Source organism: Bacillus cereus (assembly GCF_002564555.1).
Lineage (GTDB): Bacteria > Bacillota > Bacilli > Bacillales > Bacillaceae_G > Bacillus_A > Bacillus_A cereus_K.
Window position 1 is genome coordinate 1 of sequence record NZ_NUVD01000007.1, and the last position, 57,671, is coordinate 57,671.

Below are 57,671 nucleotides of genomic sequence, written 5' to 3' on the forward strand. Positions count from 1 at the left end.
CAGTTTTCAAAGAACTTGTCCGCCGCTCAAGAGCGACTTCATCATATTAACATCTTCAGTTTTCGATGTCAATCATGTTTTTTAATTTCTTTTTTGTCGTTTTCTGCGTTTGTGCATCAGCGACGTTTATTAATATACCATCATGATTTTTAAATAACAAGTGTTTTTTATAAAAAAAACAAAAAAATTATCTATCCTACTTTCTTCTATAAAAAGACTCCTTATCCTCTCTACTGAAAACAGGTATTTTGATTGTACACCCATACACTCTGATCAACCAAACTGTGTTTCACAATAACTCCCCATATTTTCATTCTCTTCTATATTAAAGTTCATAGCCATTTACCTCTCTATAGAATAACGATATAAACTAGCCGCAAGAAACGAATCACCCTACATTAAAAAGAAAATCGAATGAACACTTCCCTCTCCAATCAAACATTTCACTTTCTACAAATAATAACATCTCCACAAAAACATTAACTTAAGATTATTGTTAGAATTTTTTTACATTTAATTAATGAAAAATATCCATTTTTTGTTATATAGTAAGAAAGTGCCCACAAAACTATAAATAAACCACTGGAGGAATTATCTTATGGATAGGTTAACAAAATTTTCATTAAAAAACCGAGCTGCTATTATCATCATGGTTTTTCTCATTTCCATACTCGGCGTTTATTCCGGTTCTAAATTACCTATGGAATTTTTACCCAGCATCGATAACCCCGCAATAACTGTTACAACATTATCTCAAGGGCTCGATGCTGAAACGATGACCAAGGACGTAACTGATCCACTCGAAAAACAATTTCGTAATTTAGAACACATCGATGGCATCACTTCTTCCACATACGAAGGATTATCACGCATCGACATTGCATATACATCCAAGGCAAACATGAAAGACGCGGCACGCGAAGTTGAAAAAGCAATTAATACGATTAAATTACCTAAGGATGTAACTAAGCCCGTAGTTAGCCAATTAAACACTTCTATGATTCCACTCGCTCAAATTACCATCCAGAAGCAAAACGGATTTTCAAAAGCTGACGAAAAACAAATCGAGAAAGAAATCGTACCACAACTCGAAAGCATTGATGGCGTTGCCAATGTCATGTTTTTCGGAAAATCAACTTCTGAATTATCCATCGTTCTTGACCCTAGCAAACTAAAAGATAAAAACGTAACATCAGATCGAGTATTAAAAGTTTTACAAGGAAAAGATACTTCCACTCCCACCGGAGGAATTACCGTTAATAAAGAAGAATACAATCTTCGTGTCATCGGGGAAATAAAAAATATAAATGAGATTAAAAACATCACCGTAGCACCTCAAGTGAAATTGCAAGATATCGCTCAAATCGAACTCAAACAACACTACGATACAATATCGCACATAAACGGAGAAGAAGGAACCGGATTAATCATCATGAAAGAGCCGAGTAAAAACGCGGTTGCAATCGGAAAAGAGATTGATAAAAAAATTAAAGATATAAGTAAGCAATATAAAGATCAGTTTTCTATTAAGCTTTTAGCCTCAACTCATGAGCAAGTTGAAAATGCAGTTACTAGTATGGGAAAGGAAGTAATACTCGGAGCAATTGCTGCAACTCTAATTATCTTAATCTTTTTACGTAGCTTTCGAACGACACTCATCGCTGTCGTCAGTATTCCATTATCTATTTTATTAACACTATTTTTACTCCATCAATCTAACATCACACTTAACATTTTAACTCTTGGCGGCTTAGCTGTTGCAGTTGGACGTCTCGTTGATGATAGTATCGTTGTCATTGAAAATATTTTCCGCCGTTTACAAAAAGAAGCTTTCTCTAAAGATATTATTCTTGATGCAACGAAAGAGGTCGCTGTCGCAATCACCTCTTCTACTTTAACGACAGTCGCAGTTTTTTTACCTATCGGTCTCGTATCAGGAGCAATCGGCAAACTCATGTTACCTATGGTATTAGCAGTTGTATATTCTATTTTATCTTCCTTAATCGTTGCATTAACAGTTGTTCCACTTATGGCTTTTTTACTACTCAAAAAAACAAAGCATCGTAAGCCGAGTTCTTCACCAAGATATGTCGCTACATTAAAATGGGCTCTTTCTCATAAATTTATCATTCTACTTACTTCTTTTTTATTATTCGCAGGATCAATCGCCGCTTACATACTACTACCGAAAGCAAACATAAAGTCTGAAGATGATACAATGCTATCCGTTAACATGACATTCCCAACCGATTATGAGTCTGAAGCTAAAAAACAAAAAGCCTTTGATTTCGAAAAAAAATTGCTCTCTAACCCTGATGTAACAGATGTTATTTTACGAATGGGATCCAGCGCAGAAGATGCACAATGGGGACAGACAATTAAAAACAATCTTGCAACTATATTTGTAGTCTTTAAAAAAGGATCTGACATCGACCAATATATTAAAGAGTTAAAAAAAGAACAGACAGCTTTCGAACCAGCTGAACTTGATTATATAAAAACGAGTTACTCCGACTCTGGAGGCGGAAACAACTTACAATTTAATGTAACAGCTACTAACGAAACAAATTTAAAAAAGGCCGCGAACATCGTCGAAACAAAACTAAAAAGCATGGACTCTCTCTCCAAAGTAAAAACAAATATAGAAGAATCTAAAAAAGAATGGCAAATTCATATCGATCAAACAAAAGCTGAACAACTCGGTTTAACACCAGAATTAGTAGCACAACAAGTAGCATTCCTTATGAAAAAATCACCTATCGGGGAAATCTCAATTAATAATGAAAAAACAACTATTATGATAGAACACAAGAAGGAATCCATTAACAAACAAGCAGATATTCTAAACACAAACATACTATCACCTATTAACGGACCAATTCCTTTAAAAGACATTGCAACTATTTCAGAAAAGCAACTTCAAACAGAAATCTTCCATAAAGACGGGAAAGAAACGATACAAATTATTGCAGAAGCTTCAAGTGAAGATTTAAGTAAAATAAGCGCAGAAGTAAACAAGGCGATAGCCGACTTAGATTTACCTAGCGGAGCAAAAGTAAATATCGCAGGTGCTACCGAGTCTATGCAAGAGAACTTCACAGATTTATTCAAAATTATGGGGATTGCAATTGGGATTGTATATTTAATTATGGTTATCACCTTCGGGCAAGCACGTGCTCCTTTCGCGATTTTATTCTCTTTACCATTAGCTGCTGTCGGCGGTATTCTAGGATTAATTATTTCAAGAACACCTGTTGATGTAAATTCATTGATTGGCGCATTAATGTTAATCGGAATAGTCGTTACAAATGCTATTGTATTAATAGAAAGAGTGCAACAAAACAGAGAACACGGTATGGAAACAAGAGAAGCTTTACTAGAAGCTGGTTCCACTAGATTACGCCCAATTATTATGACAGCCATTACAACAATCGTCGCTATGCTTCCTCTTCTCTTCGGGCAATCTCAAGCAGGAAGTATGGTATCAAAAAGTCTAGCTGTTGTTGTAATCGGTGGTTTGGCAGTCTCAACCGTTCTTACATTAGTAGTCGTTCCCGTTATGTATGAACTATTAGATAAAATCGGGAGAAAAAGACGCTCTCGCAGAAAAATAAGCACCTCTACAGAAACACCCGATATTTAAAGCAAAAAGGCGTTATCTTCACGAACGAAGATAACGCCTTTTTCTCTACCTATCAATATAATCATCCATTCCTTCTATACAAGAGAACTCCCTACTTATAAATAGAGAGTTCTTCTTTGCAACTTATGCCGCTTTTACTTTTTTCGTCGTTTTACTTTTTCTTTTCGTTCCTGTAAAACGCTTGTGTAATACAGATGCTATAAAACGTGAAATAATATTGAATAGTAATACCATAATAATTAATACAGCGGCAGATTTTGTCGCAATTAACTTTGCATCTGGGATAACCCCTTCAGAATTTAACTTCCAAATGTGAACCGCTAACGTTTCAGCTGGTCTAAATGGATTTAAAGGATGCGAAGGGCTCGATAAATCCGCTGCTGAATTTAAAATTGGAGATGTTAAACCCGCTGTGTAAATTAATGCTGCCGCTTCCCCGAATATACGACCCGCCGCTAAAATAATCCCTGTAATAATTTGTGGTAATGATGACGGAATAATAATACGAGCGATCGTTTGCCACTTTGTTGCACCTAATCCAAGACTTGCCTCTTTTACATTATGAGGAACTTCTGAAATCGCATTTTCACAAACACGTGTTAAACCTGGTAAGTTTAAAATAGTTAAAGCAAGAGCACCACCCATTACTGTGTATCCCCAGCCTGTCATTGTAACGAACACTAACAAACCGAATAAACCAACAACAATAGAAGGTAAAGACGCCATTGTCTCAATACATAAACGAACAAAACTTAAAAAACGTCCTTGTTTTGCATACTCGGCTAAATATATTCCAGCACCTAACCCAAGAGGAATAGATATAACAAGCGTTATAACAAGCATGTAGAAGGAATTGAATAACTGCGGACCAATTCCACCACCAGCTCTTGTATTGCTTGGTTCTCCAAACAAGAAATCAGGATCCCAAAATCCCCATCCCTTTTGTAAAATTTCAAACACCAAGAACACTAGCAGCGCTACAACTAAAGCCGCAACCGCATAAAAGATACCCGTCCAAACTTTATTTACCGTTCTTGCATTCATTATTATCGCTCACCTCTTTGTCCAATCGCTCGAATTACTAAAATAAACAGGAATGAAATAACAAGTAAAATCATCGCTAAAGTCCATAGCGCGTTGTTCCAAGCAGTTCCGTTCAATGTATTTGTCATATCCATCGTCAAAATACCTGTTAACGTTGCTGTCGGACTATATATTCCTTCTGGTAATTTAATCGTATTTCCGATTACCATTTGAACCGCTAACGCTTCACCAAAAGCACGCGCTAAACCTAAAACAATACCTGTTAAAATCCCTTTTTTAGCAGCAGGAACAATCACTCGGCTAACTGCTTGCCATTTCGTTGATCCTAGACCATAAGAAGCTTCTAAATAATCAAACGGAACAGAGCGTATTGCATCAGAAGCGATACTAGCAATAGTAGGTAAAATCATAATACTTAGTACAATAATACCTGCAATTAAACTAAAACCTACTCCCCCAAATGAATCACGTAATAACGGAACTAAAATCGTAACCCCTAATAATCCGTATACAACTGAAGGAATACCAACTAATAATTCTAAAACAGGCTTCAATACTTTATTTCCAAACTTCGGCGAAATTAAATTCATGAATATAGCAAGAGCTATAGCAATCGGCGCACTAATAATAACCGCACCTAACGAAACAACTGTTGAACCTACAATAAAAATCAAAGCCCCGAAGCTTCCTTCGTCAGCATTTGGATTCCATTTTGTCGATGTTAACATCTCAGTAAATGAGATACCACTTTGCGTAAAAGATTGAATTCCTTTACCGCAAATAAACGCAATAATAGCTAATGTAATTAAGACAATTAAAATACCACAAAACGTAACAAGTGATCTTCCTATATATTCACTCTTTACGTAATTAATTTGTTTTTTCCCCTTCATCACAGGACAGACCCCACTTCACAGATTGAAATGAACAGGACTGGCCTTGCAGCCAGCCCCATAAATTTAATTACTTATTTAATTTAGACATTGGAATGTAACCCATATCTTCTACTTGCTTTTCAAAGTCTTTACCTTTTACATAGTCAATGTAAGCTTTTGTTGCTTCTTTCGCTTCACCTTTTGTTACCATATATTCGTAAGACCAGAATGGATATTTACCAGACGAAATGTTTTCAACTTTCGGTTCAGCACCATCAATTTTAACTGTTTGTAATGCATCTTTTTTATCACCAACCATGTAAGACATTGCTAAATAGCTTACTGAGCCTGGCGTAGAATTGATCGCTTGCTCTACCGCACCGTTAGAATCTTGTGTTGTACCAGTTCCGTCATTAATTTTCGCGTCTTTCATAACCGTTTTTTCAAATGTAGCACGTGTACCAGATGAAGCTGGACGATTAATTACGTTGATTTTTTCATCTTTTCCGCCTACTTCTTTCCAGTTCGTTACTTTTCCAGTGAAGATATCTTGTACTTGTTGTACTGTTAAGTTATCCACTTTTACATCTTTATTTACGACAAGTGCGAATGCGATACCCGCAACCTTGTTATCTACCAATTCTTTTGCTTTTTCAGCATCTTTTATCTTATCTCCAGATGGAACATCTGAATTACCAATTTGTACTGCACCAGAAGCTACTTGGTTAATCCCAGTTCCGCTACCGCCACCTTGAACTTGAATAGAAACTTTTGAATTTTCCTCCATGAATTTCTTTCCAGCTTCCTCCGCAAGAGGTAGAAGAGCTGTAGAACCAGCCGCTGCAATCGTACCTGATAATTCTTGTTTTGCATTATCGCTTCCTTTAGCACTATCTTTACTAGCCGTATCTTCTGCTTTTCCACATCCAACTAATGCACCTGCCACAACTAAAGCTGCTAAAGAAAATTTAATACCTTTTTTCATAACCATGTCTTGTACCCCCATTTGGATTATCGCTTTTCGAATTCATTTTCTTTCGAACACAAATTCATTGTAGGACAACAATATTATGTGAGTGTTAAGCAATTTTTAAGTTTAAGTAAATAGAGATAACATCCCAAAAAAGCTAAGCATTCCAACATTTACAGTTAAAACAGCCAACAAAACCCACACTAATCACACAGTATTGTAAATTTATTCTTAACAATGTAAATCCCATGTAAATATTTTTCTTTATTTTGCCCTTTAGATTAAAACTATATTTACAATTCCCTTATATTTTTCAACTTTTACACTCTTACTTTATTTACATTAAGAAGAATTTCAGTAATATTTTTCGGTACAACTAAATAAATTGGAACAATTCTAAAAATAAATGAATATTTTTAAAGTACTGATTGACAGCATCATCCACTGTAGTCTACTATATTACTAACAAAAAGTTTACCTAAGGAAACTTTTTAAACCAAAACTAACAATATAGAGATGAGGTAACTTTTATGGTATCGGCTAATACTAAACCTCTTTCCGAATTTAGCACAGGGGAATTTGTACAAATTGAAAAGATACAATTAGAAGGAACTATGAAACGACGTTTATTAGATTTAGGATTTATCCCTGGGGCAACGATTAAAGTATTACAGCGCAGTCCACTTGGAGATCCAGTCGCTTATCAAGTAAGCAACACAACTATCGCACTGCGTAAAGAAGAAAGCTCCCTTATTTTCGGGGTATTAATAGGAGATGATTTCAGATGAGCAAACATCGTATTGCTTTAGCTGGCAACCCGAATACCGGGAAAAGTACATTATTTAATACTTTAACAGGCTTAAAACAACATACTGGAAACTGGACGGGCAAAACTGTTTTAAAAGCTGAAGGGGAATATGAACATAACGGAAGTAAATATACATTAATAGATTTACCTGGAACTTACTCACTATATTCAAATTCTGCGGATGAAGAAGTAGCGAGAGATTATATTATATTTGAAAAACCAGAAGTAACTGTAGTTGTTATAGACGCAACTGCTATAGAGAGAAATTTAAATTTGGCACTCCAAGTGATGGAAATGACGAGCAACGTAGTCATTTGTATTAACTTAATTGATGAAGCCGAGAAAAAGGGAATCGTTATTGATGAAAAGAAATTAGCAAAATCACTCGGTGTACCTGTAGTTAAAATTTCCGCTCGTAACCGAGTGGGCATTGGTCATTTACTAAGTGTCATCGCGAAAGTAGCAAATAAAAAACTAATCCCAACACCAATTAAAATTACTTATAGCGAAAAAATCGAAAATATGATTCAGGAATTAGAACCACAAATTTATAAAGTGTTCGGTGATACGTATCCAGCACGTTGGATTGCATTACGTATATTAGATGGAGATAAAAATTTCTTAACTTCACTTCAAAAACACCATAACGAACCACTTGTAAGGGAGGTCGTAATTAATGGAATCTCACTCAGCCAGTAAAGCTCTTCCATTAGACTATATTATTCAACACGCTCAAACACTTTCAAAAGAAGATATAAGAGATGATATTGTCGGAGATATTTACCGAACATCTGCGAGCATCTGTAAAGAATCTGTTCAATATACAAATACTGATAAATTGTATCGTTCTGAAAAACTAGATAAAATTTTCACATCTCCAATTTGGGGATTCCCAATTATGCTCGGTATTTTATCAATTATATTTTATCTTACAATTGCAGGCGCTAACGTTCCATCCGAGATGATTGCTGAATTTTTCGGCTGGGTCGAAGGATATTTAACATCTTGGTTCCAAGCAATGCATGCACCAGAATGGCTACATGGCGTTTTAATACTTGGTTTATTCCGTGGTACCGGAGCCGTTATTAGCGTTATGTTACCACCTATGGCAATCTTCTTCCCTATGTTTGCTCTATTAGAAAACTATGGATATTTACCACGCGTTGCGTTTAACATGGATCGTTTATTTAAACGCTCTGGCGCGCATGGGAAACAATCTTTAACTATGGCAATGGGGTTTGGCTGTAACGCTGCCGCTATTATGTCAACACGTATTATTGAATCACCACGTGAGCGTATGCTTGCCATTTTAACAAACAACTTCGTCCCATGTAATGGACGCTGGCCTACATTAATCTTAATGGCCTCATTATTTATGGCTGCTGGATATACAGGCAGCATGCAAACACTTGTTACTGCCAGCGTTGTCGTTGGAATGGTTGTAATTGGCGTTATTGTAACTTTAACTGTTTCTTGGGTTTTATCAAAAACCGCTCTAAAAGGCGTTCCAACTCACTATACGTTAGAGTTACCACCATACCGTAAACCAAAAATTTGGAATACAATTGTACGTTCAACGCTCGATAAATCAGTATATGTTTTAAAACGAGCTGTAATTGTAGCTGCACCTGCCGCTGTATTAACTTGGATTCTCGCTAATATTTTTGTTAGTGACACAAGCTTACTTATGAATTTTGTAAACTTCCTAGATCCATTTGCTAAAATGTTAGGACTTGACGGCTTTATTCTAGCTGCATTCATTCTTGGACTACCAGCGAATGAAATTGTTATCCCGATTTTATTAATGTCTTACTTATCAACTGGAGCTTTAACTGAGATAGATGATTTTAACCAAATTAAAAATCTATTCTTAGAAAATGGTTGGACTTGGTTAACAGCGTTAAACACAATGTTGTTCTCACTTCTTCATTTCCCGTGCGGAACAACACTAGTTAACATATATAAAGAAACAAAAAGTGCAAAATGGACATTCTTATCGTTTGCAATCCCTACCGTAATTGCCATTGTTGTTACATTCCTCTCTACACAATTGGTACATTGGTTAGGGCTTGTATAAACAAAGCATACATGAAGGTATCCCCCTTCACGTATGCTTTACGTAAAAGAAACCTGAAATTATTCAGGTTTCTTTTTTTGCACATCAGTATTCCAAGGCTGTGCTCCATACGTTGTAATTTTTTTATGAATGAAGTATATAGCTCCCGGAAGAACCGCCATTAATATCGTGCAACTAATTCCTAATCCAGTAAACAACTTACATCACCTTATTTCACTCTCTTCGGTAATGCCGAACCCGAATGTTCAATTGTTGGATGAACATGAACAGTAATTTCAACATTACTAAAATAATTTTCGCCTTGATCCCAATTCTTACTTATTTTTTTCCACTCTTTATAGTTATGCCGTTTATACACTTCTCCTAAAGCTAATACATCTACCTTATATTTTTTTTGGACAAGCTTAATTGATTTTTGGATCCGCTTCTCCATTTCCTTTGAAATATCTTCCCTTAACTTCTTTTCGCTCATAACTTGTTTATGATCACTAAAATGTAACTCAGCCAAAGTCCCTTCCAGAGATAAATGAATATCAAACTTCGGTTTTGTAACATTTTTCGTAGATACTTTAATTTTTCGACGCATCTTATGAATTTCATATGTAATAAGTTGATCCTTTTTACGGATGGTAAAAAAACCTCCAATTTTTTTACCTATTACATAGTTCATCCCTAATGTTTGTTCTCCACTCAAGCTTCCCACACACTTATTATCCTTTCCACGGAATAAAGCTGCACCTTCCATTTGCACCCCTTGTTTTGTTAATTCTAGAATCGGTAACGCAAAGCTCTGGTTTGCAATCATTTTTTCCTGCACTTCACCAATTCTTGCAGCTTCAATCATTTGAGCATTTTTCGGAGGGTGTTCAGCTAACATATCAATGTACTGTGCTGGTAAGTTTTCAGGCTTTGCACTTTGCTTTAAAATCGCCTCTGCATTTTTCTCAGAAACGAACAAACGAATATTTCTCCTCATCTCATGATCGCGAATATATACATCTAACGTATTTTGTAAAATATATGGATTCGAAAGTAATTCTTTAGAAAAAATTATCACTTGTATATGTGGAAAGAATAAAGAACGACTAATTTTTTTAGCGATAATTCGTATTTGCTCAAAAACATTATCCGCTTTTGCACTAACATTAATATAGTTTTCGCCGTCTCCATTCCCTTGTCCACCTTGCTGTGTTAACTTACTGGGAAGTACCATCTGATACGTCCCTTTCATAATCGGATTCGATTTCTTCTCCTTCACAATATCGTAGGCTGCACCTACTACAAATCCTCTTTCCTCTATCTCTTCTAACTCAGAACACCCACTGATAGACCCAGCTAAAACCATAACTATCATAATTTTAAGAAGGTGCTTCATTTCGACCATTCCTTCTTTTTATTTTATATACAATGAAAACAAGTAAAGGCGCTAACACGACAAAACCCATATCAATCCAAGCTAAATACGTTCCGTAACTTGATAAACTATCTAAATTACCAGGTATCATATTCACCATAAAAATAATAGGAGCACTTACGAAAATAAAAATATGTTTCTTCACTTTCGGAAACATGGCACAAAACAACAAAGATGCGACGTCATAATACATTGCAGTAGTGTTATAAATAGTAATAATCCAAGTCGTAAAAAAAATCGCATCAAACCTTTCTAAAAATCCTCCTCCAATTTCAATTTCTTTCCCTAATTCAATTGTTGGATATGTTAATCCACGGGTTGTCATATATGTAAAGACACTAATACAAGTTACATAAATTAAAATGTACGACAGCACGTTTACCATCACTGCTTTTGCAACTGCCATTGGCGCTTTTTTCGCTGTCTTATCGTTCAACATCACAGCATAAAACAGAGCTACCTCAAATCCAATAAACGTAAAAATAGAATTTTTAACTCCTACAGCATATTGAGTGATGCCCGTTTGAAAAGCCGGTAGTAAATTATCTATTTCCATTAAGTTCACATTCAATAAGGAAAGCAGCACTATCGCAATTAAAACGATAGGTAAAAATAAAACGTTTAATCTTAATAAGGCAGCCCTAGATCCAGCAACTCCATAAACCACAACTAATAAGAAAAAGAAGGATAACAATTGTATTGGTGTATCACTAAATAAATAAGTTTGTGAAATAATCGCAATCTTTCGGGATTCATATGCTGTCAAAGCAGCAAAAGTTAAAACTAAAATGATACTAATTGTATATGCAACAGGCTTCGTCAAATGAGCACTTGTATATTGAACAAAGTTTTGTTTCGGAAACAATATCGCTACTTTCGTTACAAACCAACCTAAAAATGCACAAATCAATCCACCCAAAAGCAAAATAATCCAACCATCCGAAAATAAAGTTTGCATAGCGATATCTCGCGGCATAGATAGTGCACCTATACCAATAATTGTTGACGATACCGCAAAACCAAGTTCCCGAGATCCAATTTCTTCATCGCCATACTCAAATGGTTTCAATTATTCTCGCTCCTTTGGACGTAATGTAGAGTCTTTCGTTTGTAAATATTCCGGTCTCTCTTTCAACATCGATTTTGGCATACGAATAAGTTCTTCTTTCCAATCTTTATAAAATGCAGGAGCAATCGGAGTTGTATACGGTACACCAACGCTTTTTAAATTCGTAATATGAACAGTAAGTGCAATAAGCGCTAAAATAATCCCATATAATCCAAAGGCTGTCGCAGCAAATACAAAGACAAAAAGTAAAATCCGAAACGTAATCGTAATACTATATACAGGCAGCGAGAATGTAGCAATTGCAGTAACTGCAATAATAATGACTAAAAATGGATTTACAATCCCGGCATTCACCGCCGCTTCTCCAATTACAAGACCACCTACAATACCAATCGTTTGCCCCATCGGTTTTGGCAACCTAATTCCTGCTTCTCGTATTAACTCCATCGTTAATGCCATCATTAACGTTTCAATATATGCTGGAAACGGAACACCTTCTCTTGCTCCAGCAATTGAATAGGCCAATTTAGATGGAATAAGTCCTTGGTGATACGAAACAAGCGCTACATATGTCGCTGGTAGCAAAACCGCCATAATACCAGAGATCATTCGTAAAATTCTCAATAACGTCCCAATCAGCCAGCGCTCGTAATGGTCTTCTACCGATTGAAAAATATCAACAAATACAAGTGGTGCAATAAGAGAAAACGGTGATCCGTCTACTAAAATAGCCGCCTTTCCTTTCGCTAATGAAGCCACAACATTATCAGGCCTTTCTGTGTTCAAAAACTGCGGAAATGGCGATAAATTATTATCTTGAATTAATTGTTCAATCGTACCTGTTTCCAAAACAACATCTGTCACTATCGATTGAAGACGACGATCTAACTCTTTTACAATGTAAGGATTAATAATATCTTCTATATATACTAGGGTCACTTCTTTTTGCGATCTTTTCCCCATAATATAAGATTGAAATCGTAGCTTTGGATCACGTAAACTACGGCGAATTAACATTTTATTTACATTAATATCTTCATTTAGTCCAACCCTCGGTCCACGTATTAAATCTTCTGTCACTGGCGGTTCTAAACTTCTTTTTTCCCAAGCCCTACTGTTAACAACAATAGCGGTTTGAATATTATCAATTAATATAACTGTGTCTCCCGCTAGAATTGCATTTATAATATCCGGAAACGTTGTCTTCATACCGACTTCTGCGATAGAAATAAAACGATCCAATAACGTTTGAACAACAGCTGCTTCTTTTTCTATTTCTTCATATTGAAGCGTACGAACTACATATTTATAAACATTATCCTTATCTGTTAATCCACATAAAAAAACAACCGCACAATGTGTAAAGCTACCAGCAAGAGCAACTTCTCTAATTGTTAAATCATTAGGTGAACCTAACTCATCCCTGATTTTCTTCATAACTTCAAACAAGTTACCTGTCAACTCTAACAATTTCCCCACCTAACTTCCTTTTCAACAAGTTTTTAGTTAGATTCCGCTAATAGAAGGAAATATATACAAAAAAGAGCTATCTCTTTTCAAAGATAGCTCTAATACACGAATTATTTTTCTACTATTATATTGTCTGTCTTTATAGATACACTTTTCGTAAACCCACTAACTACAAACATCACAATCATATTAAGTAATAATGCGACTATACCTACATTCAAATCTTTTATATACTGCGGGAAACTTGGAAATAACGTAGCTATAGTAGAACCTGATAAAGTGATATATGCGACAACTAACAACCCAATCCCCATTCCAGCAATCGCCCCTTGCTTCGTAATAATCTGGCGTGGCAACAAACTACAAACAAGCGCAGGGAAAAGCTGCGTAACGATACTGTATCCCATTAAAAGAAGAGCCCCTATTGTCTCGCCTCCTTTAAAGGTAAACAAAACCGCTACAAGCGTTACTACAGGCACAAATAATTTTGCCGCTTTAGCAACTTGTCTATCTGAAGCAGATGGGGACATCGTTCGGTAAATATTTTTTGCTAGCAATGTCGAAGCAGCCATCACGAGCATGGATGCTGGAACTAATGCCGTTAATACGCCCGCACTTCCAATAATTCCAATAAACCAAGGGTCAAAGGTTTGTAAAGCAAGACGAAATAATGAAAGATCTACATCTGCTCCCTTTAATCCTGGTACTTGCAGAATAGCAGCAAATCCTGCAAAGAATACAAAAAGTAAAACTAAAGAATACAATGGCATAATCGCCGCATTTTTCCGAAATACTTTTTCGCTTTTGGCGGAGAAAGCAGAAGCAAATGTATGAGGCCACATATAAAAACCGAGGGCTGTTAATATAATTGTAGAAACAAACCAAGAAATACTCATTCCTTCTTCAGGTAAAGATAAAAACCCTGGTTTCGCAGCCTCTACAGCTTCGAACATCGGCTGAAACCCTCCATAATAATGATACGGTAAATATATACCTAAAAACATAACGATAAATAGTATCATAATATCCTTCAAAGCAGCTGTCCAAGCCGATCCATGTATACCCGAAACCATTACATATATAGTTATAACAATAGCCCCTATCCATACTGCAATAACAGGTGAAACCCTTCCATAAGAAGCTTCTGAAACGATAATCCCCAATCCTTTTAACTGTAAAACAAGATATGGAATGATAGAAATAACACCAATAATTGAAACAATCATTCCAAGCGTCTTACTCCTATATTTCTTCGCAAAAAAATCTGGCTGTGAAACAAGGTTATGTTCTTTCGCATATTTCCAAACTGGCGGCAATAAAAAATACGATAAAATATAAGCTAATGCTCCATATCCTAAAATATAGAAAGTAGGAGCTCCTTTACTATACGCCCAGCCACTCCCGCCTAAAAAAGTAAATGTCGTATAAATTTCTCCTGCCATAAGGAGAAAAACGAAAATTGTTCCAAACCCTCTTCCTCCAACTGACCATTGCTCTAAACTCATATCTTTTCCATGTTGTGCTCGAATCCCTAAAAATAGTGCAAGAAATAAAAATAAAATAATGATAAGTAATGCTGTCATCATACATCCCCCTTATTAGCAGGATCGAATACGTACACAAGCCCCATACAAAGAGACGTAATAAGTACCGATAATAATATCCAAAATAATAAAAATGGCATCCCTAATACGTAAGGAGTAACTGAATTCGCAAATACTGGTCCAACAACTAAACAAAAAACTGGAATAAGCGCTAGTACGTGTATTTTCTTCATCTCATTCTCCTTTACTTATAAAATTCATAATGGATGATACAAAGACTTCCACTCCAATTGGTAATGCGTCTTCGTCAATTGTAAAACGAGGATGGTGATGTGGATATATAATACCTTTTTCTTTATTTCCTGCTCCGATAAAAAAGAATGTCCCTGGTGCCTTTTGTAAAAATGCCGAAAAATCCTCTCCAGCCATCGTTGGTTGTAAACGAACAACTCGTTCTCTTCCATAAAGCTGCAATGCCGTCTGTTCAATAAGCTCTGTAACTTCATAATCATTTACAACTGGTCGATATCCATATTCGTAAAAAAATGTATACTTCGCTCCGTAAGATTCCGTAATATGTTTCACAATCCGTTCAATCTTCTCTTTTGTTTCTTCTCGTAATTCATGTCTTAAACTCCTTACCGTTCCTTCAATCTCCGCTTGTTCCGGAATGACATTATGGGTTGTCCCAGCATGGAATTGTGTAACAGATACCACGAGAGAATCTAATGGATTCGTGAGGCGCGATACAATTTGCTGAATATGCGAAACGACTTGTGTACCGATCGCAATACTATCAACTGTTTCATGAGGGATCCCAGCATGTCCACCTTTCCCCTCTATCGTAATTTTAAAAACATCCGGTGCAGCCATCGCAGGACCATAAATTACACCTACTTTGCCAACCTCTAACGACGCCCACAGGTGCGCACCAATAATATAATCCACACCTTCCATTACCCCCGCCGCAACCATTTCCTCTGCACCGCCAGGAAAGTTTTCTTCTGCATGTTGAAATAAAAAGCGAATTTCTCCTTTAATTCTCTCTCTTGCATCTACTAACTTATGTACCACACCAAGTAATATCGCCATGTGTCCATCATGGCCACATGCATGCATCACACCTTGATATGTAGAAATAAAGTCAAAATCATTTTCTTCATGAATAGGAAGAGCATCCATATCAGCACGAACCGCAATGGTTTTACCAGGCTGTTTACCTACTAACTTTGCCATCACACTATATTTAGTAGGCCTCGATACTTCTAAATATGGGGTTTTTTGAAGTATATCGAATACAAACTGCGATGTTTTCTCTTCTTGAAAAGATAACTCTGGATACTTATGAAAATGCCTTCTCCACTCAACCAACTGATTCTTTGACAAAACAAGTTCCTTTGCAACATCCATTTCTCTTCTCTCCTTCTTCACCAAGTTAAATGTTATTATAACGCGAATTATTAACTTTTAAAAGAATCTTCAGAATTTTCAATAATAAAATAATAAAAATAAAAAGCCATCACAAGATGACTTTTATTTTTATAAAATAGTAATTGCTTGTTTCCCCATTTGCTCCCAGGCTTTCTCGAACTCTGCTCGTGGAACAGCAAAACGCGGATTATTTTTAAGCGGATCATTTACATATACAAAGTTTTGATCATATCCAATTACTACTGCACTATGCTCATAATATGTAATTTTCACTTCTCCTGATCTCGTATTCCATGTTTCAAAACTACTTTCAGCTAGTGGTTTAAACGTTGTATTAATAATAACCCATACCGGAGAACCAGAGCTAATTACTTTATATACATCTTGCACTTCTCTACCCGTTAAATTAAGTACTTTTTCAGGAACATATTTTTCTGCTAAATTAAAAATCGGCTGATTATATACACCATAACCTGGCTCTGCTTTCGTATAAATATTTCCAACAAACCCCTCATAAGGATTTCCTCGCAAGCCATTTTGTTCAAATGGGACACGGTGAATTTCACTAGCAAGTTGCATCTTGTCTACTTGTATACCTTTATATTGTAGCAACATAGCCAAACTTGTCACTTCACATCCACGAGGTAATTCTGGTAATTGTTTTATAAATGGAACATCTTCAATCATAGCCGCTTCTTTCATTTCAGATAGAAAATCTAAGCGTAGCACTTGCGCCTTTTGGATAATTTTATCTTTCCCTATAAAAAACGCGGTAGCTAGTATAATTCCAAAAACAAAAAGATATTTTAGCTTTTTCATTATAAACAAAACTCCATTAATTATTATTTTACAGACATACCTTCTACCATTGTACCTTTCTTCTCACTAGTTTACTAGAAAGATTCTGTGAATTATTGCTCACACTTCAATCGTTTTAAGATTCCAATTATTTTTAATAAAAAGAAAAAACAATATACATTTTCAGAACATTTTGCTAAAATCAAAATTATTAACATAGTAAAGATATCACCATGTTAATAAACATTCTTAGAGTATTTAATCATAGTTCATTTTTTACATACTCCATTCATTTCATAACAAATAAACCGAGTATGTGTTACATCCCCCACTAATGATTAAGAACTAAGAATGAAAACTAGTTAACGCATACAAGAAAATAACGGGGTGAGGGGCACATGAATCAACAAGTAGAACAAACAGATTTAAAACGAACAATGAAAAGTAGACACCTATTTATGATTGCACTTGGTGGTGTCATCGGAACGGGTCTCTTTATGGGGGCTGGTCAAATTGTCCATAACGCTGGACCTGGTGGTGCTATTCTTGCATTTTTAGTCGGTGGATTTGTTATGTATTTGACGATGTTATGTCTTGGCGAATTATCCGTTGCTATGCCAGAAGCAGGTTCATTTCAAAGTTACGCAAGTAAATTTATTTCACCTGGTTTTGGATTTGTCGTCGGTTGGATGTATTGGTTAAATTGGGCTGTTACAGTTGGTGTAGAGTTAACAACTGTAAGTATTTTAATGAAACGTTGGTTTCCAGACGTTTCTTCGTGGATTTGGTGTGTTACATTTGCAGCAGCACTCTTTCTTGTGAACGCTTTATCTGCAAAAGCATATGCAGAAACAGAATTTTGGTTCGCTAGCGTAAAAGTTGCAACAATTGTTATTTTCATCGTACTTGGCGGTGCAGTTATGTTTGGACTGCTAGACTTTAACGGAAAACCAGCTCCAATGCTTCACAATTTCACCGAAAATGGCGGACTATTTCCAAACGGTGCATTAGCTGTTCTTCTTACGATGATTACAGTAAATTACTCTTTCCAAGGAACAGAATTAATCGGAATCGCTTCAGGAGAAAGTGAAAATCCTGAAAAAACAATTCCAAAAGCAATCAAAAACACAATTTGGCGAACTCTCTTTTTCTTCGTCTTAGCGATATCAGTTGTTGTAGGTTTACTCCCATGGCAAGAAGCTAATCTAGTCGAAAGTCCATTTGTACTTGTATTTGATATTGCTGGGATTCCATATGCAGCAGACATTATGAACTTTGTTATTATTACAGCTGTCTTATCCGTTGCTAACTCTGGTCTATACGCGAATTCTCGTATGCTTTGGGCGATGGCAAAACAAGGAATGGCAAGTCCAGCTTTTACGAAGTTAACTAAAAAAGGTGTACCGCTAAATGCATTGATTTTCAGTCTGATTTTTGCAAGCCTTTCTTTATTAACAAGTGTATTTGCAGCAGATACTGTCTTTTTAGTTTTAACATCTATTGCAGCAATGGCGGCCGTTGTCGTTTGGATGTCGATTGCAGCTTCACAATTTTTCTTCCGTAGAAATTTCGTGAAAAATGGCGGCGACATAAACGATTTAAAATATCGTACACCACTTTATCCAGTAGTTCCAATTGTAGCATTCTCACTCAATTTCATTACCTTTGTCAGTTTGGCTTTCATTCCAGATCAGAGAATTGCTCTTTATTGCGGGATTCCATTTATGATTATTTGTTACATTTTATACCAAGTTAAATACAAAAAAGTTGTCACATTTGAACAACAACAAACTATAAAACAAAAAATAAACTAAATATACAAAATATTCAGCTATCTTTCTTATGATAAGATAGCTTTTTTCTATTTCTTGGATATCTTGGTATAACTTTATTTATCTTAAAATTTTCACAATCACGTTTTTCTCTGGAAAATAGTTTACAATGTAATCAAGTTACAAATGATATTCACCTTAAAAAGTGTGCATTTGTGTCTATTTTTTAACAATATCACAAAAACTATTGCCTTCTATAAATTAATAGGTTTATATTGTTTTATTGGCATAGTTTCAATCCAAGGAGAAAGGAGATTTTCAATCGTGCAACTAAAGAAAACGTTTTGGAAGCTGGCTTCGCTTCTTCCGTTATCATTACTTCTGTTCCTCGGTGGCTGTGATAAGAAACTCGCAGTATTAAATCCGCAAGGACCTGTTGCAAAAGCACAATATGATTTAATTGTTTGGTCATTCGTGCTTATGTCATTAATTATCGCAATCGTATTCATCCTGTTTACAGTCATCTTGGTTCGTTATCGTGAAAAACCAGAGAATATGGACTATGAGCCACCTGATCAACACGGTAACACATTATTAGAAATTGTTTGGACGCTTGTTCCTGTTATTATCGTTATCGCATTATCGATTCCAACAGTAAAAGCAACTTATGCTTCGGAAGAGGTTCCGAAAGAGTCCCAACATATTAAACCAGTTGAAATTTATGTTACATCTGCAAACTGGAAATGGTTATTTAGTTACCCGGAGGAAAAAATTGAAACCGTTAACTATTTAAACATCCCAGCTGGTGTACCAATTCAATTTAAACTGACTTCTGTAGGTCCAATGAATGCTTTCTGGGTACCAGAACTTGGTGGTATGAAGTATACAATGGATGGCATGATTATGGACTTATATTTACAAGCTGACAAACCAGGTTCTTACCTAGGGCGTAGCTCGAACTTCTCAGGTGAAGGATTTACTCACATGGAATTCGAAGTTGAAGCAAAAACTAAAGAGAAATATGATAAGTGGGTAAAAGAAGTACAAGAAACTGCCCCTAAATTATCAGAAGAGAAATACAACGAAATTATTAAACCTGGTGTAGTTGGGCGTATGACGTTCTCTAGTCACCACTTAAGTTATGTAGATCCAAAATCACTTGAATATTGTGATTACAACTACTACAAAAACAAAAAATAATAGCTATTATTCCAACAGATTGGAGTGAAAACATTGAAGCTTGATGAATTTTTTGTCACAGGTGACCCGATTATTTACGGCGCTGACGCATCTATCGTTCTTGTGACATTAGCGATTCTTTTCGTACTAACAAAGTACAAAAAATGGAGATGGCTTTGGGATGAATGGTTAACAACTGTTGACCATAAAAAAATAGGGGCCATGTATATTATATCTGCCGTTATAATGTTATTCCGTGGTGGTATGGATGGTTTAATGATCCGTGCACAATTAACATTCCCAGATACAACATATTTAAACGCTGAACACTATAACGGAATCTTTACAACACATGGTACAGTTATGATTCTTTTCATGGCAATGCCATTCGTTATGGGATTAATGAACCTTGTAGTACCATTACAAATTGGTGCTCGTGACGTTGCATATCCGTTCTTAAATGCTTTAAGTTTCTGGTTATTCTTTATCGGAGCAATGTTATTCAACATCGCTTTCGTAATCGGTGGTTCTCCGGACGCTGGGTGGACTTCTTACTTCCCAATGGCGGGTACAGAGTTTACTCCTGGTGTAGGAAATAACTTCTATGCAATTGCATTACAGATATCCGGTCTCGGTACGTTAATGACAGGTATTAACTTCCTAGTTACGATCTTAAAAATGCGTACACCTGGTATGACATTAATGAAAATGCCAATGTTTACTTGGTCAATCTTAATTACAACTGTTATCATTATTTTCGCTTTCCCAGTATTAACAGTTGCTCTTGCATTAATGACATTTGACCGTCTATTCGATGCTCACTTCTTTACGATGGCGAGCGGCGGTATGCCGATGTTGTGGGCCAACCTATTCTGGGTATGGGGTCACCCTGAAGTGTATATCGTTATTTTACCGGCATTCGGTATTTTCTCTGAAATCATTAGTACATTCTCACGTAAACGTCTATTCGGTTACAGTGCGATGGTATACTCAATGGTTGCAATTTCTTTACTGAGTTTCGTCGTATGGCTTCATCACTTCTTCACAATGGGTGCAGGTCCAGCGGTTAACTCGTTCTTCTCGATTTCGACAATGGCGATTTCGATTCCAACCGGTGTTAAAATATTTAACTGGTTGTTTACGTTATATAAAGGACGTATTCGTTTTACAGTTCCAATGCTTTGGTCATTGGCATTTATTCCAAACTTCGTAGTTGGTGGAGTTACAGGGGTTATGCTTGGAATGGCAGCAGCTGACTATCAGTACCATAACAGCTACTTCTTAGTCGCTCACTTCCACTACGTATTAATCGCAGGTACAGTATTTGCTATGCTTGCTGGATTCACATTCTGGTATCCAAAAATGACAGGTCATATGCTAAATGAACGCCTAGGTAAATGGACATTCTGGATCTTTATGAGCGGATTTAACATCTGTTTCTTCCCAATGTACTTCTTAGGTTTAGATGGTATGACTCGTCGTATGTACACTTACTCTGAAAGTCTTGGATGGGGTTGGTTGAACCAAATCGCATCTGTCGGCGCAGTAATGATGGGTATCGGATTCGTACTTCTTTGTTACAACGTAATTTGGAGTGCACGTCACGGTGAACGTGACACAACTGGAGATCCTTGGGATGGTCGTACACTTGAATGGGCTACTCACTCTCCTGTACAACATTACAACTTCGCGAAACTTCCTGAAATTAAAGAAGCTGATGCTTTCTGGTTCATGAAGAAACGTGGAGAAACAATTACACCAGCTGCAGAGGAATTAAAACCAATTCACATGCCAAGTAACTCTGGTGTGCCTATTATTATGTCTGCATTCTTCGGTCTTGCAGGTTTTGCATTAGTATTTAGCTGGTTCTGGCTTGCAGCAATCGGCGGCGTTGGTATTTTAGGTTGCTTAATCTATCGTTCATTCGATTACGATGAAGGTTACTATATCAGTGTTGATGAAATTAAAGAAACAGAACATATAGCATGAGAGGTGAAATGACATGGCGGCTTTAGATAAAAGCTTACCTTTGGAATATCAATCCGAACAAAGCAGATTGAATATCCTAGGATTCTGGATTTTTCTTGGGGCTGAAATTATGCTGTTCGCAACACTTTTCGCCTCTTATCTAGTCCTTGCTGGTCGTACGGCAGACGGCCCAACACCAGCGCAACTGTTTGAAGTTAAAACACTTTTAATTCAAACACTACTACTTTTAACAAGTAGTTTCACATGTGGTATCGCAATTCACGAAATGCGTAAGCACAACCAAAAAGCAATGCTTGGATGGTTCATCTTTACATTACTTTTAGGTGCAGGTTTCCTATTCTTCGAGATCGAAGAGTTCATTATGTACATTGGTGAAGGCGCAACAATTCAAACAAGTGCTTTCTTATCTGGATTCTTCGTTCTTCTTGGAACGCACGGAGCCCACGTAACAGGTGGTATCATCTGGGCAACTTGTGTTATTATCCAAATTTTAAAACGAGGTTTAACACCAGTTACAGCTCGTAAAGTATTCATTATCAGCTTATACTGGCATTTCCTTGATCTTGTTTGGGTCTTTATTTACACACTAGTTTACTTGAACGGGATGGTGGCGTAAATGGGTCAAAATAACAATCAAGCAAATGCGCATAGCGGATTCCCATGGTCACACGTTTTCGGATTTATTTTATCGCTTGCACTAACGTTTCTAGCGTTATACGTGGCGCTTTACACAAGCCTGCCACTTTCAACGATCCTAACAACTATTATCATAATGGCTGTTGCGCAAGCGTTGTTACAATTAATTATGTTCATGCATTTAAAAGAAGGAGAAGGAAGAGTTCAAATCCTTACAATGATATACAGTTTCTTCGTTGCAACTGCAACAGTTGGTTTAACTGTATGGATCTTCTTCTCAATGTAATGTACATGCAAAAGACTGCTGAGATTCCTCAGCAGTCTTTTTTTATCCCGCAGTAACGAGCAGGAAGAGCCTTCACTTTATCCCCTCCCCTATTACATCCACATTACGGAATTAACAACAGAATCATGAAAAATATACTTATTATGACAAATGTTAAGAAAAGTCTTTCTTTATGAAATCGAATCCATATGCGTTGCTTTTCTACCTATTATATGGCTAAATAGGTACTATATTTATTTGAAGGGAGAGAACGCAATGGAACATCATACTTCTGTTCTATCACTTATGGTTGTCGTTGCAATCGCGTTTTTCGTTCCCCTTTTGTTACAACGCTTTAAATTAAAAGCACTTCCTGTCGTTGTTGCAGAAATCATCGCAGGAATCTTTGTAGGTAAAAGTGGATTTAACATCATTGAGCCAGATATGTGGCTTCAAGTCTTATCAACACTAGGATTTATCTTCCTCATGTTTTTAAGTGGTTTAGAAATTGACTTTTCTATCTTTAAACAAAAAGGGAAAAAAAATACGACAAACGAACCAAACACATTCCAAGCAGCAAGCATTATCTTCTTATTTATTTTCATCTTATCCTACGCTCTATCATTACTATTCGTATGGTTAGGATTCGTAGACAATGCAATGTTCATGACTTTAATTATTTCAACTATTTCTTTAGGTGTTGTTGTACCAACATTAAAAGAAAATAACTTAGGAAAAACGGCAATTGGACAAATTATTTTATTAGTCGCTGTTATTGCAGACTTAGTTACAATGATTTTACTCGCTGTATTCGTCGGATTAAATTCCGAAAGTGGCCAAAGTATGTGGCTTCTTCTTCTTCTATTCGGCGCTGGCATTGTCATTTACTTTGTTGCAAGACGATTTAAAAATATTCCATACCTAGAAAACTTAAAGGCCGGTAGTGTACAAATTGATACAAGAGCTGTTTTTGCACTCATCTTAATCTTAGTTGGATTATCTGAATCCGTTGGTGCTGAAAATATTTTAGGTGCCTTCTTAGCAGGTGTACTTGTATCGTTATTATCGCCAAATAAAGATATGGTTGAAAAACTTGATTCCATTGGTTATGGTTTCTTCATTCCTATTTTCTTTGTAATGGTTGGTGTAAATCTAGAAGTCTGGTCTATTTTTAAAGAGCCTTCTAGTATGCTAATGATTCCTATTTTAATTGTAGGACTCTTTATTTCAAAACTAATACCATCACTCGTCTTACGAAAATGGTATCCACGTAATATCGTACTCGGAAGTGCCATCTTATTAACATCGACACTTTCCTTAGTTATTGCGGCTGCACAAATCGGTGAAAAATTAGAGATTATTAGTCCAAGTTTATCGGCATCTCTTATTTTAAGTGCAGTTATTACTTGTATTTTTGCACCTATATTATTTAAAAAGATGTTCCCAAAAGTAGAAACACCAAAACCGAAAGTATCTATTATTGGTGCAAGTAGAATTACCCTTCCGTTATCACTTGATTTGAAGCGTGAAGACTATGATGTAACGCTATATATGATACGCCAAAATAAAATAAATGATGAGGAAGTAAAATCTCATGACTTCCCTATCGTGAAACTTGATGAAATCACAATCGAATCATTAACTAAACAAGCAGCATTTAATGCAGATCGCGTTGTTGTTGCAACAAGCGATGATGAACAAAACTTATTATTAGCGGAACACGCAAAAGAACTAGGTGTTGAACATGTCATTGCAAGCGTAGAAGATCCCCTTCTACAAGAAAAGGCTACGCAAGAACATATTGCCGTATTTTCGACAATTAACTCTACACGTATTTTATTACGCGCCCTTATTGATAAACCTAGTCTCGTCCGCTTAATTACAACAGCAAATGAAACAGTACGTGAAGTTGAACTACGTAGTAATAAATATAACGGAGTTGCACTTCGCCGCCTTCCGTTTTTAGGTGATGTACTCGTTATTCAAATTTACCGTGGTAATAAAGCATTAATACCGCATGGTGATACAAGCCTACAACACGGCGATACATTACTTGTAACTGGCTCAAAAGAACACATCGATACACTAAAAAGCATATTAGAATAGAAAAATGTCCCTCACATAATTGAGGGGCATTTTTTTCCATTTTATATGGTAAAATGTTACTATCATATATTATGAGGATGGATCACATTATGTCTATTGTAACTTTAGCTCTCTTATTATTAACGGAAGTACTCGTTGCCATTATTCTCATCGGTGTTAGCATTGAAATTTGTAGTTACGGATGGAAAAAATCAAATGGAATAAAATACTCTTGCCTCCTACTTTCACTCCTTCTCGGAACTGCTAGCATACTCGGACTTTTCGCCGCACCTGCCTATTTCTTTATACAACTAACAGAAAAAGCCTTATAGGAAAGGATGTTAATATGATTACTGTGAAAAATATTGATGGATCTGAAACTTACGTATTACGGCAAAAAATTTTACGCCCGAGTCAAACGTTAACAGATTGTAAATACTCTTCCGATTATGAAACAGATACCTTTCACTTAGGCGCATTTATAAACGATGAACTTATTAGTATCGCTTCCTTCTCAAAGGAAATATACCCTGACTTACCAGCAGGTATTCATTATCGTCTACGAGGAATGGCGACATTACCTACATTCCGAAATCAACGCGCTGGAAGCTCCTTAATCCATAAAGCCGAACAAATCTTGAAAGAGCGTAACGCAAACATTTTATGGTGTAATGGACGAATTACTGTAGCTGACTATTACAAGCGATTAGGCTTCCATGAACATGGTGAGATCTTTGAAATTGAACCGATTGGCCTTCATAAAGTTCTGTATAAAATGATATAAGAAAAAGCTTTCCTCCATGCGAGAAAGCTTTTCTTATATTTCAATCTTCACTTTTTATCCTTTTCATATATATGTATATAAACAAACTAGGAATTAAAAAACAAGCAAACATAATAAGTGCTGTTATACTAATTTCCTTTATCGAAATATCAGGTGTTACAATGATACAAATAGCTAAAATCCCAATAACAATACCTACTGGAATGAATAATAATTTCATGAAATAACTACGAGATACTCCCCCTGTATGCTCATACACTTCCACCGAATTTTTTAAGTTTAAAAAGTTAATAACTATTATCCCGCCCATAAATACCATTAATAAATCCGAAACGCTTTCATATCCTGCCCCTTGCAAAACGTAACGATAAAAAACAATACCTAGTATGACGATATTTTGTAAGATGAAAGCCAATCTAATATGTTTTAACCCTTCAATCATTAAACGTTCATCTTTCACGATTTTCACCCTATCACTCCTTCTCCTCCCAAAACAAATCATTCAATGTTTTATCTACCGCATAACAAATTTTCAAGCATAAATCTAAAGACGGATTGTATTTCCCCTTCTCAATTAAACTAATCGTTTGCCTTGTAACGCCTACTTTTTCTGCTAATTGTTGCTGTGTTAAATCTAACTGAACACGTGCGACTTTTATTTTACTTACAGCCATTCATGTTCCTCCTCTACCCTTATTGTAACATATATATTCCATTAGGTAATTTATATTTTACGTACTTAATTTGATTTCACCTTATTCCGCCATTTGCGGGCAGCAAACACCCAATTGGTTAAGGCTAATAATCAGTGGGAATGAACACCTCCACTGATGTTTCACTTTATTATACACAAAAAGGAGCCTCTCACTTAAGAAGCCCCTCTCCTAATATATTATAAGAATAAATGACATCCAAATAAAATTGTAAATAAGTATAGTAACGGATGTACTTCCATTCCCTTTCCTTTCACAATCTTTAAAACTGGATACACTAAAAATCCGATTGCAATTCCATTCGCAATACTAGACGTTAACGGAATACCTAAGAAAATTAAAAATGCTGGCAATGCATCTTCAAACTCGCTCCAATTAATATCACGAATGCTCTGTGCCATTAAACTACCTACAATAATTAATGAAGGAGCTGTAATAGCGGCTACACTTGATAAAGACGCAATAACAGGACTGAAAAACGCTGTTATAATCGTTAATCCAACAACTACAATACCTGTTAATCCAGTTTTACCACCTGCAGCAATACCAGCTGACGATTCAATCGTCGCTGCTGTTGGGCTTGTTCCAAAAATAGAACCTGTAGTCCCGCCAATTGCATCTGCAATAAACGCTTTACCAAAACGCTTCTCTGTATTATCTGTAATTAAACCTGCCTGTTTAATTAAACCGAGTAATGCACCTGTTGTATCAAATAAAAGCACAAGTAAAAATGAAAATACAACACCATATAATCCGTATTCGATTACATCTGAAAATGCACTGATTGGATTTGCAACAATAATACCCTCTGGTAAATGAGGCATCGCCACAATTTTATCCTCAAACTTTAGTTGCCCCGTAAAGAAGGCGATAACTCCTGTCACAATCATACTAATAAATAATGCACCACTCACACGTAATGACATTAATACTGCCGCTAAAATTAAACCAATTAAAGTTAATATAACGGCTGGAGAATGAAAATCACCAATCGTAACTAAATTTGATGGATGATCCACGATAATTCCAGAAAGGCGTAATCCAATAAAAGCAATAAAGAGTCCAATTCCACCTGCAATGGCATGCTTTAAACTATCAGGAATTGCTAAAATTAACTTTTGCCTAAACGAAGTAAAAGATAGTAAAAGAAAAATAATCCCTGTTACAAATACCGCTGAAAAGGCAACTACATATGTAATCCCTTCTGCTTGCTGTACAACAGAATACGCAAAATATGCGTTCATTCCCATAGCTGGAGCAATAACAATCGGATAATTAGCGAAAATCGCCATACCTACTGTTCCAACAACGGTTGCAATAATTGTTGCTGTAAATGCTTGATCAAATGGTACACCTGCATCAGATAATATTTTCGGATTGATGACAAGAATATACGCAAATGTAAAAAAAGTTGTGATGCCAGCTAAAAACTCTTGCTTCACAGAAGTGTTATATTTTTGTAATTGAAACATGCTTATGTACCCTTCCTACACCTGAATTATTATCACACATCCCTTTCTTACTAGTATGTGAGAAAATACAATACTTAATCTTAACAATCAATAAAAAGAAGAGTCAATATATTCTCTAATAGTGCGAATTTTAAGTTTAAGTCTGACAAGTTCAGATGTAATACAGTTAATTATAATTATTTTTGTAGCATAACAGATAGAAATGTTTTATAATTTGAAATAGTTAAATATTTAGTAGATACATTCAAATATCGTTCACTCTACAAGGGGGATTCTTCTTATGCAACACTCTAACAAATCTGGAACTTTAAACCGTGGTTTAAAAGAACGACATATTACTTTAATGTCACTTGGCTCAGCTATTGGCGTTGGGCTATTTTTAGGATCCGCTTCTGCTATTAAACTAGCTGGTCCTTCTATTTTACTAGGCTATATGATCGCCGGACTCGTTATTTTTTTCATTATGCGAGCTCTCGGGGAAATGGCAATTGAACAACCTGTTGCCGGTTCTTTTAGTAAATATGCAAATGATTATATTGGACCACTAGCTGGCTATATTACCGGCTGGAACTACTGGTTCTTATGGGTCGTTACTTGTATGGCTGAAATTACGGCAGCTGGTATTTACATGCAGTACTGGTTCCCAGATATCCCGCGCTGGACTTGGGCATTGCTGGCACTTTTATTAATGAGCGCTTTCAACTTCTTATCCGTAAAAGTATTTGGAGAACTTGAATTTTGGTTTGCTCTCATTAAAATTGTCACAATTATCTGTATGATAATAATTGGAGCTGGAATTATTTTATTCGGATTCGGAAATGGCGGAATCGCTACTGGTATTTCAAATCTTTGGTCACATGGCGGCTGGTTCCCAAATGGGTTTTCTGGGTTACTACTCTCTTTACAGATGGTGCTATTCGCTTATTTAGGAGTTGAACTAATCGGTGTTACAGCTGGTGAAGCTCAAAATCCGAAGAAAACACTCGCGAAAGCAATCGATAACGTATTTTGGAGAATATTAATCTTCTACGTCGGGGCATTATTCGTCATGATGGCAATTTATCCATGGAACGAATTTGGTGAGAAAGGAAGCCCATTCGTATTAACATTCGAGCAAATCGGTATTGCAAAAGCGGCTGGAATTATTAACTTTGTTGTATTAACAGCTGCACTTTCTTCTTGTAACGGCGGTTTATTTAGTACAGGCCGAATGCTCTATACATTAGCTCAGCAGAAGAAAGCTCCTGAAAGATTTGGTCGTTTAAATAAAAATGGCATCCCAAGTCAAGGAATTATAGCGACTGCGATTGTTTTACTCATTGGTGTTATATTAAACTATCTCGTTCCTGCAAAGGTATTTACATGGTTAACGAGCATTTCAACTTTCGGGGCAATTTGGACTTGGGGCATTATATTAGTCGCTCAAATTAAATTCCGTAAAGGATTGCAAACTGATAAAAAGGACAAGCTAACATATAAAATGCCTTTACATCCATTAAGTTCATATTTCTCACTCGCTTTCCTTGTACTAGTATTAGGTATAATGGCGTATTCAGAAGATACACGAATCGCATTGATTGTTGGTCCAATCTGGCTTATCGGCTTAGCGGTCGTATATTACATGAAAGGGTTTCATAAGACTGATGAATCACCTTACTCAAAAATAAGTTAAACCTCTGATCTCTTCCTATTTACTAGGAAGAGATTTTTCATTATTCACATAAATATTTCTCAATTAAATTAACATTATCTTTACACTATTTAATATTTTCTATCTTTCTTTCCAAAAAAAAATAGATTACATTATTAAAGCACATATATTTATTATTAGGGGGATTCTTCTATGAAGAATAAAAAATGGATTACATTTTCTTTAGCAGCAGCAATTACACTAAGTATAGGAGCCTCGTTCATTCCGTCTACTTATGCCGAAAGCTCAGTAGACCCAGCTCCTGAAATTGCTGCAAAAGTTGTAAATCAAAATAACGGGAAGAAAGTATTATTCGATAATACACACGGTCAAACTGCCGGGACAGCTGACTGGGTTATCGATGGCGGCTTTTCTGACTTCGGAAACGGCATTGCCCAAAACGGATATCATGTAAAAGAACTTCGTAAATCTACACCTATTACATACGAAGATTTAAAAAACTACAATGTGTTCATCGTTCCAGAAGCAAATATTCCTTACAAAAAATCCGAACAAGATGCAATGTTACAATATGTGAAAAACGGTGGAAGTATCTTCTTTATTGCTGATCATTATAATGCGGATCGTAATAAAAATCGCTGGGATTCGTCTGAAGTATTTAATGGATTTAGACGCGGTGCTTGGGATAATCCAGCAAAAGGCATGTCTAGTGAGGAAGCAAATTCACAAGCTATGCAAGGAGTAGAAAGCTCTGATTGGCTAGCTGACAATTTTGGTATTCGTTTCCGCTACAATGCGCTTGGTGATGTTTCAGCTAAAAATATTGTCTCACCTGAACAATCATTTGGAATCACAGAAGGTGTATCATCTGTAGCAATGCATGCTGGTTCTACTCTAGCAATTACAAACCCAAAACTAGCAAAAGGCCTTGTGTATCTTCCAGAAAACCCATCAAAATGGAATAACGCTGTTGATAGTGGTGTTTATAATGGCGGTGGTGTTGCAGAAGGCCCTTACGCTGCGATCGCAAAAGTAGGACTTGGAAAAGCTGCCTTTATTGGTGACTCTTCTCCTGTTGAAGATGCATCGCCAAAATACGTTCGTGAAGACTCTGGTCAAACAAAGAAAACTTACGATGGTTATAAAGAAGAAAACGATGCTATTTTACTAGAAAACATCGTAAATTGGTTATCGAAGAAAGAAACATTTACAAGTTTAGATCAAGTTAACGGTTTACAGCTTTATGCACCTACATCCCTACAAACATTCGAACAACCAAGCTTATCAACAGAACCACAACCAGAACCTTGGAGTGCACCAAACGCAGGTTATCAATGGTTTAATACAAATACTTTTAAACCAGGTTCATACGGATATAATAACGCCGTAACAGCAAACGACTATGTAATTACACGCCCTAGCATTCTACCAAACAATGAAGTTTTCCAAATAAAGATTCAAGTGAACAACTTACTACCTAATACAACTTATAACAACTATTCTTTAGGTATCTTCACTACTGGAGGAACACAAGTGGCTAAAGTACAAAATACAAACGGCACTTGGCCATCTACTTTCGGATATAGCAGTTCATTCTCTTTCACAACAAACAGCTCAGGTTCTGCTGAGAAAATTGTAAATGTACAGATTGATCCAAATACAACTGGACAAGCAACACTTCGTCTACGTCAAAACACAACAGCGAAATATAATGAACCTGTAACGATTAATAAGAAGTAAAAGAAAAGGCAATCCAAATGCGGATTGCCTTCTTCTCACTTCTCTTCTTTTGAGAAAAACATTCTTGAAATAACGATACCTATACTACCTACGCTTAAGAATAACACTGCCCTGATCATCATCGACACTTCTGGTAAGTCGAGAAAGAATAGCTTCCCTACCGTTACTACTAAAACGACTAAGCCGGCATACAATATTTCATTCATGTTTTTATTCCTTCCAAGCCAAACTGCAAACAATGCATATACCATCCATAATAACGATACAGATACGCTTATTATACTTCCATCTGTAGAAAGAACTTCACCGACTCTAGTAATTGCAATAAATACAATGACCATAAACCAATAGAGAGCTATAGAATAAACATATTTCCCAAAACGTATTAACACATCTTTCGCTTGTTTCATGCAGTAATAAAATGTACCTATTAAAATAATATGAGCAACAAATCCAGTTGAAATGAAATGATCAAACGAGCTAAAAATCGTCTGTACCATTCCAATCGCATAAATAGTTGCACTTACATACAATTTAATTTGTTGTTTGCCTTTAATAGAAGTAACCATACCAAGGAAACCTTGTAACAGCAATACGATTGCGGCATTCACTAAACTATATTCGTATAAAACAGCTAAACTGAATGACCCCATTGCAAAACCAAATAAAAGATTTGTAAACACAGACTGTTTATTCTTCCTATATTCAAATACGAGCATAACAGTATGCACCAATGTACTTATAAGTAATCCCCACGTAGTAAAATCAGGTATTTTGGCAATAGATAAAATAAAGAAAACTGCATTTGCACTAAATATGGCTACTCTTGCTTCTTGTATAAAATCTCTTTCTGAAAACATATGCCAAAATAATAGTAAATGAATCAAACCATAAACAACCGTTAACTGTATTTGCAAATTCTCTACTAGCATAGACATAACAGCAAAGAAGACAAACTGAACAATAGCAGCAACAACGTAAGAAGTCATATATAAGTACTTATAACGATTTTTCAACGCATACCATAATAAACAAAGCGTTAATATCGTCTCATACCCAAAGAAAATATAAGGATTAGGAGTCGTGCTATTTAACAAGAATGGTACAAAGAAAGCTCCTACCGCTACGAAAATAGTGAGGTATTCCGATTGATACCTTTTCGCTAAAAAAATACCTAAAATGACCCATGCAATATTACAGATAAAAGCGACACTTGCTGGAAGAAATCCATATAAATAATGTGCCGCAAACGTCGTTAAAACAATACCCGTAATACTTCCTCCAGCTAATACTAACCCTAACGCTTGCCGCTCTCTTTTAATTTGGATATCTCCTATATAATACAAACCGATAGATAGGGAGATACCAAACACAATTCGTATCGCTGGTGTTAATAAACCAGCATCTACCCCTGCTTTAAATAACCAAATTACTCCAAGTAACATAATACCGACAAATATACGTGGCAACCACGTTTGGCAAAACTTTACAATATTGAATGGCTCTGGTTTAAAAGCAGATATATCCACTTGTTTTACCTCATGTTCTTGCATGGTCTCTTTTATCGTAACTACATCTTTTTGTAACTTCTCCTCCATTACCGTTTCAATATATTCTTTCTTTTCCTTACCAACATGTTGCTGAGTGTTTTCCACTTCTATTTCCTTTTGTTTTTCTTTCAACTCATAAAGTGCTTCTTGAATCGTTTCAATTGCAGTTTCGAGTGCTTCTATTTTTTTATTCAAATCTTCCTTCATACGCTCCCCCCTCATCACGTATCCAAAACCTATATATTACCAATTATCTTTATCATACTCTTAGTCTATTCATTTTCAATAGTATTTTTCCAAAAAAAGAAAGGTGTTTTCCGAAACAGGAAAACACCTCTTACTTATTTCTTCTTATTTATAGCGATACTAACAATTACACCGAGGCAAGCACCTACAATAGCTGGAACGATCCAACCTACACCTTCTGTATAAAACGGAAGAACTTTTAGTACTGGTGTCCATTTATTCATCAATACACTTTTGTTTAAAACATCAATTGCACTAAATACCGCTACGCACCCAATAGTTACTGAATACACGTATACATACTTTCCAATATACTTATGGAATAACCCTAAAATAATAAGCATGAGTGCGATTGGATAAATAAATCCGAGAATCGGTACTGATACTTTTAAAATTTGCGTTAATCCTAAATTAGCAAGAACCATACTAACAAAACTCAATATAAATGCCCAAACTTTATACGACACTTTCGGAAATACACTTGCAAAAAACTGACTACAAGACGTAACAAGTCCAATCGAAACACATAAACACGCGATAGTAAAAATAAGACCTAATAAAACTACCCCGCCTTGTCCAAATAATGCAGTCATCACTTGCGCTAACACTTGCGCACCATTATCAAATGTGCCTAATGAACCACTAATTGAACCAACATATCCAAGGACAACATAAATAATAGATAATAATAGTCCTGCCCCAATTCCAGCAATACTCATATATTTTGCTAAACCTTTATCATCTTCAATACCCTTTGCACGCAGAGCATTTGCAATCACAATCCCAAAGATCAAAGCCGCTAAAGCATCCATTGTTAAATATCCATCTAAAAATCCTTGAAACATCGGAGCTTGCCCATAATTTCCTGCTGGTTCTTTCAAACTCCCTACTGATGTAAACATACTTTTTATAAATATAATGGCAATCATACATAATAATAAAGGCGTTAAAACCTTTCCAAACAAGCCCATTAATTTAGATGGAGATAAACTTAGCCAATAAACAATACTAAAGAAAATAACCGTGTAAAATAGTAATACTACGCTTCCCGATTCTGAGCACAACTGACCTGGTCCCATTTCAAAAGCTAAACTTCCCGCACGTGGTATACCAAGCCCGGGTCCAATAAACAAGTACACAATACATGGAAAAATAATTGCAAATGAAGGATGAACTCTACCCGCTAACGTTTGAAAGCTTCCCGCTTTCGCAACAGCAATAACACCTAATATCGGCAGACCTGTTGCTGATATAATAAATCCTACTAATGAAATCCACACATGTTCTCCTGCTTCATACCCAAGGAAAGGCGGAAATATAAGATTCCCCGCACCAAAGAACATAGAGAATAGCATAAGGCTAATAAGCAAAATTTCTTTTTTCTGTAACAATTTCATCTCTTTCTCCTTCTTCAATTTCATCTCGCATGAAATCCATTTCACATAAAAAAAACACGCGCCAATCCGCTTTCTTACAAAGAAAACATAGTCCATAGTCTAACATAAAAGAAACGCCCATTCTATAGCTTTTTCTCTTTTCCAATTTCTTCTGAAAAATCAACCTTTATTGACTTACAATAGTTAATAAAGTAAAATATTAAATATATAAAACTATTAACTTTGTATTTGTTTGTGTCAGGAGGAAAAATAACATGGAATCAGCGATGCAACTAGAAAATGAACAACAAAGAAAAAAGAAACATCCTCCAGGTTTATACTTACTCTTCTTTACAGAAATGTGGGAAAGATTTAGTTACTATGGATTACGAGGATTATTAACATTATATTTAACAACAGCTTTAGTAAGCGGTGGTCTTGGGTTTAGTCCAGCGTGGGCACTCTCCATTTATGGATTTTATACTGGAGCCTGTTATTTCACCCCGTTAATTGGTGGATACTTAACAGACCGTTTTCTAGGTAGAAGAAAAGCCATCACAATTGGTGGTATAACAATGGCACTCGGTAACCTTACACTATTTGCCTTGCAAAACCAGGCCGGTCTATACCTTGGATTAGCGCTTATTATTATCGGTAACGGATTCTTCAAACCGAATATTTCTACACTTGTTGGAGAGCTATATGAAGAGCACGATCCAAAACGTGATAGTGCATTTACAATTTTCTATATGGGTATTAACGTCGGTTCATTTTTAGCTCCACTCGTTTGCGGATTTTTATCAGAAAATTTATTCAAAACAACAGTGGATGGCGTTGTTCATTACGGATTCCGTTACGGTTTCTTAGCCGCTTCAATCGGTATGATTATTGGACAAATTTTATTTACAACACTATCTAATCGATTCCTTGGTGATATCGGTAAAAAGCCATCTCGCGATTTACAAACGACAGATGGACAACAAACAGTAGGAAATACACCGTTAACAAAAAAAGAAAAACAACGTACCGCGGTTATTGTCATTTTAACATGCTTCGTTGTCTTCTTCTGGGCTGGCTTTGAACAAGCTGGTAGCTCGTTAACATTATATACAAACAATTTTGTAGACCGCTCTGTGTTCGGATGGGAAGTCCCAACCTCTTGGTTCCAATCGGTCAATCCGTTATTTATTATTTTACTTGCCCCAGCCATTTCAGCATTATGGGCAAAACTTGCAACTAGAAAAAATGGGGACTTAAAAATCCCAACAAAAATGGGACTTGGTATGATCCTACTCGGTATCGGTTATATCATTCTTGTTATCGCTACATTAAAAACAGGCAGTGATGAACATAACATTACAGAAAAAGCAAACCTACTATTTATCGTCTTTACGTATCTTTTCCATACTTTAGGTGAGCTATTCTTATCACCTGTTGGACTATCAATGGTTAGTGCACTTGCTCCAGTAAAACTTGCTTCTTTATTAATGGGAGTATGGCTAGCAAGCTCAGGTATCGCCAACATTTTAGGCGGACAACTTGCGAGCTTTACAACTTCACTTGGATATTCTGAAGTATTTACAGTAATCGGAGCTGCTGCGATTGTTTTAGGTTGTGTTTTATTATTAATTTCTAAGAAATTAGTGAAATGGATGGATTAAAAAAAGATGAGGAAAATTCCTCATCTTTTTTTATTTCTTCGCCTTCGTCCCTACTAAATCACCAGAAACAACATAACGCTTAGAATTATCCTTCACAGATACACATGTAATAAGCGTTATCTCATCTTTCCCATGATCCTCTACAACTTCCCACTTATCAGGAGTCACTTCAGATACTCCTGTAACTGCATACTCATATTCCTTTTCATTGTCATACAAATAAATTTTATCACCTTTTTTCAAAGAGGCTATATCACTAAATAAAACACCTTTTTTAGACATATTATGTCCTGCTAGTGCGTAATTCCCTTTTCCCATGACTTGACTTTCTTTAACTGTTGCTGCACCTGATAATAAGTTTTTTTCAGTAGAAGCTTTTAAAACAGGAAGTTCTACTGAAACACTTGGAATCGAAATACGGCCAATTACTTGTTTCTTATCTAACGATGCATTCGCTACTTCTGCCAAGTCTGGTTGATTAATTTTTGAAGCATCTACAAATTCCGTCTCATGCTTTTCATAATCCATCTTTTGAACGGCTTGCACATTATCAGTCTGTTTCTTTTCAGCCTGATATCCATCATAAAATGGCTTTCCAATTAAAAAACCACCTACAACAAATAGTAGGATTGCTACTATACTATAAATTCTTTGCTTATTCATATACAATTCCTTTCCCTTACAAAATCTTACTCTATATAAAATGATAAAATAATATCGCTATATGTACAAGTGTAAGCTGAAAAGAAACCTTCTTGCCGGTGCAAGAAGGTTTCTTTTTAAGCTAATTTATTTCTGTATAGGGATATGTGGAAAACTGTCATTTGAATAAAGAAAATAGAAAATAGAATATACAGCGGGTATCCAGGAAGATATTCATTAATAATAGGTGAAAAAGTCAAAAATCCAACTGCACAAGGTAATACAAACCATAATGATACAAATGTTGTTCGACAGGCTTTATCCGTAATCGCTTTTTCACGTTCATCTTCTAGTGGAAATAATAATGGATACATCCAAAAAGATAAATTCTTGTATTTTCTCTTTTGAATTCTATAAAAAATTGTAACTATAATAGCTCCAATAAACAATAAAATGAATGGTACTCCATTAAACCATACTTCAAATGGGAATTTCTCGTTTTTAATTATATCTGCTAACTCTGTAATGACATTATAAAATTCAACAAATGTCCAGCATGCTAACGCAGTATAGAGTACATTTATGATATAAGAAAAACCAATTCTATTCATCCTCTTCCCCCTCCTTATTTAAAACAAACACATCTTCCATCTTTAACTGAAACACATCACAAATCGTAAGTGCTAATAACAATGAAGGAACGTAATCCCCTTTTTCAATTGCTGCAATTGTTTGTCTCGTCACTCCGACTTTTTCCGCTAATACACTTTGTGTGAAATTAAAACGAGCTCTTAATTCCTTCACTCTGTTTAAAATGGTCAATTTTACCACCTCTCACCATCATTGTATGCTAAATTTAACAAAATGTATACTCAACTTAACATTATTTTTATAAAAAAATCCAACCTTACGTATTGTAAAGTTGGATTACGTTTTAGTTTAAAACTGTAACTTTAACTGTTCTTCTACCCCAAGCATTAGCTGTCGCTGAATCCGGCATTAATAAATCAATAATATGACCTTTAATTGCACTACCAGTATCTCCAGCAATCGCTGTTCCATATCCTTCTACATATACAGTAGAACCTAACGGTATAACAGCTGGGTCTACAGCAATTAATTTCATGTTTGGATTTGCAGTTAAATTATGTCCTAGCTTAGATTTTACAGTTTCACCTGCTTTATAGCCATTTTCAGATGGATCAGCTGTATAAGCAGTTGCTGTTACATAAAACTCTTTTCCACCTTGAGCTGGTTTCGTGTCAGGTTTAGACTCTGACGCTGTATTTTTAGCTACAGGCTCTGCCGGCTTAGCTGCTTCTGCGTCTGCTTTCGCTTTCGCTAAAGCTTCTTGTTCAGCCTTTGCAGCTGCTTCTGCTTTTGCACGCTCTTCTGCTGCAATTCTTGCTGCTTCCTGTTCACGAGCAATCGTTTCTTGTACTGCATTCATATTTGATTCAATTTTAGCTTTCTCTTCTGCTGCTAAATTGATTTCGCTTGCAAGCTGATTATATTTAGCTTGAACTGTTTGTAAGTTATCTTGACGTTTTTTCAAGTTATCTTGCAAATCAGCTTGTGCTTTTGCTAATTTTTGCTTATCTACTACTAAAGATGCTTCTTTTTCGTCAATCGCTTTTTTATCTTCTTCAATTTGACGAAGATCTTGCTCTTGTAGACGTAAAATTTCTTTATCTGCATCTAAAATGGTAGATACTGCATTCATACGTTGTATGAAATCAGCAAAGTTCTTTGATTCCACAACAACTTCTACTACTAAACTCGTATTTGAGCTATTTTGAACAGAAACCATACGTTTTTTCATAATATCCTTACGAGCAAGGACTTTATCTTCTAAAACGATAATATCTGCTTTTTTTTGTTCAATCTGCTTATGTGTTTCATCGATTTTACGTTGAATAGCAGCTTGATCCTCTTTATTTTTTGCAATTGTATTATTTAAATTATGTAGTTCGTTTTCGATACCTTGAATTTCTTTAGTAACAGCTTGCTTCTCTTGCTCTTTCTTTTGCATATCTGCATCATTTTGCTGCAATTGCTGTTGCATGTTGTTAAGTTTCTCGTCGTTTGACTCTGCTTTTACAGCGACTGTACTAGAAAGACCTATGATTCCTGCTAATACTAGACTACTGATTCGCTTAAAATAGTTCATAATCCGACTCCCTTCTTATACAGTTATACATGATTTATTTTACAGTTTGTTTACAAAACCATTAAATACAGTTTATTTTTCATGACAAAAAAAAGAGAATTATTAATAAAATGTAATAGATTCTTAAATATTTAACAATTGCTATATTTATAAATTACAAAAGATGCTAAAATCCAAATATAGAGAAAATATAACTTCTAAAGGCGGTTGAAATAAATACAATGTTCACTCAAAAGAAAACACTCCAACATAAAATTGATCAGTTAGAAAATCATATACATGAATTAGAAGCAAAATTAAAACAAAAAGATATTGAAAAACAAGAAATGATTTCTTCTATTCACAATCGTGTACAGAACGTTGTTCAAGAGCATCAACTTGTAAATGCCCAACACCATACACTCCAAAATTTAGTTCAACAATTAAACTCATGTTTTGAAAATGTTTCAACCCGCACGACACATTCCAATGAATTAAATAATGAGATGTTACAAAAAGAACAAAACTTAATTCAATCTATTGAAGAGATTATTGACTGCTCTAATGAAGGAAAAGAATCTGTTCATCGTTTACTCCTTGTAATTAATAAATTAGGTGAACAATCTCAGCGCACTTCTAACAGTATGAATCATTTAAGCGAACGCTCAAAAGAAATCGAGCAAATTGTTGAAGTAATTCAAAACATTGCAGCACAAACAAATTTACTTGCGTTAAATGCAAGTATTGAAGCTGCACGTGCCGGAGAGCATGGTAAAGGGTTCGCTGTTGTTGCCAATGAAGTAAGAAAACTAGCTGAAAGTACGGCAGAAAGTACAAAAAATATCGGCAACTTAACGAAAAAAATTCAAGAAGAAATTGAAAAAGCATACGAAAATACAAAGGATAATTTACATTTGGTCGATGAGGGTGTAGAAATGAGTGCCGATACAAACGCTAGAATCGAAAATATTTTAATCATGATTCAAACGTTACAAAATGGTGCTACAAATGTTATTCAAGCCATCGAAAACCAAAAATCTTGTAATGATGATATATTACGAGAATTTGCAAATACACAACAAATGTTCCAAAAATTAAATACTACTATTATGAACCATATTCATGATGCTGAAAAAATCGATATTCAATTGACTAAAGGTCTTCAAGAAACCGTTGTTTCTCATTAATAATAAAAAACCCTTATAGCGTTATAAGGGTTTTTTATTATATTCCGAATATTTATTTCTTCGCAATATTCATCCATATCTTTGTTATAATGGAAAAGTTGTTTCTTTATACTAATTAACAAGGAGGATGTTATGGAACAATTTTACTACATTTTAAAATATTTAATTCTTGGTCTGTTCCAAGGACTAACAGAACCAATTCCGATTTCTTCAAGTGGTCACCTCGTTTTAGCACAACATTTGCTAGGACTAGAAATAGAAGGGTTTAGCTTTGAACTACTTGTTAATTCAGCTTCACTATTAGCTGTATTACTTATTTATAGAAATGATTTAATTCGTCTAACAAAAAATGGTCTATCTTATATATTTACAAGAGCAGAAGATACAAAATCAGATTTCTTCTTTATTATTTACCTTATTATTGCAACCATTCCAGCAGGTGTAATTGGCGTTTTATTTAAAGATTATATCGATCAATACTTAAAAGGTGTGAAAATGGTTGGGATTTCCCTTCTCATTACTGCTATCGGCCTTTGGATTATTAGAAACTTACGCGGACGTAAAAATGATGGTGACCTTTCTATGAAAGATGCTATCATCGTCGGATTAGCTCAAGCTTGTGCACTAATTCCTGGAATTAGCCGATCTGGTGCTACAATCGTAGCAGCCATGTTACTCGGTATGAAGCAAGAGACCGCTCTTCGTTTCTCATTCTTACTATACATTCCTGTTAGCTTAGGTGGTGTACTATTAAGCATTACAGATATTGCAAAAGATCCTAATCTAGACACATTATTCCTACCATATATCGTTGCATTTATCGCAACATTTATCATGACATATATTTCATTGAAATGGTTTATGAACATTATGGCAAAAGGGAATTTAAAATATTTCTCTTTCTATTGTATTATCGTAGGTACACTTACTATCCTTTTCTTATAAAGTGAACTTACAAATTTAAAGCGAGTCATTCTATTACACTAGAATGGCTCGCTTTTTTATACTTCTATTAAGTTGAAGTACAGTATTTACTTCGAATTTTCCAGATATATACCGCTATTCATTACATTCCTACTTGAGAGTTTTCTAATGTAACATGCAAAAGACCCTCTTACCTTGTCTCATATAGTAAGAGGGCTTTCCTTATGCATAAACTTTCTTTTCTTGACAATACAAACGAATAACATGTTTATTTTGTTGAAATACATCATGCGTTAGACGAATAATAATAAAGTTTCGTTTTGTTTGATCATCATGAACAAAAATCTGTTCACCCTCCTGAAAACGCCATGCACTTTCAAAATTCGTAATATAATCCCCACATACAGAAAAAAGCTCATATCGCATCTCTTGTACCCTCTCTCAACTTACATAAGTATAATATCCTTATATTAAATTCATCACAACTTAATTCATACATTTTTTTTAATTCTTTCTATTTCGAAATATTTTAACTTTGTTTTCAAATCTTTTTGGCGCTATAATGATAAACGAAATTCCATTGAAAGGAGCTCCATTTTGACTGCATATTTATTTCCAGTAAAAACAGCATTTCTTTTATTTCCTTTTTTAGCAATGTTTCTCTTAATCCCTTTTCTAATATTTAATTATCGAAAATATGGTTATTTGAATAAATGGCGCTCATTTATTTTATATTCACTACTACTCTATTTATTAAATGCCTATTTCCTTGTTATTTTGCCATTACCACAAACTTACGATACTTGTAGCCTACAACCGGCTAATACACAACACATGCAACTCTCGCCATTTTATTTCGTACAAGAGATTAGTAATCATACATCGGCAATTTTAACGAAACCAGCTACTTATTTCTACTTATTAAAAGAATCTGCATTTTTACAAGTTGCATTTAACGTTCTATTAACCGTTCCATTCGGTATTTACTTACGTTATTATTTCCGACGTAGTTTCTTACAGACTATTTGTATTTCTTTTTGTCTTTCACTATTTTTCGAGCTAACACAAGTGACTGGACTATACGGTATTTATAATTGTGCATATCGTTTATTTGATATCGACGATTTGTTTTTAAATACAATAGGTGGCGTAATTGGTTTTATCATTGCACCAATATTTACGTACTTCCTTCCAAAAGCAAACGAGTTAGATAGTCATATTGATTTGGAAACGAAACCAGTCGGATTCGTTCGCCGCCTTATCGCGATGCAAATTGATTGGATTTTCTTATCTATCGTTGTACCTGTCATTAAAAACAAAGGAAATTCTTTCTTCATTTCTAATATTCAATCTTACACCAATATCTACGAACTCATTTTCATAACGTGTTCGATTTTTATTTACTTTATTATCATTCCGTACTTTACGAACGGAAAAACAATTGGGAAAGCATTGCTTCGGATTTACGTGAAAGGTAAGTCAGATCGTATTACAATGAGGGAACTATTCATCCGTTACGGTATATTCTACTTTATTTTAGGTGGAATCAATTATATTCTTTCTAGTAGCTCTATCCTAAATCTTACAGAGCCTTTAGTGTTACTAGTTATATTGTTATTCCAATTCGGAATTAACGGTCTATTTATTATTCATGTCTTATTACATGTATTTAGCCGTGATAAGTTACTATTTTATGAGCATATTAGTCAAACAAGAAATGCAATTACACTTAAAAAAGCTGACAAATAATTATTTGTCAGCTTTTTCCACACTCATAAATAGCTTCTCTGCATACGGATTAAAAAACATCCCGGTTTCATCTAGCGACTTTCTCACCTTTAAAAACGAATGAAATTTTGGATATATTTCTTGTAATTGTTCATACGATAAAGTATGCATTTTCCCCCAATGTGGACGCCCTTCATACTTTAAAAAAATTTTCTCCACTTCACCAAAATAAGCAGCGTATTTCATCCCTTTATACATATGAACGGCAATATACGCTGAGTCCCTTCCATACGCTGGACTGAGCCATATATCATCACCTTTCACATAGCGGCATTCAATCGGGAAGTGCACCTTATACTTTTTCTTTTCAATAAGATTTGAAATCTCTTCTACAACAATCCTCATATGCTTTGAAGGAACGCTGTACTCCATTTCATAAAATGGAACCGTACGCGCTGTTGCAAACACTTGATAGCTGGGACCAATTATTTTTGTGTTTGGTACAGCCTTAGCTGATAATTGGCTTACTCCTTTACTTATAGAAGGAAACCATTTACACCCTTTAGATAACAAAGAGAACATCCTATTTTCAAGTAACTCCACCTTTAATTTATGCCACTTCAAATCAGTTCCTTTACTAGTTGTTTCATTTGTAAATTTCACTTGTACTTCATCTGAATAAGGAAAAACGAAAAATTCAAAATGGCGATTCTCCTTATATTCTTCTAGCTTGTTCATTACAGTAGATAGTGACTGTTTTTCACTTTCATAAACGAGCGAATACGCTGGAAGAACCTTTAATTTTACCTTTACAATGATACCTAGCATTCCAAGCGATAATTGAAATGCTTTCCAATATTCCACATTCTCAGTTTCCGAACAAACTATACTCTCACCTGTGGATAAAACGGCTGTAATCTCTATAACTTGTGTTGATAAACTCCCAAAGGTAACACCCGTCCCATGAGTCCCCGTACTAATCGCTCCCGCAATAGATTGCGAATCAATATCCCCTAAATTTTCTTGTGCATAACCTTTTTCCTCAAGTAACTTTCCTAAATCATGTAACTTTGTCCCTGCCCACATTTCAACAGTCATCTTCTCTGCATCAATATTCGTAATGCCCTTCAATTCATCTAAAGAAACTAAAATCTCTTCCGTTTGCACAAGAGGCGTAAAAGAATGCCCTGAACCAACAACACGAATTTTCCTCCCTGTTTTTCGTGCAATTCCCACAGCTTCTACTACATCTTGTATACTTTCTGGATACATCGTATAATGCGGGGTTCCTTCTACATTCCCCGTCCAATTTCTCCATTTTTGTCCCTCTATAGAAAGCATTGGCCATCCCCCCGATATGTTGAATACTCCCCAACAATCTCCCCTTGTTTCACACGATATAAAACAGAAAAACGCTCACATAATTCCCCAGCTTTACTATGACGAAACAATATAGAATCTCCTATATCCACTCGTTCCTTACCTTTATAATGAACGGGGGTTTGCACCTCACCAGCACCTTCTAAAGCTAATAGTTTTGCACCACTCGGCCTCCAAACCTCAGGTTCTTTATCTTTGCCAACTGCACCTGAAGCAATATATCCACCACCTAGGCAAGTATAGATAAACGGAGCTGGTTTACGTACAACTGGTAAAGCAAATCCAACGGCTGGATGAAATTGTACTTCTTTATAGTAATCAAACAGTTTTGGGGAATAAAAAGCAGAACCTATTGTAATTTCTGAAACTGAGTTATCTTGCTCAGTTGTTTTTATACTACCTGTTCCTCCTCCATTTACAAACCTTAATTCAATACCAAGATTTTGTATTTCTTTTACAATACATCCTCTTCTCTCTTTAACTTCTAACACTGATTTCTTCTTTAAATACGAGATCACCTTACTTTTCATCCATTGATTCGGTATATGATCCCCAACTCCAGCAATTTGTGCTTCATACCCCATTAAGCCGTCCAATATTAAATATGATGAGTCCTTTATCTTCTCTACTATTTTCAAAGTACCCTGTACATCTTTTACTGGGGATCTTTTCACCCCAAAATGAAATTTTAAAAAACGACTACTCATATCAATATCCAAACAAACTCGAAAACACCCACTAGACGCTTCAGCAATCTTCTCTAAATAAGTAATGTGTTCTTCACAATCCACCATGCATGTAATAATAAAACCTTGCTTTGTAAGCAAACTAATTTCATGTAAAGCTCGTTCATCATAGGCAGGGTATCCTAACAACAAATCATTAAACCCTTGTTCAATTAAAAATAAAGCTTCTCTAGGTGAAAAACACATAATACCTTGAAATCGATCATTTTCAGCTAAAATTCTTTTCATAATTGGGACGGATCGTAATGATTTACTCGCTATACGAATCTTTTTATTTCCACTTAGCTTTATAATCGATTGAACGTTCCCCTCTAAAGCCACTTCATCCAAAAATGCACACGGTAATGGAACTTCTTTAAAAATTCCTCGATCCACATTTTTCTCTCCTCTTCTATATATGTCTTATACATATTGGAAAGAAAGAATGATTTTCCTGTTTTCAAATAAAAAAAGTTTCTTCTGCACGAAGAAACTTTTTTTGAGAGATGCTCTATTTTGACATTTGACCTTCTTCAAAGACTTAACGATTTCCGTACGTATCAAACCAAAGCTGAATATATCCAGCCGTTACACGCTGCGCTTCCATTAATCGCTTACCAGTCATTGGTGTAACTTCAGCACGCCATTTATCTGCATACTCTTGTGATACAGCTGCTCTCACGAACCAATCTTTCGTATTATCATTTAAAATGCCAGCGTAATCCTGTTTCGCTACTACTGCCGCTCCATGAATCCAATCTTCTGGATTTGTACCTTTCCAGTTCCAATATCCATTTCCATCCGTTACTTTATAATTATCTTTTATCGTATCTACAAAGTTTTCATATTTAGAATGGAACCCTTGTGGATACGAAAGATTTGTAAAGTTTGCTGCATGCATCGGTTGATTTACATCCCCTAAATAATGAAGAGATAATCCTAAATAGAAGAATGCTTGTTTCATATCTTTATTTTTATATGACTCACCAGCTAGTTTGAAATATTTAGCACCTGTTTCCTTTGCCTGCTTTGCAAATGGAATATACGTTTTTCCATTGTCTGGATCATAGAAGTGTGAAGCAAATGTGCTATTATCATAATAAGGATTTTCATAGTCAGCAGCATAAATACCATTCTCTAATTCCGTACGCCATTCATTTAATAATGCAACTTGATCTTGTTTTACGAGTGTTGTATTACGAGACATAATATCAATTGCACGGTTTACAATCCATAAATGAGAATTTACACCTTCTTTATGTTTATCTTCAGCAGACCAGCGCGGAATAACGCCAACTCTCTGTCCTCCATCGTTTTCATGAGCAAATGCCACGCTTTGTAATGGCGTCACTAACGTAATAGCTGCTGCTAAAACAAGAACTTTCTTTTTCATTTGAAATCCTCCATTTTATAATTAATTTATTGTAAATAGTTTGTTAGAATTCTACGATATCTTCCGGTTAACCTATGACTAGAATATCCCACCTTTCATTGAAATTCTATCATTAAATCGAAATATGCAAATGTTCATATCATTATAACTTTATACATTGTGAATATAATGAACACGCTTTTATTTTAATAAAATATTATTAAGCTACTGCAAATGCTTGTCTAAAGTAATGTAAAAAAAGAGTAAAGCAATTAATCGCTTTACTCTTTTTTTCTCTTCGATAGTATACTTGGCAATTGCACATTAACTGCCAACTTATGTATAAATCCAAACACTAATCCGATCCCTATAAATATGTATAATATTGTAAATATCTTTCCGAAGTCAGTTTGAGGACTGAAATTTCCATCCCCAACAGTAGTCAGCGTCACGACACTAAAATATAAAGCATCAAGAGGACGTAATCCCTCCACCGTGCTATAAAAGATCGTACCAGATATTAAAGTCAAAATTGTTAATACGAATAAAACTTGAAATTCTTTATCTTTCCACGCTCGTAAACAAGCTTTTAGCATCCGTTTCAATGTCAACATAAATGAAAGCATTAAACTTCCCCTTCCAAACAAAATACCTTTAGTCAAAAGAAAGTCTATCACCTTTCTGTATAGAAAAAAAGTAGCCCTCTTCTATTTCTAGAAAAGGGCTACTTTCTATCATTCTATATTATTTAGGTGAAACAAGAATTTTCACTTGTGTTTTATCTTTTACAAGCGCTTCAAATCCTTCTTCTACAACTTGATCGACTGTAATTTTTTTCGTAATTAACTGCTCTGCTTGAATTTGACCAGAGCTAATTAATTTAATGACAGCTGGGAATATATGACGATATCCTAAAATACCAATAACTTCTTTTTCTTTTAATACTAAGTTATTTGGAGTAATTGTTGCGTCTTTTTCCCATACACTAACGATAACAGTTTGTCCTTCAAAGCTTGTACTTTCAATTGCTTGGCGAAGTACAACTTCCACACCTGTTACTTCAAAGCTAATATTTACACCTAAACCATTTGTTAAGTTACGAATTTCAGCTAACACATCTTGAGTTGCTGGATTTAATACGTAATCAGCACCTGCTAATTTCGCTAACTCTTGACGTTCTTTAGAAAGCTCAACTGCGATAACAGGAGTTGCTCCTGCTGCTTTAGCTGCTTGGATAACAAGAAGTCCAATTGGACCACAACCAAATACCGCTACAGCTTCCCCTTCTTTTAACTTACTTTGACGTACTGCATGAACTGCTACTGCTGCTGGTTCTACAAGCGCACCTTGTTCATACGTCATTTCATCTGGGATATGGTGAACCATATTTTCTGGTACTACTGTATATTCAGAGAAACCGCCGCCTTCCCCGCCAAGACCGTGGAAAACAAGCTGTTCACAAACATTGTAATGTCCATGTTTACAAGCTTCACATTTACCACAAGAATAAATCGGTTCTACAACAACGCGGTCTCCCACTTTATGAGATGTAACTCCTTCACCAATTTCTACTACCTCACCACTAAACTCATGACCTAAAATAACCGGTGCTTTTACGTGTGTTAATGGATGTTCTTCTGTCGGAATAAAGATAGGCCCTGCTAAATATTCATGCAAGTCTGTTCCGCAAATACCACACCATTTAACTTTAATCTTAACTGCTCCTGGTCGTACAGTTGGTTCTGGTACTTCTTCTACTCGTACATCACGTTGATTATGCCAAAGTAATGCTTTCATTTTATACATCCCTCTCTATGTATATAATTAACCTAGTGAAGTTTACAAATCCATTATAATACTTCCATCCATATATTTCAAAAAAACAATCTCGTTTCCACTAATTTTTAACAAATAACGTTCACTATTTTGTCACTTTGTACTTTTTTCCACATCTGTTAATTCAATTTCATTGCAGTTAAAATTAGCATTATGCCATAATAGCATAGGAGAGGTGAATATCGCTTGAAATATTTTATTTACTTTATTGTTATCGTGGCGTTTTTCGATACATTTTCACAATTACCTATTATGAGTACTTTCGCTCAAAGTCTTGGAGGAACTCCTCTTATTATTGGGCTAGTTGTCGGTATGTACTCATTCGCTAATATGATTGGTAATATTATTGCTGGCGCTGCCGTCGATAAATTTGGCTCAAAAAAAATACTTTATATAAGCATGGGAATTACGAGTTTCATAGTCTTGTTATACACCGTTGTTCAAAGTGGTGAACAACTATTAGTTGTGCGCTTTATGCACGGTTTTAGTGACGGATTTTTAATTCCGGCTGCCTTTACGTTTTTATCAAAGCAAACAAATTCAGCAAAGCAAGGTAAGGCAATGGCTCTATCTGGTGCTGCTGTTGGAACAGCGGCAATCGTAGGACCTGCTTTCAGCGGCATTATGAAAGCAACTGCTGGTATAGAGTGGGTGTTCATTACGATTTCTATTTTAATGGCCCTTGGTACAATCGTATCTCTATTCTTCTTACCAAATAACGTATCAAGAAAAGATACATCAAGAACACAAATGATGAACAAAGAAGATATGATTGAACTATTGAAATCAGAACCGTTGTTACAAGCATATATCGGCGCTTTCACATTAATGTTTTCACAAGGAATTGTCACGTATATGTTACCAGTAAAAGTTGAGGCGCTAGCACTTAAAGCATCTACAACCGGTATGATGTTAAGTGTATTCGGAATTACCGCTATCCTCTTCTTCTTACTGCCAACAAATCGTATTTACGATCGATTTAATCGTTCAAAACTAATGCTAATCGGAATTGCAGTAATGGCACTAGCATTATCTTTACTCGGATTATTTGCAACAAAAGGCATGCTCTTTATCGTTATGATGATTTATGGAATTGGATTCGCTATCCTCTTCCCAGCAATTAATGCTTTACTTGTTGAAAATACGACAGATGATAATCGCGGGAAAGCATTCGGATTGTTTTATGCCTTCTTCTCATTAGGCGTTGTTGCTGGATCCTTTACAGTTGGAGCAATCGGAGCATCTCCTAGTGCTAGCTTCGTTATCGGAACTGCATTCTTATTAACATTTGCTGGAATGATTTATGTAAGAAGCAAAGTAAAAAAGACAATGATGGGCTAATTCCATCATTGTCTTTTTTTAAAATGCATATTCATATAACCCGTAATATAATGGCAGAGTTGGGATCATACCAATTAATTTGAATATAAAAGGCAACGCTTCATCCTTCTCTTCATATAAACGAAAAACAAAAACTGCACTCAAAGTCCAAATAACACTAAACACGAAGATACATTTCCAAACGATTTGGTTTAATATCTCTACATCAAAGACAAAACCAAATAGCCCTATCCATGTGATAATAGATACTACAAAATCAAACTTTTGAATTGGTGTTTGAAACATCCCTCTTACTAACGAAATAATAGCTAATATCGCTACAATTACTAAATAGATTTTCCACAACATAATGATAAGCTCCTATTCAATTCAACCTTTAACTTTCAACAAACCATATTTAATAAACAATATGGCATTATATTTTTCATAGAAATAATACAATGGATAACAAAATAAGAAGAAAATAAGTACAGTTGGTACATTGTCTATAAGAGAAAAATATTTCACTAATAATTCCTTAATACTCTCTCCAATAATAATAAACAGTGGGATTATACAAATCGCCGCTAATATTAAACATGGCGTTATTCTCATTTCCTTTAGCTTCACCTTACAATGTGGACACCTTAATGAAAAAGGATGCGGGATATCGATAATACGTTGTGCAGTAATAGCTCCTTCACATTGTGGACATGCAATTGTTTCTTTCATTTATAGCTCACCCCCTTTCTATCTGTTAAATGAAACTATAATCAGTGGTTTTTTTGTTTATCCCCACTAATTATTAGTTGAACCCATCGGGCATTAATGGGCAGCCTGACTCCCACCTAACTTCTTTGCTCCAGCCGAATTTTGAGGTGGAGGTTTTACTGCATACAAATAGCGGGATAAAAAAGAGCTCTATCGAATAGAGCTCTTTTTTGCTTAATATATTACTTTTGTGTATCGCCAAATAACAATGTAAATAAATTGTACTGTAAAAGCAATATCCTATCTCTTCTTTTAAAAAGAAAGTTTATAAATACCGACGATACTTCGACAATTTCCTCGGAAATATTTCTTTTCCCCACATAATTTGATACACTACACATGAATCAAAAGTTGTATTACATGAGCTAAAATAATAACTTACTGTACAAATTAAAAAGGTAACACTTAAAATATTCCGAAAACTCTACCGAATAAAAAAAGAACCCGAGTTACTTAAACTCGGGTTCTCCATTTCATATTATTTCTCTTGTGTTTTTTCCCAGTCAGCTAAGAATTTTTCAATTCCTTGATCTGTTAATGGGTGCTTCACTAATGAAGCAATTACGTTTGCTGGGATTGTTGCAATATGTGCACCATTTAATGCTGCGTCAGTTACGTGAACGCTGTGGCGTACAGATGCTGCGATAATTTCTGTTTCAATACCGTGAATTGCAAAGATTTCTGCGATTTGGCGAATTAAGTCCATACCGTTGTGACCGATATCATCTAGGCGACCTAAGAATGGTGAAACATATGTCGCACCAGCACGAGCTGCAAGTAATGCTTGAACTGCTGAGAATACTAATGTAACGTTTGTACGAATTCCTAAATCAGAGAATGCTTTTACTGCTTTTAAACCTTCTGTTGTCATTGGAACTTTTACAACAACGTTTGGAGCGATTTTTGCTAACTCTTTTCCTTCTTCAATCATTTTATCAGCTTCTAAGCTAATTACTTCTGCACTTACAGGACCTTCAATAAAGCTGCAAATTTCACGAATACGCTCATGGAAATCTACGCCTTCTTTTGCTACAAGTGATGGATTTGTCGTTACTCCAGCTACTACACCTAATGCATTTGCCTCTTTAATTTCGTTAATGTTTGCTGTATCAATAAAAAATTTCATTTGTTATTCTTCCTTCCTAATTTTCATTTTATATTTAGTTTTTCTTAATAAGCTCTAATTCAATCGGAATAAATTTGTCCACTTTTTTACCTTGTGTTATTTCTTTTGCTGTTTCCATCGCCTTCTCTCCGATTAATTCCGGTTTTTGAGCGACTGTTGCTGCCATGCGCCCATCGTTAACCGCTTTTACAGCATCGTCCGTTGCATCAAATCCAACAACGACTACATCCGTTTTACCAGCAGATTTTAATGCCTCAAGTGCACCTAATGCCATTTCATCGTTATGAGCAAACACTGCTTTTATATCGCTATTTGCTTGCAAAATATTTTCCATAACGGATAATCCTTTTGCACGATCGAAATCAGCTGCTTGTTTTGCTACTACTTTTAAAGACTTATCAGCTACGTTATGGAATCCTTTCCCACGCTCACGAGCAGCAGAAGATCCAGGGATTCCTTCTAACTCAGCCACGTTTGCTCCCTCGCCAACTAATTCATGAATGTAATCACTAGCCATTTGACCACCTTCAATATTATTTGAAGCGATGTGAGAAACAACTTTACCTGAATTCGCAACTCGGTCTACTGTAATAACAGGAACATTCGCTGCATTAGCCGCACTAACTGCTGAAGCAACAGCATCTGAATCGGTTGGATTAATGACAACTACATCGACGCCTTTTTGAATTAAATCTTCAACATCATTTGTTTGCTTTGCTGCATCGTTTTGCGCATCAACAGCAATCAATTCAATGCCGCTTTCTTTCGCTTTCTTTTCTGCACCCTTTTTCAAGGTTACGAAAAAGGGATTATTTAAAGTTGATACAGAAAATCCAACTTTAATAGTTTTATTTCGACCTTTATCGCTAGAATCCTTTGCCCATTCTGGCGGTTCCATGGAACAACCAGCAGTAACTACCATGATGCATGCAACGAGTATAAGTAACCATTTCTTCATGAACTGTCCCTCCATTACGCTTCTTTTCGACGATCAATTAGTACAGCTAGTAAGATTACAAGTCCTTTTACAACTTGTTGGAAGAAAGAAGATACACCTAATAAATTTAAACCGTTATTTAGTACTCCGATAATAAGTACACCGATGAATGTACCAACAATCCATCCTCTTCCTCCAGAAAGACTTGTCCCTCCTAATACAACTGCTGCAATTGCATCTAATTCGTAAGAAGTACCCGCAGTCGGCTGTGCAGAATCTAGTCGTGATGTCAAGATAATACCTGCAAGCGCCGCCAAAGTTCCGGAAAGACCGTAAATCATAATTTTAATTCTCGTAACATTAATACCTGATAGTGCCGCTGCCTCTTCATTCCCACCAATCGCAAATGTACGGCGACCAAATGTTGTTTTTTTCAAAATAAAGTACAGTACTGCGAAAGCGATCATCATTGTAACGGCTGGTACAGGAATACCAAGGAAATAACCACGGCCAAACATTTGGAACATTAAATGATCACCAAGACCAGTGATCGGACGTCCGTCCATATAAACAAGCGTCAACCCGCGAAAAATAGTCATTGTTGCTAAAGTTGCAATAAATGGAGCTACCTTTCCCTTCGCAATAATGATACCGTTTACAATACCCATTGCAAAACCAGCTAACAATCCAACTGCCATTGCAAGGAACGGGTCCATGCCACTTGCCATCATTCCAGCAACAAGTGCACTTGATAATGCTAAAATAGAACCTACCGATAAGTCAATACCCCCTGTTAAAATTACGAAGGTCATTCCGAATGCAATGAGTGCATTAATCGATACTTGACGCAGTATATTAAATAAATTTGGAATTTCAATAAATGCCGGATTTAAAGCTGTAATTACTACGATAATTAACACTAAACCGATTAAAGAACCTAGTTGTTGTAATACATTCCCCTTCTTAGCCATACCTTATTCTCCCCCTGTTGCTAGTGCCATAATAGACTCTTGCGATGCCTGATCTTTCTCTAAAATACCACCGATTTTCCCTTCATGAATGACAAGAACACGATCACTCATCCCTAAAACTTCTGGAAGCTCAGACGATACCATAATAACGGCATCTCCTTGCTCGGTAAGCTTATTCATAATAGAGTAAATTTCTTTTTTAGCCCCAACATCTACACCTCTTGTTGGTTCATCTAATATGAGTAACTGTGGATGAATACCTAGCCACTTTGCAATTACAATCTTTTGCTGATTTCCACCTGAAAGAGATTTCACCGCTTGCTCTCCATTTGCTGCTTTCACATTAAGGAGCTTCATCATATCCTCTGTAAATTGCTGTTCTAAGCCTTTATTAACAACGCTTCCCTTTGAGAGACTTTCTAAGTTTGGTAATGCTAAATTTTCACGGATGGAAAAATCTAACACTAACCCTTCTGATTTTCTATCCTCTGTAATAAAAGCAATTCGTTGTCTAATTGCATCAATTGGACTATCAATTTTCACTTCTTGTCCATTCATAAAAATTTGTCCTGAGTCGAGCGGTTCATATCCAAATATTGCTTTCATGATATCCGTACGACCAGCTCCCATCAAACCAGCAACACCAAGGATTTCACCTTTTCTAACTTGAAACGAAACATTTTCAAATTTTCCTTTTTTCGTTCCATTGCGCATTTCAAAAATCACTTCACCAATTTGACTATTGCGCTCTGGATAACGTTCACCAATACTACGGCCCACCATCATACTAACTACTTCATCAAATGACGTTTCTGGAATTAATCTTTTCCCTACATATTCTCCATCACGTAAAATGGTAATAGCGTCACATATTGAGAAAATCTCTTCCATACGGTGTGAAATGTAAACGAATGAAACGCCCTCTTTGCGCAATTTATTAATAACAATGAATAACGTTTCAATTTCGCGATCCGTCAGTGCCGCTGTAGGCTCATCCATAATAATAACGCTCGCATTTGTCATTAATGCTTTCGCGATTTCAATAATTTGCTGTTGTCCAACTGATAATTCACCCGCTAGCATAGCACCTCTCACATGTAAACCAAGATTCGCTAACTGCTGTTGGGCAATTGCATTCATTTGACGTGTGCGTAAAATACCAGTTTTACCATACATTAACTCTTTACCAAGAAACATATTTTCAGCTACTGTTAAATTTGGCAATATGTTCAGTTCTTGATGTATAAATGCAATACCATACTCTTCAGCTTCTTTCGCATTTTTAAAAGTACGTTCTTGTCCATCAATCGTGACTGCTCCACCATCTTTTGTATATACACCTGTTAAAATCTTCATGAGCGTTGATTTACCCGCTCCATTTTCCCCCATCAATGCATGGACTTCTCCTGTTTCAATCATAAACTGTGCATTTTTCAAAACAGGATTTCCATTGAACGCCTTTGAAATGTTTTTCATTTCAATACGCATTCTCATCACTTCCCTTTATTAAAAAATCACGCCTGCATGTAAAATAGCATTGGCATAAGGAGTAGCCTCTCCTGTACGAATAATCGCCTTCGCTCTCTTCGTATGCTCTTTAAATTGTTCATGAGATACATATTCAAATGCTTGCTCTTTTAATTTCAGCTCGATCTCTTTATTTACTTCCGCATTATTGATAATGACTTCTTCTGCTAATGTCACTTTTTCAATAGCCATATCATCAGCTACAACTTGTAATACATCTAAAAAACTTGGTTTCCCAATCTTAACTGCTAAATCAATTCGTTTTACTCCGTCAGGGATAGGTAATCCGCAATCAGCAATTACAATTGTATCTGTATGTCCAAGCGAAGCAAGGACTGCTGCGATTTCGCTATTTAATACACCATGCTTTTTCATCCAACGATCACCTGCACTTCACGTACTCTATCTCTCGTTGGCATACCGCCTTGTGCCCCAAGTTTCGTTACAGAAAGGCCACCAGCAATATTAGCAAAACGAATTGCTTTTTGAAGTGTTTCTCCTTCAGAAAGTGCAACTGCTAACGCACCGTTAAATGTGTCACCAGCTCCAGTCGTATCCACCACATCAACAGCAATGCTAGGAACATGTACAATCTCCGTACCATTATGGAAACGAACACCATTAGAACCTTCTGTCATCAATAACTTATTTGGGTATTTTGCCAATAAATCCTCGATTGGCGACGTAAAATCATCTAATACGATGCGGCATTCATGTTCATTTGGCGTAATGTACGTTGCCTTTTCTAAAATTTCTTCTGATAAAACTTGTGCTGGAGCTGGATTCAACATAACCGGAATTTTATGCTCCTCACAAATTGCCAGAACGTATTTTACTGTTTCAAGCGGAATCTCTAGTTGTAGAACAACCATATCAGCTTTTACGAGAAGATCTTTTGAACAATCTACAACCGACTCATTTACAAGAGCATTTGCCCCTTGCACGACAACAATACTATTATCCTCTTCTGCTAAAACGATATGAGCAATTCCTGTCGTTCCACCTGTAACCGGTACCACATAGTCGATAAAAATGCGTTCGTTCTCTAAATTGTTTCTAACTACCTTTCCATAATCATCATTTCCTACTGCTCCAACCATCGCTACATTTGCTCCTAATCTAGCTGCAGCAACTGCTTGGTTTGCACCTTTTCCCCCTGGGATTGTATGAAACGCTTCACCAATTACTGTTTCGCCTGCTTTCGGCCGTTTTTTTGAAACAGCCACTAAGTCCATTGAAATACTGCCTACTACTGCAATATTTGGCATCTGTCTCATCTCCTTACTTCGTTGTATTTCTTTCTATAATTTCAATCGGTAAACGATAGTGTTTCTCTTCCAATGCATTTCCTTCCATCTGCTCTAACAACAATTCTGTTGCAATTTTCCCGATTTCATATATTGGCTGTGCAACTGTTGTAATAGATGGATACATCATTTCTGTTAAAGAAATTCCATCGAATCCGATAATTTGTAAATCATCAGGAATAGAGATTCCCTTTTGAAGTGCAGCCTTTACAATACCAATTGCAATTAAATCATTTCCAGCAACAATACCATCAATATGCGGGTATTCTTCTAACAATTCCACCGCTACACGCTCACTATTACCTGGATCAAACGTACTCTCTGCAATCATATACGAAAGATTATTTTGTGTAATGATATCTACAAAACCTTCAAAACGTTCATTTGCCGTACTTACATCACGTGGCCCGCGAATATGTGCAATATGTTTACATCCTTTATCTATTAACAACTTTGTCGCAGCCTGACTTCCTGTATAGTTATCTGCATATACAGTAGGAATACGCTCATTAAACATACGGTCAATCGCAACGACTGGAACAGATAAATTCATGTAATTAACACTATTTTGTGGATTCGTTGCTACAATAAATCCATCCACATTATTTTGCCTAAGTACATCAATATATTGTTTCTCTTTTTCTAAACTTTCATCAGAATTACAAAGTACAACTGTATAACCTCGCTTATACGCTACATCTTCTACAGCACGTGCAACTTCTGGAAAGAATGGATTCACGATATTTGGAACAACTAAACCAATTAAACGAGATTTTTTATTATATAAAGAACGCGCTACCGTGCTAGGCTTATAATCTAGCATCTCAATCGCTCGCTCTACTTTTTTCAATGTATCCTCATGAACATATCCATTTTTATTTAACACTCTGGAAACGGTCGCAACAGATACCCCTGCTAATTTCGCAACGTCTTTAATCGTACTCATTCTCTTCCCTCTCCATTCCATGTAACCGTTTACACAAAATAATATAACGTATTTCTAAAAATACGTCAATCATTTCTCACTAAAAAGCTTTTAAGGTTATACTCAAAAAAAAGCATCGCCATAAGGCGATGCTCCTTCATTACGAAGATGATACAGTTCGTTCTTTCTCTTCTATAGCAGGCTCTTCAGCAACTTTTTTACGATCAGATAGTTTAATCTTCTGTAAGAAAATCGTAAAGATGGCACCTACTACGATAAATACTAATCCTGTTAAGAATACAGTATGAAGTGAGTCTACTAAAGAACTTTTCAAAATTGGTACGATGCTATTAGAGAATGCTTCTGGCATTTGCTTTAATGCTTCTGGATTAAAGAGCATCGAATATAAACCTTGTGGGTCTGTATGAATCATATCTTTCAATTTTGTTACCATTTGTCCCGCTTCTTTCGGGAACGTATCTAATACAGGTACTAATTTATTTGTTAATGTTGTACCTGAAGTGTTATTCATAATTGATCCTAAAATTGTAATACCGAATGTTCCACCGATTTGACGGAAGA

General features: G+C 35.7%; 55 protein-coding genes (1 of these 55 running past the window's edge). 19 read left to right on the forward strand and 36 right to left on the reverse strand.

The annotated features are described in order from the left end of the window. Positions 1–598 precede the first annotated feature (598 nt). A complete protein-coding gene (locus COI75_RS02585; protein WP_098448216.1) occupies positions 599–3,643 on the forward strand; it encodes an efflux RND transporter permease subunit in 3,045 nt (1,014 codons plus the stop codon). Between the two features lie 123 nt (positions 3,644–3,766). Here COI75_RS02585 and pstA read toward each other — a convergent pair whose 3' ends face one another. From pstA to COI75_RS02600, 3 genes are all read right to left on the reverse strand, one after another. After that, positions 3,767–4,687 carry a phosphate ABC transporter permease PstA gene (gene pstA, locus COI75_RS02590; protein ID WP_000994137.1) on the reverse strand — a complete coding sequence of 307 codons (921 nt, stop codon included), beginning with the start codon at positions 4,685–4,687 and terminating at the stop codon, positions 3,767–3,769. 2 nt (positions 4,688–4,689) lie between these two features. Beyond that, complete coding sequence (pstC, locus tag COI75_RS02595; RefSeq protein ID WP_000676685.1) at positions 4,690–5,580, reverse strand: phosphate ABC transporter permease subunit PstC; 891 nt, start codon at positions 5,578–5,580, stop codon at positions 4,690–4,692. 70 nt (positions 5,581–5,650) lie between these two features. Further along, positions 5,651–6,553, reverse strand: a complete 903-nt coding sequence (locus COI75_RS02600) for a phosphate ABC transporter substrate-binding protein PstS family protein (RefSeq protein WP_000245103.1) — start codon at positions 6,551–6,553, stop codon at positions 5,651–5,653. A gap of 509 nt (positions 6,554–7,062) precedes the next feature. Between COI75_RS02600 and COI75_RS02605 the strand changes: the two genes are divergently transcribed. Genes COI75_RS02605 through COI75_RS02615 form a run of 3 tightly spaced genes read left to right on the forward strand, consistent with a single transcriptional unit; the run spans position 7,063 to position 9,417 of the window. Next, a complete protein-coding gene (locus COI75_RS02605; protein ID WP_000252993.1) occupies positions 7,063–7,320 on the forward strand; it encodes a FeoA family protein in 258 nt (85 codons plus the stop codon). Continuing rightward, positions 7,317–8,039, forward strand: a complete 723-nt coding sequence (locus COI75_RS02610; protein ID WP_000033843.1) for a FeoB small GTPase domain-containing protein — start codon at positions 7,317–7,319, stop codon at positions 8,037–8,039. Before COI75_RS02605 ends, COI75_RS02610 begins: the two co-directional genes overlap by 4 nt. Further along, positions 8,017–9,417 carry a nucleoside recognition domain-containing protein gene (locus COI75_RS02615; protein ID WP_098448217.1) on the forward strand — a complete coding sequence of 467 codons (1,401 nt, stop codon included), beginning with the start codon at positions 8,017–8,019 and terminating at the stop codon, positions 9,415–9,417. The genes COI75_RS02610 and COI75_RS02615 overlap by 23 nt, the downstream gene beginning before the upstream one ends. Before the next feature lie 59 nt (positions 9,418–9,476). On the opposite strand, the gene COI75_RS26755 is transcribed toward COI75_RS02615, so the two are convergent. The 8 genes from COI75_RS26755 to COI75_RS02655 all read right to left on the reverse strand — a co-directional run bounded on the left by COI75_RS26755 (position 9,477) and on the right by COI75_RS02655 (position 17,164). Then, positions 9,477–9,614: a hypothetical protein gene (locus COI75_RS26755; protein ID WP_000493986.1), complete on the reverse strand. Its 138-nt coding sequence runs from the start codon at positions 9,612–9,614 to the stop codon at positions 9,477–9,479. An 11-nt stretch (positions 9,615–9,625) separates the two neighbouring features. Beyond that, positions 9,626–10,792 (reverse strand): Ger(x)C family spore germination protein, encoded by a 1,167-nt coding sequence (locus tag COI75_RS02625; RefSeq protein WP_000681662.1) that lies wholly within the window; start codon positions 10,790–10,792, stop codon positions 9,626–9,628. Next, positions 10,776–11,900 (reverse strand): endospore germination permease, encoded by a 1,125-nt coding sequence (locus COI75_RS02630; RefSeq protein WP_000802030.1) that lies wholly within the window; start codon positions 11,898–11,900, stop codon positions 10,776–10,778. Before COI75_RS02630 ends, COI75_RS02625 begins: the two co-directional genes overlap by 17 nt. Continuing rightward, the gene (gene gerLA, locus COI75_RS02635; protein WP_170958506.1) at positions 11,901–13,379 is read right to left on the reverse strand and encodes a spore germination protein GerLA; all 1,479 of its coding nucleotides are present in this window, start codon (positions 13,377–13,379) and stop codon (positions 11,901–11,903) included. It abuts the gene before it with no gap. A 101-nt stretch (positions 13,380–13,480) separates the two neighbouring features. After that, on the reverse strand, positions 13,481–14,953 hold the full coding sequence (locus tag COI75_RS02640; RefSeq protein WP_000125942.1) for a sodium:solute symporter family protein: 1,473 nt from the start codon (positions 14,951–14,953) through the stop codon (positions 13,481–13,483). After that, complete coding sequence (locus tag COI75_RS02645) at positions 14,953–15,147, reverse strand: DUF3311 domain-containing protein (protein ID WP_000719860.1); 195 nt, start codon at positions 15,145–15,147, stop codon at positions 14,953–14,955. Before COI75_RS02645 ends, COI75_RS02640 begins: the two co-directional genes overlap by 1 nt. Position 15,148: 1 nt before the next feature. Further along, positions 15,149–16,324: an amidohydrolase gene (locus COI75_RS02650; RefSeq protein WP_000382120.1), complete on the reverse strand. Its 1,176-nt coding sequence runs from the start codon at positions 16,322–16,324 to the stop codon at positions 15,149–15,151. A gap of 129 nt (positions 16,325–16,453) precedes the next feature. Further along, positions 16,454–17,164, reverse strand: a complete 711-nt coding sequence (locus COI75_RS02655) for a C39 family peptidase (protein ID WP_000734494.1) — start codon at positions 17,162–17,164, stop codon at positions 16,454–16,456. Between the two features lie 377 nt (positions 17,165–17,541). Here COI75_RS02655 and COI75_RS02660 point away from each other — a divergent pair, with 377 nt between their 5' ends. The 8 genes from COI75_RS02660 to COI75_RS02700 all read left to right on the forward strand — a co-directional run bounded on the left by COI75_RS02660 (position 17,542) and on the right by COI75_RS02700 (position 25,853). Continuing rightward, complete coding sequence (locus COI75_RS02660; RefSeq protein WP_001076067.1) at positions 17,542–18,957, forward strand: amino acid permease; 1,416 nt, start codon at positions 17,542–17,544, stop codon at positions 18,955–18,957. A gap of 282 nt (positions 18,958–19,239) precedes the next feature. Continuing rightward, positions 19,240–20,115 (forward strand): cytochrome aa3 quinol oxidase subunit II, encoded by an 876-nt coding sequence (locus COI75_RS02665; protein ID WP_001176184.1) that lies wholly within the window; start codon positions 19,240–19,242, stop codon positions 20,113–20,115. A gap of 33 nt (positions 20,116–20,148) precedes the next feature. Next, positions 20,149–22,083 (forward strand): cytochrome aa3 quinol oxidase subunit I, encoded by a 1,935-nt coding sequence (qoxB, locus tag COI75_RS02670; protein WP_000762386.1) that lies wholly within the window; start codon positions 20,149–20,151, stop codon positions 22,081–22,083. Positions 22,084–22,096: 13 nt separating this feature from the next. Then, positions 22,097–22,699 carry a cytochrome aa3 quinol oxidase subunit III gene (gene qoxC / locus COI75_RS02675; protein ID WP_000729319.1) on the forward strand — a complete coding sequence of 201 codons (603 nt, stop codon included), beginning with the start codon at positions 22,097–22,099 and terminating at the stop codon, positions 22,697–22,699. Further along, positions 22,700–23,005, forward strand: coding sequence for a cytochrome aa3 quinol oxidase subunit IV (gene qoxD / locus COI75_RS02680; RefSeq protein ID WP_000531375.1), 306 nt, complete (start codon positions 22,700–22,702; stop codon positions 23,003–23,005). Between the two features lie 255 nt (positions 23,006–23,260). Next, positions 23,261–25,090 (forward strand): monovalent cation:proton antiporter family protein, encoded by a 1,830-nt coding sequence (locus COI75_RS02690; protein ID WP_098448218.1) that lies wholly within the window; start codon positions 23,261–23,263, stop codon positions 25,088–25,090. 53 nt (positions 25,091–25,143) lie between these two features. Continuing rightward, on the forward strand, positions 25,144–25,401 hold the full coding sequence (locus COI75_RS02695; protein ID WP_116329461.1) for a DUF4022 family protein: 258 nt from the start codon (positions 25,144–25,146) through the stop codon (positions 25,399–25,401). A 14-nt stretch (positions 25,402–25,415) separates the two neighbouring features. Next, on the forward strand, positions 25,416–25,853 hold the full coding sequence (locus tag COI75_RS02700; protein ID WP_000633762.1) for a GNAT family N-acetyltransferase: 438 nt from the start codon (positions 25,416–25,418) through the stop codon (positions 25,851–25,853). A 40-nt stretch (positions 25,854–25,893) separates the two neighbouring features. Here the strand turns inward: COI75_RS02700 and COI75_RS02705 are convergent, their stop codons facing one another. The 3 genes from COI75_RS02705 to COI75_RS02715 form a co-directional block, all read right to left on the reverse strand. Further along, complete coding sequence (locus tag COI75_RS02705; protein ID WP_000706633.1) at positions 25,894–26,322, reverse strand: hypothetical protein; 429 nt, start codon at positions 26,320–26,322, stop codon at positions 25,894–25,896. 4 nt (positions 26,323–26,326) lie between these two features. Next, a complete protein-coding gene (locus tag COI75_RS02710) occupies positions 26,327–26,527 on the reverse strand; it encodes a helix-turn-helix transcriptional regulator (RefSeq protein WP_000301182.1) in 201 nt (66 codons plus the stop codon). Positions 26,528–26,745: 218 nt separating this feature from the next. Continuing rightward, positions 26,746–28,038 (reverse strand): NCS2 family permease, encoded by a 1,293-nt coding sequence (locus COI75_RS02715; RefSeq protein WP_000487198.1) that lies wholly within the window; start codon positions 28,036–28,038, stop codon positions 26,746–26,748. 280 nt (positions 28,039–28,318) lie between these two features. Here COI75_RS02715 and COI75_RS02720 point away from each other — a divergent pair, with 280 nt between their 5' ends. Together COI75_RS02720 and COI75_RS02725 are read left to right on the forward strand one after the other, a co-directional pair. Then, positions 28,319–29,710, forward strand: coding sequence for an amino acid permease (locus COI75_RS02720; RefSeq protein ID WP_098448219.1), 1,392 nt, complete (start codon positions 28,319–28,321; stop codon positions 29,708–29,710). A gap of 171 nt (positions 29,711–29,881) precedes the next feature. Continuing rightward, a complete protein-coding gene (locus COI75_RS02725; protein ID WP_098448220.1) occupies positions 29,882–31,429 on the forward strand; it encodes a DNA-binding protein in 1,548 nt (515 codons plus the stop codon). Positions 31,430–31,464: 35 nt separating this feature from the next. Here COI75_RS02725 and COI75_RS02730 read toward each other — a convergent pair whose 3' ends face one another. Together COI75_RS02730 and brnQ1 are read right to left on the reverse strand one after the other, a co-directional pair. After that, positions 31,465–33,186: a DUF2339 domain-containing protein gene (locus COI75_RS02730; protein WP_098448221.1), complete on the reverse strand. Its 1,722-nt coding sequence runs from the start codon at positions 33,184–33,186 to the stop codon at positions 31,465–31,467. Positions 33,187–33,320: 134 nt separating this feature from the next. Further along, positions 33,321–34,622, reverse strand: a complete 1,302-nt coding sequence (brnQ1, locus tag COI75_RS02735) for a branched-chain amino acid transport system II carrier protein BrnQ1 (protein WP_000771684.1) — start codon at positions 34,620–34,622, stop codon at positions 33,321–33,323. 254 nt (positions 34,623–34,876) lie between these two features. Between brnQ1 and COI75_RS02740 the strand changes: the two genes are divergently transcribed. Next, positions 34,877–36,262, forward strand: a complete 1,386-nt coding sequence (locus COI75_RS02740) for a peptide MFS transporter (protein ID WP_000443159.1) — start codon at positions 34,877–34,879, stop codon at positions 36,260–36,262. A gap of 30 nt (positions 36,263–36,292) precedes the next feature. Here COI75_RS02740 and COI75_RS02745 read toward each other — a convergent pair whose 3' ends face one another. The 4 genes from COI75_RS02745 to COI75_RS02760 all read right to left on the reverse strand — a co-directional run bounded on the left by COI75_RS02745 (position 36,293) and on the right by COI75_RS02760 (position 39,074). Further along, positions 36,293–36,925 carry a class A sortase gene (locus tag COI75_RS02745; protein ID WP_001041712.1) on the reverse strand — a complete coding sequence of 211 codons (633 nt, stop codon included), beginning with the start codon at positions 36,923–36,925 and terminating at the stop codon, positions 36,293–36,295. Positions 36,926–37,041: 116 nt separating this feature from the next. Then, the gene (locus COI75_RS02750) at positions 37,042–37,515 is read right to left on the reverse strand and encodes a hypothetical protein (protein ID WP_001079694.1); all 474 of its coding nucleotides are present in this window, start codon (positions 37,513–37,515) and stop codon (positions 37,042–37,044) included. After that, a complete protein-coding gene (locus COI75_RS02755) occupies positions 37,508–37,726 on the reverse strand; it encodes a helix-turn-helix transcriptional regulator (RefSeq protein ID WP_000154019.1) in 219 nt (72 codons plus the stop codon). Before COI75_RS02755 ends, COI75_RS02750 begins: the two co-directional genes overlap by 8 nt. A gap of 112 nt (positions 37,727–37,838) precedes the next feature. After that, complete coding sequence (locus COI75_RS02760) at positions 37,839–39,074, reverse strand: 3D domain-containing protein (RefSeq protein ID WP_001105805.1); 1,236 nt, start codon at positions 39,072–39,074, stop codon at positions 37,839–37,841. 485 nt (positions 39,075–39,559) lie between these two features. Between COI75_RS02760 and COI75_RS02765 the strand changes: the two genes are divergently transcribed. Both COI75_RS02765 and COI75_RS02770 read left to right on the forward strand, forming a co-directional pair. Continuing rightward, positions 39,560–40,240: a methyl-accepting chemotaxis protein gene (locus COI75_RS02765; protein ID WP_430794636.1), complete on the forward strand. Its 681-nt coding sequence runs from the start codon at positions 39,560–39,562 to the stop codon at positions 40,238–40,240. A gap of 132 nt (positions 40,241–40,372) precedes the next feature. Then, the gene (locus tag COI75_RS02770) at positions 40,373–41,185 is read left to right on the forward strand and encodes an undecaprenyl-diphosphate phosphatase (protein ID WP_000434775.1); all 813 of its coding nucleotides are present in this window, start codon (positions 40,373–40,375) and stop codon (positions 41,183–41,185) included. A 201-nt stretch (positions 41,186–41,386) separates the two neighbouring features. Here the strand turns inward: COI75_RS02770 and COI75_RS02775 are convergent, their stop codons facing one another. Continuing rightward, a complete protein-coding gene (locus COI75_RS02775) occupies positions 41,387–41,590 on the reverse strand; it encodes a hypothetical protein (protein ID WP_001268324.1) in 204 nt (67 codons plus the stop codon). Between the two features lie 171 nt (positions 41,591–41,761). Between COI75_RS02775 and COI75_RS02780 the strand changes: the two genes are divergently transcribed. Further along, positions 41,762–42,913, forward strand: a complete 1,152-nt coding sequence (locus COI75_RS02780) for a VanZ family protein (protein WP_000128053.1) — start codon at positions 41,762–41,764, stop codon at positions 42,911–42,913. Here the strand turns inward: COI75_RS02780 and COI75_RS02785 are convergent, their stop codons facing one another. From COI75_RS02785 to bdhA, 5 genes are all read right to left on the reverse strand, one after another. After that, the gene (locus COI75_RS02785; protein WP_000948674.1) at positions 42,914–44,233 is read right to left on the reverse strand and encodes a D-arabinono-1,4-lactone oxidase; all 1,320 of its coding nucleotides are present in this window, start codon (positions 44,231–44,233) and stop codon (positions 42,914–42,916) included. It lies immediately after the preceding gene. Continuing rightward, positions 44,221–45,393: an amino acid deaminase/aldolase gene (locus COI75_RS02790; protein ID WP_000373781.1), complete on the reverse strand. Its 1,173-nt coding sequence runs from the start codon at positions 45,391–45,393 to the stop codon at positions 44,221–44,223. Before COI75_RS02790 ends, COI75_RS02785 begins: the two co-directional genes overlap by 13 nt. Positions 45,394–45,538: 145 nt before the next feature. After that, on the reverse strand, positions 45,539–46,390 hold the full coding sequence (cerA, locus tag COI75_RS02795; RefSeq protein WP_098448222.1) for a phospholipase CerA: 852 nt from the start codon (positions 46,388–46,390) through the stop codon (positions 45,539–45,541). A gap of 260 nt (positions 46,391–46,650) precedes the next feature. Then, the gene (locus tag COI75_RS02800; RefSeq protein WP_000948242.1) at positions 46,651–46,995 is read right to left on the reverse strand and encodes a potassium channel family protein; all 345 of its coding nucleotides are present in this window, start codon (positions 46,993–46,995) and stop codon (positions 46,651–46,653) included. A gap of 118 nt (positions 46,996–47,113) precedes the next feature. After that, complete coding sequence (gene bdhA, locus COI75_RS02805) at positions 47,114–48,166, reverse strand: (R,R)-butanediol dehydrogenase (protein ID WP_000645836.1); 1,053 nt, start codon at positions 48,164–48,166, stop codon at positions 47,114–47,116. 225 nt (positions 48,167–48,391) lie between these two features. On the opposite strand from bdhA, the gene COI75_RS02810 reads away from it, so the two are divergent. Next, positions 48,392–49,546, forward strand: a complete 1,155-nt coding sequence (locus tag COI75_RS02810; protein WP_000873229.1) for an MFS transporter — start codon at positions 48,392–48,394, stop codon at positions 49,544–49,546. A gap of 18 nt (positions 49,547–49,564) precedes the next feature. Here COI75_RS02810 and COI75_RS02815 read toward each other — a convergent pair whose 3' ends face one another. The 10 genes from COI75_RS02815 to COI75_RS02860 all read right to left on the reverse strand — a co-directional run. Next, the gene (locus tag COI75_RS02815) at positions 49,565–49,894 is read right to left on the reverse strand and encodes a hypothetical protein (protein WP_000964459.1); all 330 of its coding nucleotides are present in this window, start codon (positions 49,892–49,894) and stop codon (positions 49,565–49,567) included. Positions 49,895–49,915: 21 nt separating this feature from the next. Then, positions 49,916–50,257 (reverse strand): hypothetical protein, encoded by a 342-nt coding sequence (locus COI75_RS02820; protein ID WP_000665285.1) that lies wholly within the window; start codon positions 50,255–50,257, stop codon positions 49,916–49,918. Between the two features lie 517 nt (positions 50,258–50,774). Further along, positions 50,775–51,422: a fructose-6-phosphate aldolase gene (gene fsa, locus COI75_RS02825; protein WP_000667666.1), complete on the reverse strand. Its 648-nt coding sequence runs from the start codon at positions 51,420–51,422 to the stop codon at positions 50,775–50,777. Positions 51,423–51,456: 34 nt separating this feature from the next. Beyond that, positions 51,457–52,380: a ribose ABC transporter substrate-binding protein RbsB gene (gene rbsB, locus COI75_RS02830; RefSeq protein ID WP_000758997.1), complete on the reverse strand. Its 924-nt coding sequence runs from the start codon at positions 52,378–52,380 to the stop codon at positions 51,457–51,459. Between the two features lie 14 nt (positions 52,381–52,394). Continuing rightward, positions 52,395–53,330 carry an ABC transporter permease subunit gene (locus tag COI75_RS02835; protein ID WP_001074639.1) on the reverse strand — a complete coding sequence of 312 codons (936 nt, stop codon included), beginning with the start codon at positions 53,328–53,330 and terminating at the stop codon, positions 52,395–52,397. 3 nt (positions 53,331–53,333) lie between these two features. Next, on the reverse strand, positions 53,334–54,818 hold the full coding sequence (rbsA, locus tag COI75_RS02840) for a ribose ABC transporter ATP-binding protein RbsA (protein ID WP_001217689.1): 1,485 nt from the start codon (positions 54,816–54,818) through the stop codon (positions 53,334–53,336). Positions 54,819–54,836: 18 nt separating this feature from the next. Beyond that, a complete protein-coding gene (rbsD, locus tag COI75_RS02845; protein ID WP_000716143.1) occupies positions 54,837–55,232 on the reverse strand; it encodes a D-ribose pyranase in 396 nt (131 codons plus the stop codon). Then, positions 55,229–56,125, reverse strand: a complete 897-nt coding sequence (gene rbsK / locus COI75_RS02850; protein WP_001132857.1) for a ribokinase — start codon at positions 56,123–56,125, stop codon at positions 55,229–55,231. The genes rbsD and rbsK overlap by 4 nt, the downstream gene beginning before the upstream one ends. 13 nt (positions 56,126–56,138) lie before the next feature. Further along, positions 56,139–57,110, reverse strand: coding sequence for a ribose operon transcriptional repressor RbsR (gene rbsR / locus COI75_RS02855; protein WP_000104063.1), 972 nt, complete (start codon positions 57,108–57,110; stop codon positions 56,139–56,141). 139 nt (positions 57,111–57,249) lie between these two features. After that, positions 57,250–57,671 carry the 3' portion of an MDR family MFS transporter gene (locus tag COI75_RS02860; RefSeq protein ID WP_000437652.1) on the reverse strand. The gene runs 1,192 nt beyond the window's last position, so the window shows 422 of its 1,614 coding nt (coding positions 1,193–1,614); its start codon lies off the right edge, out of view; its stop codon occupies positions 57,250–57,252.

Coding starts and splice junctions, on each gene's coding strand:
- COI75_RS02645 (WP_000719860.1), bottom strand. CDS start 15,147: ATGAAGAAAATACACGTACTAGCGCTTATTCCAGTTTTTTGTTTAGTT.
- COI75_RS02740 (WP_000443159.1), top strand. CDS start 34,877: ATGGAATCAGCGATGCAACTAGAAAATGAACAACAAAGAAAAAAGAAA.
- qoxC (WP_000729319.1), top strand. CDS start 22,097: ATGGCGGCTTTAGATAAAAGCTTACCTTTGGAATATCAATCCGAACAA.
- COI75_RS02660 (WP_001076067.1), top strand. CDS start 17,542: ATGAATCAACAAGTAGAACAAACAGATTTAAAACGAACAATGAAAAGT.
- COI75_RS02615 (WP_098448217.1), top strand. CDS start 8,017: ATGGAATCTCACTCAGCCAGTAAAGCTCTTCCATTAGACTATATTATT.
- COI75_RS02835 (WP_001074639.1), bottom strand. CDS start 53,330: ATGGCTAAGAAGGGGAATGTATTACAACAACTAGGTTCTTTAATCGGT.
- fsa (WP_000667666.1), bottom strand. CDS start 51,422: ATGAAATTTTTTATTGATACAGCAAACATTAACGAAATTAAAGAGGCA.
- rbsB (WP_000758997.1), bottom strand. CDS start 52,380: ATGAAGAAATGGTTACTTATACTCGTTGCATGCATCATGGTAGTTACT.
- COI75_RS02610 (WP_000033843.1), top strand. CDS start 7,317: ATGAGCAAACATCGTATTGCTTTAGCTGGCAACCCGAATACCGGGAAA.
- COI75_RS02600 (WP_000245103.1), bottom strand. CDS start 6,553: ATGGTTATGAAAAAAGGTATTAAATTTTCTTTAGCAGCTTTAGTTGTG.
- cerA (WP_098448222.1), bottom strand. CDS start 46,390: ATGAAAAAGAAAGTTCTTGTTTTAGCAGCAGCTATTACGTTAGTGACG.
- COI75_RS02765 (WP_430794636.1), top strand. CDS start 39,560: ATGTTACAAAAAGAACAAAACTTAATTCAATCTATTGAAGAGATTATT.
- COI75_RS02640 (WP_000125942.1), bottom strand. CDS start 14,953: ATGACAGCATTACTTATCATTATTTTATTTTTATTTCTTGCACTATTT.
- rbsR (WP_000104063.1), bottom strand. CDS start 57,110: ATGAGTACGATTAAAGACGTTGCGAAATTAGCAGGGGTATCTGTTGCG.
- rbsK (WP_001132857.1), bottom strand. CDS start 56,125: ATGCCAAATATTGCAGTAGTAGGCAGTATTTCAATGGACTTAGTGGCT.
- COI75_RS02710 (WP_000301182.1), bottom strand. CDS start 26,527: ATGGCTGTAAGTAAAATAAAAGTCGCACGTGTTCAGTTAGATTTAACA.
- COI75_RS02585 (WP_098448216.1), top strand. CDS start 599: ATGGATAGGTTAACAAAATTTTCATTAAAAAACCGAGCTGCTATTATC.
- COI75_RS02775 (WP_001268324.1), bottom strand. CDS start 41,590: ATGCGATATGAGCTTTTTTCTGTATGTGGGGATTATATTACGAATTTT.
- COI75_RS02785 (WP_000948674.1), bottom strand. CDS start 44,233: ATGCTTTCTATAGAGGGACAAAAATGGAGAAATTGGACGGGGAATGTA.
- COI75_RS02745 (WP_001041712.1), bottom strand. CDS start 36,925: ATGAATAAGCAAAGAATTTATAGTATAGTAGCAATCCTACTATTTGTT.
- pstA (WP_000994137.1), bottom strand. CDS start 4,687: ATGAATGCAAGAACGGTAAATAAAGTTTGGACGGGTATCTTTTATGCG.
- COI75_RS02715 (WP_000487198.1), bottom strand. CDS start 28,038: ATGTTTCAATTACAAAAATATAACACTTCTGTGAAGCAAGAGTTTTTA.
- bdhA (WP_000645836.1), bottom strand. CDS start 48,166: ATGAAAGCATTACTTTGGCATAATCAACGTGATGTACGAGTAGAAGAA.
- COI75_RS02720 (WP_098448219.1), top strand. CDS start 28,319: ATGCAACACTCTAACAAATCTGGAACTTTAAACCGTGGTTTAAAAGAA.
- rbsD (WP_000716143.1), bottom strand. CDS start 55,232: ATGAAAAAGCATGGTGTATTAAATAGCGAAATCGCAGCAGTCCTTGCT.
- qoxD (WP_000531375.1), top strand. CDS start 22,700: ATGGGTCAAAATAACAATCAAGCAAATGCGCATAGCGGATTCCCATGG.
- COI75_RS02760 (WP_001105805.1), bottom strand. CDS start 39,074: ATGAACTATTTTAAGCGAATCAGTAGTCTAGTATTAGCAGGAATCATA.
- pstC (WP_000676685.1), bottom strand. CDS start 5,580: ATGAAGGGGAAAAAACAAATTAATTACGTAAAGAGTGAATATATAGGA.
- COI75_RS02800 (WP_000948242.1), bottom strand. CDS start 46,995: ATGCTTTCATTTATGTTGACATTGAAACGGATGCTAAAAGCTTGTTTA.
- COI75_RS02700 (WP_000633762.1), top strand. CDS start 25,416: ATGATTACTGTGAAAAATATTGATGGATCTGAAACTTACGTATTACGG.
- COI75_RS02770 (WP_000434775.1), top strand. CDS start 40,373: ATGGAACAATTTTACTACATTTTAAAATATTTAATTCTTGGTCTGTTC.
- COI75_RS02730 (WP_098448221.1), bottom strand. CDS start 33,186: ATGAAGGAAGATTTGAATAAAAAAATAGAAGCACTCGAAACTGCAATT.
- COI75_RS02690 (WP_098448218.1), top strand. CDS start 23,261: ATGGAACATCATACTTCTGTTCTATCACTTATGGTTGTCGTTGCAATC.
- COI75_RS02625 (WP_000681662.1), bottom strand. CDS start 10,792: ATGAAGCACCTTCTTAAAATTATGATAGTTATGGTTTTAGCTGGGTCT.
- COI75_RS02750 (WP_001079694.1), bottom strand. CDS start 37,515: ATGAATAGAATTGGTTTTTCTTATATCATAAATGTACTCTATACTGCG.
- COI75_RS02820 (WP_000665285.1), bottom strand. CDS start 50,257: ATGAAAGAAACAATTGCATGTCCACAATGTGAAGGAGCTATTACTGCA.
- COI75_RS02725 (WP_098448220.1), top strand. CDS start 29,882: ATGAAGAATAAAAAATGGATTACATTTTCTTTAGCAGCAGCAATTACA.
- brnQ1 (WP_000771684.1), bottom strand. CDS start 34,622: ATGAAATTGTTACAGAAAAAAGAAATTTTGCTTATTAGCCTTATGCTA.
- COI75_RS02815 (WP_000964459.1), bottom strand. CDS start 49,894: ATGTTGTGGAAAATCTATTTAGTAATTGTAGCGATATTAGCTATTATT.
- COI75_RS02605 (WP_000252993.1), top strand. CDS start 7,063: ATGGTATCGGCTAATACTAAACCTCTTTCCGAATTTAGCACAGGGGAA.
- COI75_RS02655 (WP_000734494.1), bottom strand. CDS start 17,164: ATGAAAAAGCTAAAATATCTTTTTGTTTTTGGAATTATACTAGCTACC.
- COI75_RS02695 (WP_116329461.1), top strand. CDS start 25,144: ATGTTACTATCATATATTATGAGGATGGATCACATTATGTCTATTGTA.
- COI75_RS02650 (WP_000382120.1), bottom strand. CDS start 16,324: ATGGATGTTGCAAAGGAACTTGTTTTGTCAAAGAATCAGTTGGTTGAG.
- rbsA (WP_001217689.1), bottom strand. CDS start 54,818: ATGCGTATTGAAATGAAAAACATTTCAAAGGCGTTCAATGGAAATCCT.